The sequence below is a fragment of the Breznakibacter xylanolyticus genome, from assembly GCF_003254275.1.
In the GTDB taxonomy this organism is placed as follows: Bacteria; Bacteroidota; Bacteroidia; order Bacteroidales; family Marinilabiliaceae; genus Breznakibacter; species Breznakibacter xylanolyticus.
On record NZ_QKZK01000017.1, the window covers coordinates 1 to 57,671 of the forward strand.

Genomic DNA, 57,671 nt, shown 5'->3' on the forward strand with positions numbered 1-57,671 from the left:
ACACATTAGAATTGTCTTAACCAAGTTTTACGACAGGTTACCAACCTTTCGTACAGCCATTGCCATGCCCGTTTCCATCGTTTCCACCGTTTCCATCGCTGGAAATGGAAACGGTGGAAACAGTGGAAACGGCATCAATGATTGAATTATGTGAAAATCACATATGTTTTTTATTAATCTTTAATTTTTTACATCATGAAAAGTAAAATTTTCGAAGTGCCAACCGAGTTGTTGGCTGAATTTTCTGAACTGTTGTCCGAGAATGAATTGGTCAACGAGATCCAAGGCAGCACCGAGGATGATGAAATCATCATCGAAGTGAGCTATTCGACCAAGCAGAAAGCAACCATCCATGAATTAGAGGATTGGTTGGAAGATGCGCTGGACGAATTGGACGAAGAAGATGAGGATGAAGACGAAGATTCGGACGATGATGAGGAGTCAGAAGACGAATAAGTGACTTTGACTTCAAGAAAGGAACCCCTTTTGCGTGATGCGAAAGGGGTTTTTTATTGTTTCACCGTAAAAAGACGAACATTTTGAGCAAAACCATGGAAAAAGCACCCTTTTTACAGACACATACCTCAAAAAACGTGGGCAATAGCATAAATAAACACCTTAAAACATCGCCTTACCCTCACAAAAACAGACATCAAGCATAAAACATCAAAAAAACCCAAACGAAATCAAGCACCATCAAGAGAAATATAAAGGGAAATAGTGTTTTAGTAATTTTATCGTCCTGAGGCTGAAAAGCCTACCTATCAAAGAAAGGAGAAAATACTTTTAAAAATGTTTTAGTAGTGTTTTAGTAACCCCAAAAAACAAAGGCCTCACATCTCTGCAAGGCCTTGATTATCAGGGAGCGGAAAACGGGACTCGAACCCGCGACCCTCAGCTTGGGAAGCTGATGCTCTACCAACTGAGCTACTTCCGCGTTTGGTGTTGCAAATTTATTGTTTTTTCCATCCCGTCCAATTCTTAGCGCAAAAAAAATGCGCATCGCCCCACCGTAATTCACGGCCATCCCCCTCCCGATGCATCCTATCTCATTCTTGCACACACATCTCACCCAACCGTTGGCCAATGAAATCCCCTGCCCCGATTTTGACTATTTTTGCACACAAATCATCCCGTCATGCAACCAGCCAAAACAACCAAGACCAATGCCGTGCGACAACTCGAGGCCATGGGCATCAGCCATCAACTGGTTCCCTACCAGGTAGACGAATCGGATTTGAGCGCCACCACCCTGGCACTCAAACTGGGACAGGACATCGAGCAAGTGTTTAAAACCCTGGTGCTGCGCGGCGACAAAACCGGCGTGCTGGTGTGTGTGATCCCCGGCGGCGAAGCCCTCGACCTGAAAAAAGCCGCCAAAGCATCGGGCAACAAAAACGTGGCCATGGTGCCCATGAAGGAAATACTGGAACTCACCGGATACATCCGGGGCGGGTGCTCACCCCTTGGCATGAAAAAAAACTACCCACTTACATCGACGAGACCTGCTCGCTGCAGGCCACCATCTTTGTGAGTGCCGGCGTCAGAGGGCTGCAAATCAGCATGGCTCCCGACGACCTCATCCTCTGTTCCGGGGCACAGGTGGCCGATTTGATTTAAGAAAGAAGTGTCTGAGGGGCTAAGCAACGAATCGACGAAGTCGGTTTGCATCGCTAAGAAAGTGCCTGAGAGAAAATAAGCAGAGCATGCAATGGATGTAAGATCAATGTCGTTTCATGAAGAGAAGAAGACGTGAGACAATGAAACAGATGATGAGATGAGGAAAGATATTTAGATCTGTTCAATCTGTCTGCCGCTTATAATTCTTCTTGTCTTTTATCCGATTCTCACTGACGAAACAACATTGGATGTAAAACATTTCTCAACACACTAAAGCCTCCTTTCATCCTTCGATGCCCATCGACGGCGGCGCATCCAAAAATAAACAGGCACCCCCGACAACATGAGCGTCAACCCCATGAAAGCCTCGCGAGGACGCGCCACGATGGTGTTGACAAACAGCACCCCGCAAAAAAGCACAAACAGTGCCGGCACCACCGGATATCCCCACACCCGATAGGGACGATGAGCCTGCGGCATGCGGTGACGCAGAATGAACACGCCCAACGTGGTGGCTCCATAAAAAATGAACACGGCAAACACAATCATGTCGGTGAGTTGATCGAACGTGCCGCTCACCACCAGCACCGAAGCCCAAAGACCTTGCCACAACAAGGCATTGCCGGGAACCTGCGCCCGGTTGAGACGCCCGATGGCCGGAAAAAAAAGACGGTCGCCCGCCATGGCATAATAGGGACGCGCCCCCGTGAGCACACTGGCATGGGTGCACCCGAGCGTGGTGAGCAAAATGAGCACCGAAATAAACCACACCCCGGCCTCCCCGCCCAGGAAACGCATCACTTCGATGGCGGCAATGCGATTGCCCGAAGCATGCACCTGCTCGAGCTGGGGCACCGTGAGCACCCTCAGGTAAGCCGCGTTCACCAGCAGATATACCACAATCACCGCCAGCACCCCCACCACAATGCCCTTGGGCAACGTCCGGCGGGCATCCTTCACCTCACCCCCGATAAAACCCACCGACACCCATCCCTGGTAGGCCCAAAAAGCCGCCAACATGGCCGTAAAAAATGCCGAAAAGGTCACCGGATGGCTTGCCAGATCGCCAATGCCCCATGTTGCCCCCGACGATGGCGGAGCTGACCGCCAACCAAAAGCCACCATCAAGGCCAAACCGATGACCACCATCACCAATATCACACGACTGAGCATGGCGCCTCCCCTGAGCCCTAAAATGTTAAGCCCCGTCAGCAGCAAAATCAGAACAATGGCCACCGCTTTGATGCTAAAATCGGAAAACGGAAAAAAGAGACCTCCCAGGCTCACCTCCTGCCAGTGGGTCAACATGGGTGGCAATGGCACGATGCTGTGAAGCGACTGGGCAAAAATATAGGCCAACGACGAAATGGTGGCCGTTTGAATCACCGCCAGCAGCGACCACCCGTACATGAATGCGAAAAAACGGTTGTAAATCTTGCGCAAATAGGCATACTCACCGCCCGTATCGGCCAACAGTCCGGCCACCTCGGCATTGCTCAACGCCCCCAGCATGGTCACCACGCCGGCCACCAGCCAGGCCAACAACACCCACGAGGCCGAATGCAACTCGGCGGCCATAGGCGCCACCTTTTTATACACCCCCGAACCAATGATATTGGCAATGACAAACATCACCACAAATCCCAGTCCCAGCGACCGAACCAACGCACGCGAATGTGACATGAATGAATTATTTTATGATAAACAACATGGGCTGAATCGGGGTTATGCGACCCTCAGTGTAACTCAGTGTCATACAACATTATTTCACAGAGTTTTTAATGAACACAGTGACACGGGGCCACAGAGTTTTTCAGATTATGATGCAATATCGTTTAGTTAAGCCCCAATGGGGCGCCAGCAATAGAGCAGGGCAAAGCCCTGTTTAAATGTAAAAAACAAACTCAAGCCCTGAAAGGGCGTAAGCTTACGCCCCTTCAGGGCTCTAAGATTGAGTTTGTATTCATCGCCGGGCGATGCCCAACGCTACTGCTTATCGCCCTTTCAGGGCTTAACTTAACGACATTGGATGATGATGATAGTTTGAGAAACATTAAACCTGTGTTCAATTAAAAAAGCAGATAACTCAAAAAGAGTTATATATGTAGTTACACAAAGAAGACACCGAGTTCACGGAGATACACCACCCCATCACTCAAATTACGATCAATTCGAATCATTCGTGCCATTCGTGGATGAATGATTACTGCCCCTCTTCCAACTGATGTGCCCCGTCGGGCAGGAATCGCACCCGAGGTGGCACCCGGTGCGCTTCAAACAGGTCGTAAGCCCGCTTCAAATCGGCCCACAGTGAACAATAATCGCGGTTTTTGACATAAGCTTTTACCAAACGGGCATAAGTGTCCTCATCGAGAGACGTGCGGGATAGATGGTCATTTCAATGCGTTGCTGACCACCATGGTAAGCCTCCACACAATAAAGATACAGCTCCTTGATGCGGTCGTCAGTCATGGCCAGACACCCCGAGGATTCGCACCCCCCATGAATAAAAATGAGGCTGCCCAACAGCCCTTTCACGCCCCGCACGCTGTCTGAAGCGTTGGGATAATTGATTTGCATCGACAAATGATATTTGCTGAAAGGATTCAGTTGGGTGATGTGATAAAAACCTTCGGGAACCTGCAAATCGCGCACCCGCCGTTTGGGCCCCGTTTCGCCCGACATTTCACAAATGGGGTACGACTTCAACAACACAAAGGTCGTATCCGAGAGATTTCGGCCCCATAACTCCACAACTTTCTCGGCCTTAAACGCCCGCAGGTAAATCCTCAAACTGTCACGATTCAGACCGTGCTCACCCAGAAGCTTCACCATTCCCTTTTCCTTGGCCACATAAGCCTCCCGCACCCGCGTGAAACCCTTTTGCCGATCACGAAACGATGGGATGGTTGCACTCATCATCAAGCCACCAACCATAAAACACAACAACAGATTCTTCATATACAAATATGCAGGGTTTCATTCAACACATTCATTCAACATGCACCCGTCCACACAAGGAACACAGCCCCACCGACACAAGCGCACGCCAACAATAGATCTGCAAAAATACACGAAAAGAATTCACAAAAGTTAAGCCTTCCACCTCTTCATCGTTGAGAACTATTCCCCATTTTTGCAAAGCGAAAACAAGCATTCCCATGATTCATTTCCGAACGACGTATCTCCTGCTGTGCTACTGGTTTTGCACAGTGACGGCGTCATTGGCGCAAAACGCCACGATACGTTCCCTTCAACAACAAATACACACCATCGAACAGCAGTGGGATAAACGGGAAGAGGTTCTCGAATTTCAACTGCATCAAACCGACAACGGCCAAGTGGTCATCAACGGTCAAACCACACTGCCCGAAGCTAAAAAACAAATCATGCAACGGATGCACGAACAGGGCATTGACCTGATTGACTCCCTCCGTCTGTTGCCCGAGGCTGCGTTGGGCGAACACACCCGGGCACTGGTCACCCTGTCGGTGGCCAACCTGCGCGCCAGTCCCAACCATGCCTCCGAATTGGTGTCACAAGCTCTCATGGGAACCCCCCTGCGCCTGCTCGATGTGCACGACAACTGGTACCGCGTGCAAACCCCCGACCGATACATCGGCTGGACCAACGCCGCTGCTCTTCATCTGATGACACCTCAAGCCGGGGAGCAATGGACACAGACTTCGCGCTGCATCTTCAACCAACCGGTGGGTCACATAGTGGAGCACCCCCGAAAAAACAGCCCCACCGTCGCAGACGTGGTGTTGGGCAACCTGATGCAGACAGTCCCCGCCCGACGGGGCTACCTGAAAGTGACGCTCCCCGACGGCCGCTGCGGTTATCTCAAAAAGAAACAATGCCTCCCCTTTGAACAATGGAGTCGCAACGTTCCCCATGGCTCCGACATCATCGCCACAGCCAAACAAATGAACGGCTTTCCCTATTTGTGGGGTGGCACCTCTGCCAAAGGCATCGATTGCTCAGGCTTTGTGGCCATGACCTACCTGGCACACGGCATCGTGCTCAGGCGCGATGCCTCACAACAGGTTCAATGCGGGCAAAGGCTTGCCATCGACAACCCTTTGTTGTTCGAGGCCGGCGACCTGCTGTTTTTTGGCACCTGCGAGCAACACGTCACCCATGTGGGCATTAGCCTGGGTGGGGGACGATTCATCCACGCTTCGGGACGGGTACACGTCAGCAGCCTCATTGCCGGCGACCCTGATCATGTGCCCGACCGACATCTGGTGGCCGCCTGTCGCGTGCTCAATGCCATCGGCATGCCCGGCATCACCCCCATCTCACTTCATCCCTGGTACACCCACCGCCCCAACACCGTAAAACCATGAACCGCATATTTTCCCACCCCCTTCAACTTTGGGGCAGTCTGCTCCTTGTGTTAACAAGCTGCAACGGCACCCCCAATCCGGGTCAACCCACGCCCACACTGCTCGAAAAAATTGAATCGGTCATCGAAGGCGAAGCCCCCGATGCCTACTCTCCGCTTAACGCCCTGATGGTGTTGCCCGAGCAACCCCAACCCGGCGACACCCTCCGCCTGGTCACCACGGGGGGGGGCAACATTCGCAAAGCCAAAATCATTGTCAGCAGCCCCTCTGGGGATTTAACATCCTTATCCTCCCGATCGGGCAACGAACTGCCCTGCTGGCGGGTCGAAACCTATCTGGCACAAACCGAAGGCATCCACGAAGTCAACGTCCTCATTGACGGCAACGAAGTGGCGCACCTCTATTTTAAAGTCGCACCGCGCAAAACCCTGCCCAAGGTGGGAAAAATATGGCACACCCGTCGGGGATGGGATGCAGCCATGGAAACCCTTTATTCAGCCTGGGTCAATGCCCTGTTTTCCGGCTGCGATGAGCAAGCATCGTGGAAAGCCTTGCACGAGGTAACCCAAAACCGCGAGCGCAACTTTTTGCACAACAGCCTTTGTTTAAGAGAAGACGAAACCCAAGGGAGTGCCGTGGTGCAGATGACACCCGACTGTGCCGACAACCCTTTCTTTTTGCGTGCATACTTTGCATGGAAACTCGGACTGCCCTTTGGTTTTCACCTGAGCGACCGGGGTTATTTGGGCAAAGCCCCCAAAACAGGACAATGGATCACCAACGAATCGCCCTCCTCGCACACTCATCCGGTGAAAGCCTTCAACACCCTCATTCGCCGTGCCATGGATGGCGTGCACTCAGGCACGGGACGCACCGCCCTTGACAATCCCGATGCCGACTACTACCCCGTTGCCCTCACGCATCAAGCTCTGCGTCCGGGCACCGTGTTTGCCGACCCTTACGGTCACACCTTTATTGTGGTGAGCTATGTGGCGCAAACCAACCATCGTCCCGGCGTGCTGCTGGCTGTGGATGCCCAACCCGATAAAACGGTGGCCATCAAACGCTTTTGGAGAGGAAACTTTCTCTTTAACACCAACGGCGTAGTGGGCGAACCGGGCTTCAAGGCCTTTCGCCCCATTGCCCTGGTCGATGGCAAACTGCATCCCCTGCCTAACGACTCACTCATCGACACACGGGGATATGCCCCCTACTCGTTGCAACAACGCTCAATGGCGGCCGACTCCTTCTACCTGGCCATGGAACGCATCATCAACCCCCGCCCCCTCGACCCGCAAACGGCGCTGATGGATATGATCAAGGCGCTGCACGAACAGTTGCAGGTGAGGGTCAAGTCGGTGGCAACGGGCGAAGCCTACATGCAAGCCCACCCGGGAACTGTCATTCCCATGCCGGGCACTGCCAACGGTATCTTTTTAGCCGGCGGGCTGTGGGAAGAATACTCCACCCCAAACCGCGACCTGCGCCTGCTCATTGCCATCGATGCCCTGTTGGAACTGCCAAATCGGGTGGCCCTATCGCCTCACGATTTTGACATTCCGGCTCTCACATCGCCTGATGACATGAAGCAAAAACTCCAAAAAATCATCGACAAAGAAACCCAAAACCGCACCATCATCTACACCCGCACCGATGGCCGTGAGCAAACGCTGACACTGGCCGACATCATTGCACGGCGCGCGGCCTTCGAGATGGCCTACAACCCCAACGACGGCATCGAGATACGCTGGGGCGCTCCCACGGGCAGCGACGAACGCACCTCGTGCCGACGTCAGGCATCCCCCCATCAGCAAAAAACCATGCAGACTGTCAGACATTGGTTTGAAAAAAGACTGCATCCACCCACGTAAACCTAAAAGCCCCCTAAATCCCCCAAAGGTGGACTTTGGGGTTGTTTCGTCTTTAATTACTTCTACAACCGTGCTTTGTTCTTCTTCCCTCAGGCACTCTGTCGCTTAATTACTCAGTTACGTTGTCCCTTGCCCTCTTGCACTTTCCTGTCTTTCCACGTTGCCATTGCACTTTTGTACTCTTGCACTCTCTTACTCTCCTGCGTTGCCACTTTCTTGCTTTCTTACTTTGCCCCTTTGCGTTTTCAATAATTTCTTTACATTTGCCGCCGATTTGGTTCTCAACCGGTATCCGCCGCGCGAGATGAAAAGGGAATCAGGTGTAAGTCCTGAACAGTCCCGCTGCTGTAAGCTCGTTCAACGTTGCCAACACACTTTGCCACTGCGGCGCCACGTGCGCTGCGGGAAGGCGTTGGGTCAACGGGAGTAAGTCAGAAGACCTGCCAGATCTTTAATCGTTAACAAGCTTTCGAGGATAGGGCTGGTAACACCGTGACGAATCTCCATGTGCTTTTGATTTTGGTCGTTGACCCGTTGCTGTTGTTCATCTCCCCTTTGTCCCTCCGGCAAATGACATTTATTGATGACAATCGGCATGAGGCATCTGACGTTCCTGTTTTATCTACTCCTTATTTTCACCCACGCACGAGCCGTGGCGCCCGACAACCTGTCACTGCAAGGACGGGTGACCGATACACAGGGCAATGGCGTGCCGCGAGCCGTGGTGAGGGTCGATGGCACTTCGCACGCCGTGGCCGCTGATGACCTGGGTAACTATCAACTGGCACTGCCGCCAGGGCAATACCTTGTGACCATCTCGTCGCTGGGATATATCGACAGCCACCAAAGAGTAAACATCACCACCGCCACCCGCCTCGACCTGGTGTTGGAAACCGCACCAGTGAAATTGCACGGTGTAGAAGTGATGGCCAAAAGCCAAAACCAAACCCTGCGTGAAACAGCTCTGGCCATCAACGCCCTTGACGTGAAGCCGCAGGTCAACAAAGCCACCGATGCGGCCATGCTCCTGGGACGCACCAGCGGACTCATCCTGCGACAAGAGGGTGGCCTGGGCTCCAATGCCGACCTGACCATCAACGGCCTGTCGGGCAACGCGGTGCGCTATTTCATCGATGGCATTCCCATGACCACACTGGGCAGCGGCATCAACGCGGCCAACCTGCCACTCAACCTCATCGACCGCATAGAAGTGTACAAAGGCGTGGTGCCCGTGCACTTGGGGGGCGATGCCCTGGGGGGAGCCGTCAACATCGTCACCAACCCCAAAGAGGTCAACTATCTGGATGCCTCCTATGCCTGCGGGTCGTTTAACACCCACCGGGCCGACCTGTCTGCCCGCTACCACCACCCCAAAACCAAACTGGTAGTCCGCCCCACGCTGGGCTTCAACCATTCGGACAACAACTACACCATGCACAACGTGGAGGTGTGGAACGCCACCACCAAGGCCTTCGAAAGAACCTCGGCCAGACGGTTTCACGATGCCTACACATCGGCCTTCGGGCGAGTGGAAGTGGGCGTAACCCGCACCCGTTGGGTCGATGCGCTGCGGGTGGCCGCTTCGGCAGCACAAAGCCACAACGAGATTCAAACCGGCACGGTGCAAAGTGTGGTGTACGGACAGGCGGCCACCCGCATGGAGTCGTCCGGCGTGTCAGTCATCTACCATAAAAACGACTTCCTCACGCCCCGCCTCTCCACCAACCTCTCCTATGCCTTTACCTCCGACCACGAGACGGTGATTGACACCGTGTACCGCAAGTATCGGTGGGACGGCACCTACACCAACAGTTCGGGCAACGAACGATACGGCCGTGCCCGGTCGATGCGCCGCATCCATCGCCCGCAGCACGTGGCCGACCTCGGCCTGACCTACCCCCTGAACGACCACCACAGCCTCACGTTGCACTATTCGCTCAACGCCATTCGCAACCGGCGCACCGATGACGTGGATCCGGAGTTTGTGCCATCTACCGACCGTTTCGACAAGCACATCACCGGCCTGTCGTACCGCCACATCGGGCGCAACCGCAAGATGGAACAGATGCTGTTTGTGAAAAACTATACCAGCCGTCTTGAGGTGCAACAACAAGACTTGTACTGGATCACAGGTGCCAAAGAGATGGGCGGCCATACCCTAACCACACATTGGGGCGGCGGTCTGGCGCTACGCTACGCCGTGGCCGATGCCCTGGCGCTGAAGGCGTCGTTTGAACGTGCGGTGCGCCTGCCCCTGGCTCGCGAGATGCTGGGCGATGGCATCAACACCTACCCCAACTTGCAACTGACGCCCGAACAGAGTTTCAACGCCAATCTGGGCTTGCAGGGCACCCTCCGGACACTGCCCGGCCATCGCCTTGAGTACGAAACCAACGGATTCGTTCGCAAAGTGGACGACTACATCCGCATGAAGATTACCGAAGCTGAAGGCATGAGCCAATATCAAAACGTGGACAACGTGCTGGTCACGGGCATCGACGGTGAGTTGCGCTATGTTGCCGGACGCACCTTCGACTTGGCGGCCAACGCCTGCTATCTGTACGAGGTGAATAAAACCCGCACCCAGGACAACGGCAAACCCGAAGTCACCTACAAAAACCGCATGCCCAACCGCCCCTGGCTGTATGCCAACGGGATGGCCAACCTGCACTTATACAACCCGCTGAAGACATCTAACACCCGCCTGACCCTCTCGTACGACCTGCGTTATGTGCACTGGTTTTACCTCACCTGGGAGGGGTATGGCGTTCTCAAAAGCAAATCAATCATCCCCACACAGTGGGTCAGCAATGCCGCCCTCACCTTCTCGCTGCACAATGGCCGATACAACCTCTCATTCAATGTCAACAACCTGCTCGACCGCACGGTGTACGACAACTTCATGCTGCAGAAGCCCGGCCGTCACTGCATGGTGAAGCTGAGGGTGTATGTGGGGAGTTGAAAGAAGAGTGGCAGAGTGACAAAGCAAGAGAGTGCAAGAGAGCAAGAGAGAACGAACTCACAATTGATGAAATGGCTCAAAGTCCCCTTTGGGAGATATAGGGCCTATACATAAAAACCAGATGAAATGCATCATATGTAAAGACCCGACACACAGGAGCATGCTTGAAATCATGCATTGTCTTGCGTCTTGATACTTGACTCAATGTCGTTTAATTAAGAGAAAAAGATATCAGACAAAGAGACAGATGATGAGATGAAGACAGATGTTTAGATCCATTCTTTTCGTCTCTTCAGTCTAATCTATCTGTCTTTAGTCTAAACATCTTCTTGTCTCTTTTGAGAATCGCACTAGCTTAACGACATTAATACTTGATACTCATATCTTAATACAATAATAAACAGATGAAAAAACCAATCAACTACGTGTGGGCACTGCTGTTTGCCCTGATGTGTGTGCCCTTTACGGCATGCGAAGACAACAACGATGCTGCTGCAGAGGCTGACCCGCTGGAAACGGCTCACTTCGACATTTGGGTCACCATTGGGAGCACTTCGGGCATGGGTAAAGTCACCACCCAACTGGTGCAGGGCGTCAAGTCGCTCGACGAACAAACGTCCATCGACTTCGAGGGCAAAGGTGCCGATGTGTCGGCCAAGCTCAACCCCGAAACCATTGTAAAGGGGCAATACTATTATCAAATCCCCAAGGAGAAGGATCGCTTTGGCAAATACCGCATCAAGGACAACCAAATTGAGGTGGTGAAGGAATTCGCCTTTGAGCAAAACACCCTCAAGGATCGGCGCTTCACCCATGCCTGGATCAACGACACCACGCTGGTGCTGCTGGGCTCCAATGGTCCGTCGGACAAGATACTGTGGATAAAGGTCAATGCCCATCAGATGACCATCGTGGCCGAGGGTGAACTGGCCTTGCCCGCATTGCCCGCCGGTGGTGCCTTTAACCTGGCAGGCATTGCCGCCTATCGACAGGCCGACCACACTCTGATGTACTCATATGCCAACAGCAAAGACAAAACCCGGTTTTACATGGCCTTTGTGAAGCCCGACAACATGAGCGTCGAAAAGGTGGTTGAAGAATCGCGGGCGCAGTTCATGGCCGGCACTGCTTATGGCGAGCTAATGCAAAGCAAGTCGTTTTTTGATGCCGATGGCAACTACTACCTGGCATGCAACAGCATTCTGCCCAATGCCACCAAAGACACTCAGCAATACGGCACGCTATTGCGCATCAACAAAGGCGAAAAAGCTTTTGACGCCACCTATGTCGGCTTTCAGAAACATGCCGCCTCGCATGGCAAAATTGTTACAGCACAATACCTGACCCGGGGCAAAGCGTTGCTGTATGTGCAAGATCCCATCTACACCGGGGCAGCAGGCTGGGGCAGCGACTTTAACTGCTACTACGCCATCCTTGACCTCACCACCGATGCTCTCACCATTCCTGACCTTCCCTTTAGTGAAGGTACCTTTTCGCAACGCTCGGTGATACTGGGCAAGAAGGCTTACATTGGCGTCAACCCCAAAGAATCGGCTTCGACCGTTCACATCTACGACATCGCCTCGGGCACTCTCACCAAAGGGATAACCATTGCCGAAGGATACGCCTTCGACAGGATTGTGGATTTGCAGGACTAAATTGAGAAAGTGTATTGTAAGAAAATATAGAGGTTTCAATGAACACAGAGTAGGAGTAAATGCTGAGGCTAAGACGCTGAATTAATTTATAACGTCTAACATTTAAATATAAATGCAGATAACTCAATAGAGTTATATAACAGGCAAGGAGACTCTTACACTCCACCATTCTGCACCCCTACACTCTGCAGCACTCCCCTTTTCCCCTCTCTCAAATGTAAAAACCTCCCGCACCAATTGTGCCCGGGAGGTTTTTTTTGTATTGACGTAAGTGACGTATTAGCAACTCCGATGGTGCATCGGACTATGCTCCGATGGTGCATCGGACTATGCTCCGATGGTGCATCGGATTAGGCTCCGATGGTGCATCGGATTAGGCTCCGATGATGCGTCGGATTAGGCTCCGATGGTGCGTCGGATTAGGCTCCGATGGTGTATCGGAAGTTTTATTGCACCGTAAGAATCCTGTCGAACACAGTTGTGCGTGGTTCTCTCAGAAGCTCTTTGCCCACGGAATATTGGCTACCCACCTCAAGGGTGTATTGGCCTGGCTCCAATGGGGGAACCACAATCACCAGCTCTGAAGGTTTGTTGTCCACCACATCCGAAGCATCCACAGCAATGGCATCACCGGTCATTTGATTCACAAAACGAATACCCACCAGTGGATGCTCACCCGCCACCTTGAGCTTGTTGCCCCGGATGCGGAGATTGCGATTGGGAGTCACCCGATCGTTGACCGAGCCTGACTTCACATCAAGAATCTCGGTGATGATGATGCCGGTATCGGCCACCCCCATGATTTTCACATCCACATCACCCAATTCTTTGCGCAATAGGTCACCCTGATTGAATTGGAAAAGCACTGAATGTTTGGCCGGATTAAAAGTTTCCTTGGCACTGTCGAACACCCCCTTGATGTGCGCTGAGGCAGTAAAATAGCCGGTATTGACCGAAAAACCGTCCGACAATTGGTAAGCCATCTCCTTCAAAAAGAGATTCACGTTATGCATCATGGCATCAGACGTGGTTGGGGCTCCGCCACGAGTGACTGCCGCTTGGCAAATGTCTGCCACATTCAGTGTTTTCTCCGATAAAACCCGTGCCATGTAATCGTTGGGACTATCGGTTAGCATATTCAAATAAAGATTTGCTTTAATGCTGTGCTTTGCATTATTCATATTGATAAGGTTTTAAAATTAAACATCGGTTAAGATAATAAATTATTAAAACCATCAATACCTTCACCATCAAAGAATCCATCACAATCAAATGACCATCAAGACCAATACATCAATATCACATGAACAGATGAAAAACAAAAAAACTCTGTGCCCCTCAGTGTCTCCTCAGTGGTTCTCGGTGTCACACAGGATGACGCAGAGATGCACGGAGGTTGCACAGAGATTCACAGAGTTTTATGACAGGGACAGTGTTTAAACCAAGGCAGGGGCTTGCGTTGCCTCGAGCTCGTATTCGGCGACCAGTTGCGCCATCACGTCGGCCACGGATTCTATTTGGGTGGCGCGCCAGGCGTTGGTGCCGGCAAAGGCAAAGCCCTCGTCCATTTTGCCCTGCGAGGCGTTGTACAACACCTGGGCGATGCAAAAGGGGGCTTCTTTAAAGTTACAGGTGCTCAGGCAGTGCCAGGCGCACTTAAAGGGCTTGGTTTCGCCGCGCTGAATTTGCTCCACAAAGGCACTCTTGACCACACGGCCGGGCAACCCCACGGGGCTGTCGATGATGTCGATGCCCGAGGCGTCGGCACAGGTGAGGTAGCTTTGTTTAAAGGCCAGGTCGGCATCGCACTCGTGGGTGGTGACGAACCGGGTGCCCAGCTTCACGGCTTTAGCACCGGCTTGCATGATGTGGTACATGTCGTGCCCGGTGTAGATGCCGCCGCCGGCGATGACGGGTATTTCACGCCCAAACTGCTCCTCGAAGGGACGCAGGGCGCTCACGGTGTCGCGTACCAGCTGATGCAAGGGCACGGGTTCCTGCGAGAGTTCGCTCTTTTTAAACCCCAGGTGACCACCTGCCAGAGGGCCTTCGACCACCACGGCGTCGGGGATGCGCTGGTATTTAGATGCCCACGATTGAAAGATGAGTTTGGCCGCCTTGCCCGACGACACCTTCACCACCAGCTTGGTACGAAAATCGGTCAAACCCGCTTCGGCCAGCATGGCGGGAATCTTCAGGGGCAAGCCCGCCCCCATCACCACCAGGTCGGCATCTTCCTCAATGGTGGTGCGGATGAGCGCCTCGTGATCGGTAAGCGCCATCATCACGTTCACCCCAATGGCGCCGTTGGTGAGGCTTTTGGCTCTGCGTATTTGCTGTTGCAAGGCGCGGATATTGGCTCCTTTAAAATTTTTCATGTAATCGGGTTGACCCATGCCAATGCCGGCGGCCGAAATCATGCCAATGCCGCCTGCGTTGGCCACCGCCGAGGCCAGCCCCGACAACGAAATGGCAATGCCCATGCCCCCTTGTACAATGGGTTGCTTCACGATGAGATCCCCAATCTTCAATGCTTCCATAATTGTGTTGAATGAATTTTGGGGCAAAGCTACCTCTGGGCACCACCGCATAAAAATAATAGGGTCAAACGCCCGTCATTAGGTGCCAATGCACGGTTTAGGGACGAAAACAACAGCTTTAGGGGCGGATGTCAGCCCCGGGGTGGAGGCCTTAAATCAACTCGCGCAGCTTATCGACCATATTTTTGGACACGGGCACGGGAAACGACAGCATCTCGCAAAAAACTTTATACCCCAACGAATTTCCCTCAATGCGGTCGATGAAACGCACGTTGACAATGTATGACCGATGGCATTTGTAGATGGTTTTAAACTCCTTCACCACCATTTCGGCCAGCGTCATGCTGCAGCGCACCATTTGGTTTTTGAGGGTCGATCCATCCATCCAAAACACCTCAATGTAATTGTTGGCCGACCGAATGAGCACCAACGTACTCACCCGAATGGAGAGGCTGTCCTTTTGATAATCGCTTTTAAAGTGAATCATGGGATCGGTGCTCTGCTTGTTATCCCTGAGTTTTTTGTTGAACTCGTCGGCCATCTTCAGGTGGGTGCGCAACATTTTTTGATGGTTAAAGATGATGAGCACCGTGAGCGGGATGGCCGCCATGAGCACCAGCTTGATGACGGTGTAAAAATCGAACCCCATCACCCCCAGCCAGCGGGTATAAAAAAAATAACCCATCAGGATGGTGAAGAGAATCCACAGGTCGTAAAATATCTCCCGTTGAATGTTCCACTTCGACGAGGCAAACAACTTGGGCAGCAAACTGGGGATGTACAATAAGTTCAACACCAGGGTGAAAAACGTGATCACGGCAAACCCTACCATCAAGTAATAGCGCTCGCGCACGCTCAGCAACCCAATGTCGAAAGGCTGAAAAAGCCACATAAACAAAAACACACCAATGGTGATGAAAAAAATCAGCCGGGTGTTGAATTTCAAGTCATCGTTAAAGGGGTAGGACTTTTTGAAAATGTTCAATGGCATGGTCATGGGCGTAAAGAAATTCGGCGAAAGTATGAAAAACAATCCGATGGGCAATACACAAAGGCATGGCCAGGTACGCCCCCTCCCCCAACGACTTCCGTCCCCCGGGCAAGCACCATGCCCTACCACCGGTCAACACCCCATGCGCCCCATCGGTGCATGACGATTGTCCCGTCCTCCGAGGAAAATTCGTCTAAACACCTACCACCCCCTACCAGCCACCGGGTTTTTTATATTTTTGTAACAAACACACATTTTTTAACCACACACATCCATTTTCCAATGATCCATTCACGCCTGCTGCTACTCATCGCCATGGCGCTGTTGCCATTCTCGGGCCTCGTTTCGCAAACCACACCGCGTGTCACTGCCGTTCCGGTGGCGCCGGTGCCCGCCTCGTTCCCCGTCAACTTTGCCCTTCACACCGTGGGCAAGCGTCAGTACGTGGCCTTTTACGACTCGGCTCACCAAATGACCATTGGCATGCGACGCCTCAACAGCCGAAAGTGGCAACTGCAAACCCTCCCCTCACGAGTGGGCTGGGACAGCCACAACTACCTCTCGCTCGCGGTCGATGATCAAGGCCTTCTGCACCTGTCGGGCAACATGCACTCCAGCCCGCTCATCTATTTCCGCAGCAGCCGCCCCCACGACATCACCTCCCTGCAGCCCCTGCATGCCATGACCGGCCACGACGAGGAGGTGACCACCTACCCCGAATTCATGCACAGCCCCGCCGGCGACCTGCTCTTTCACTACCGATATGGCCGCAGCGGCTCGGGTTACGAGGTCTACAACCGCTGGAACCCCGACAGCCTGCGGTGGGAGCGCCTGCTCGACCAGCCCCTCACCGACGGTCAGGGCCGCATGAACGCCTACATGCAAGGCCCCGTACTGGGGCCCGATGGCTTTTATCACCTCATTTGGGTATGGCGCAATACGCCCGACTGCAGCACCAACCACACCCTGTCGCACGCCCGCAGCCGCGACCTCATCCACTGGGAGAGCATCCGTGGCCAAGCGGTGTCCCTGCCCATCACCCTGAGCCAACAGCAACTTCATGTCGATACCACCCGGGCCGGGGGCGGCCTCATCAACATTGGCATCAAAATCGGCTTCGACAGCCAAAAACGACTCGTCATTGGCTATCACAAATATGACCCGCAGGGCAACACGCAATTGTTTTTGGCCCGGTACGAAAACAACCAATGGATGTTGCGACAAATCACCCAATGGAACTACCGATGGGACTTTAAGGGCATGGGCACCATTGTCAACGAGCTGCTCATCGACGCCCCCCAACCTGCCGCCCGCCCCGGTCAACTCACCATGGGCTACCACCACTTTCGGTGGGGCGATGCCCAAATAACGGTCGACGAAGCCACCCTGGCACCCATCGACTCGGGCGCCATCACCACCCCCTACCCGCCCCATCTCGATGTGGTGCGCTCACCCTTTAAGGGCATGCTGGTGCACAAAGTCTTCGACTCGGGACGACCCCCCAAGGGTCATCGCTACCTGCTGCGCTGGGAAGCCCTGCCCCCCAACCGCGACCGCAAACCACAGGGCACGCTACCCCAACCGGGCTTGCTCGAGGTGGTGAAATACTAATGCCAAACACGATGACGCCGGGTGACTCTGTATGGATTTAAACGCAGAGACGCTAAGTCGCAGAGAAAACAAAACGGAGAACGAGTGTTTAGTGTTCAATTTTTCGCGCTTTTGATATTCCATAAAAGACTCAGCGCCTTTGCGTTTAAACAAATAAAACCAATCAAATATGACAAAAATCCTTCCCCTGCTGCTGTTGTCGCTCACCCTGCTGACAGCCAACGCCCAAAAATGCCCCAAGCCCCAGCCCATGAAGACGGTGGTGAATGATGCCCTCGCCTTTGCCACCCAACAAAGCCTGGCCATGGCTCACTCGCTGGCCGACCGCCCCAACCGTCTGCCCCAAACCACCGACCGCTTTGGGCGGCTCATCACCTGCAACTCGGGCTGGTGGGTCAGCGGCTTCTTCCCCGGCGTGCTGTGGTATCTCTACGAAAACACCCCCACCGACGAACTCCGCCAACAGGCGCACCTCATCTCGATGCGCGTGGCCGATCAGCAATACACCACCGACAACCACGACGTGGGTTTCATGATTTTCTGCCCCTTTGGCAACGCCCTGCGCCTGACGGGCGACACCACCTATGCCACCATCATCCGCAACGCCTCCAACTCGCTCATCACCCGCTTTCGTCCGGCCACGGGCTGCATCCTTTCGTGGGACCGGGCCGAATGGAACAAGCAGTGGCAGTACCCCGTGATCATCGACAACATGATGAACCTGGAGATGCTCATGTGGGCCGCCGGGGAATTTAAAAACGATCAGTATGCCCATGTGGCCATCACCCATGCCAACACCACCCTGCAACACCACTATCGCCCCGACTACAGCTGCTACCACGTGGTGAGCTACGACACCCTCACCGGCCGTCCCGAGCTTAAACACACTGCCCAGGGCTATAGCCACGCCTCGGCCTGGGCACGCGGTCAGGGATGGGGGCTGTACGGATACACCATGATGTACCGCTTCACCCGCGACACCACCTACCTCAACCATGCGCGCCACATTGCCGCCTTCATCCTCAACCACCCGCGCCTGCCGTCCGACAAAATCCCCTACTGGGACTTCGACGCCCCCAACATCCCCGACACCTACCGCGACGCCTCTGCCGGTGCCCTCATCTGCTCGGCCCTCATCGAACTGAGCGGCTATGTCGATGCAAAAACCGCCAAACAATACCTCTCGGTGGCCGAAACGCAACTGCGCGCCCTGGCGGCTCCGCCGTATCGCAACGCACCGGGCAACAACGGCAACTTCATCCTCAAACACAGCGTGGGCCACATGCCCAACAATACCGAGGTGGACGTGCCACTCACCTATGCCGACTACTATTTTGTGGAGGCCCTCGTGCGGTATAAAAAGCTCAAGGGGTGGTGAGAGAAAGGGAAAAAGTGCAAAAGAGAGAAAGTGCAAGAGCAAGAAATTAAACGCAAAGACTCAGAGACGCAGAGAATTAATTCGTAACGTTTAATTGCTTAGCGTCTTTGCGTTTAAATGAATCCCCAAACAATGAGTATATTGAATCGATTACGTCTCGCATTTTCAAAACAATCTCAGTCTCCATACCTACTATCATAACTCATTTGAGTTATCTGCATTGTTACTTAAACGCATGACGTAACAAAATAACACAGCGCCTTCGCGCCTTTGCGTTTATTTTTACTCTGTGTTCATTGAAAACTCAACATTCATAAGAACGAACTAATATCCACTAAATACAATACTATGAAACCACACCACACGCTGCTTGGCATGGCTCTGGCCACCACCCTGGCGATGCCGGCGCAAACGCCCGACTGGGAGAACCCGGCGGTTTTTGGCATCAACAAAGAGGCGCCCCGTGCCACCTTTATGATGTACGACAACCGCCACGATGCCATGACCGACCGCTACGAAGCATCGGCCTTTCATCTGCCGCTCAACGGCGACTGGCAGTTCCACTGGAGCCCGACGCCCGATGCCCGTCCCGCCGATTTCTATACTGAAGCGTTCGATGCCTCGGCCTGGAACTCCATCCCCGTGCCCTCCAACTGGGAACTGCAAGGCTACGGCACCCCCATCTACACCAACATCACCTACCCCTACCCCAAAAATCCGCCCCTCATCCCCCACACCGACAACCCCGTGGGATCGTACCGCCGCACCTTTACCGTTCCCGCCAGCTGGGACGGACGCCGCGTGTTCCTGCACTTTGAGGCCGGCACCTCGGCCATGTATGTGTGGGTAAACGGACAAAAGGTGGGCTACAGTCAGGTGACCAAAAGCCCCGTGGAGTTCGACCTTACCCCCTACGTACGCAAGGGCAGCAACCTGCTGGCCGTGGAGGTGTACCGATGGAGCGACGGATCGTACCTCGAAGATCAGGACTTCTGGCGCCTCTCGGGCATCGACCGCGATGTGTACCTCTATAGCACCCCGCAAGTGCGTCTCTCCGATTTCTTTGCCCGGGCAGGGCTGGATGCCGCCTACGTGAACGGCACCCTGGCGGTAGATGTGACCGTGAAAAACAATCTGACCAAAGCCGCCAAAGCATCCATCGGTCTGGAACTGGTAGACGCCGATGGCAAAACCATCCTCTCACAAGATGCCGCGCTAACGGTTAACGCAGCTGCGCAGGCCACTCACACCTTCCGCACCCCGGTAACGGCACCCAAACAGTGGAGTGCCGAACATCCCAACCTCTACACCCTGGTGGTGCGCATGGGCGATGAAATGACCTCGTGCAAAATCGGATTCCGCACCGTGGAACTCAAAAACAGCCAACTGCTGGTCAACGGCAAACCCGTGACCGTGAAAGGCGTCAACCTGCACGAGCACCACGACCAAACCGGCCATTACGTGACCCGAGAAACCATGCTCAAGGACATAGCGGTGATGAAACAACACAATGTCAACGCCGTTCGCACCAGCCACTATCCCCACAGCACCCTTTGGATAAAATTATGCGACGAACACGGCCTCTACCTGGTGGACGAAGCCAACATCGAAACCCACGCCATGGGCGCCGAGTTACAGGGGGGCTTCAACAAAGCCATCCACCCCGCCTACCTGCCCCAGTGGCACGCCGCTCACATGGATCGCATCGTACGACTGGTGGAACGCGATAAAAACCACCCGTCAGTCATCCTCTGGAGCATGGGCAACGAATGCGGCAACGGTCAGGTATTTTACGATGCTTACCAATGGATGAAACAACGCGACAACACCCGTCTGGTGCAGTTTGAGCAATCGGGGCAAAACAGCAACACCGATGTGGTGTGCCCCATGTATCCCGGCATCAACTACATGAAAGAGTATGCTGCACGCACCAATCCAGGACGCCCCTTCATCATGTGCGAATATTCGCACGCCATGGGCAACAGCTCGGGTAACTTTCAGGAGTATTGGACCATCATTCGCAACAGCCCCCACATGCAGGGCGGTTTCATTTGGGACTGGGTCGATCAGGGTCTGCTCACCCGCGACGAAACCGGCCGCCCCTACTGGGCCTATGGCGGCGACCTGGGTGGACACAACTATACCCACGATGAGAACTTTTGCCTCAACGGACTGGTGTTCCCCGACCGCACCCCCCATCCCGGCCTAATGGAGGTGAAAAAGGTGTATCAGGACATCCTCTTCAAGGCCAAAGATCTCTCGAAAGGTATCCTCACCATCACCAACGAACATTGCTTCACGTCACTTGACAATTACCGCTTCACCTGGGAGCTGCTCAAAGACGGCCAACAAACCGCCACGGGCGAGTTCACTGCGGCCGTGGCTCCACTGACCTCCGAAGATGTGACCCTAAAACTCCCCCCCACCGACCTTGAGGGTGAGTGGCTGCTCAACGTCTATGCCCACACCACCCGCGCCACCACCATGGTGCCCGCCGAACATGAGGTGGCTCGCGAGCAGTTCCAACTCGGCAGCAACGACTACTTTAGCCGCCAGACATTCACCCAAACCGACAAAATCAGCATCACCCCCGGCGATCGCCACATCGAGATGAAATCGGCCAACGTGACTGTGCGCATCGACAAACGCAGTGGCCTGCTCTCCTCCTTTGTGGCAAACGGCACAGAGTTGCTGGCCGGCAGCGCCGAACCTAACTTTTGGCGCGCACCCACCGACAACGACTTTGGATACCATTACCCCGTTAAGTTCAACATTTGGCGCACCGCCGGAAAAAACAGCCGACTCGATAAAATTGATGTGATCACCAACACCGAATCAGGTCACCCCGAAGTTCTGGCCTTTGTACAACTCCCCGATGTGATGTCAACCCTTCGCATCCGTTACGCCCTCAATGCTCAAGGCGCACTGTTGGTCGATGCCGCCTTCGAGGCCGGTCAGGCCACTCTGCCCGAGATGCCCCGCTGGGGCTTCACCCTGCCGGTGAAAGGCTCACTGAACCAACTGAGCTACTACGGCCGTGGCCCCTGGGAGAACTACATCGACCGCAACACCTCGGCATTCGTGGGCATCCATCAATCGACCGTTGAGCAACAGTACGTCCCCTACATTCGCCCCCAGGAAAACGGCAACAAAACCGACATCCGCTGGGCCACCCTCACCAACGAGCAAGGCAAAGGGTTAAAAGTTATCGGTTTACAGCCACTAAACTTCAAGGCACTGCGCAACACCGATGCCGACTTTGACCCGGGACTAACAAAGAAACAACAACACACTACCGACATTCATCCTCGTGCGAACATTTACATGAGCATCGACCTGTTTCAAATGGGCGTGGGCGGCGATAACAGCTGGGGGGCATACCCACATGCCCAATACCGCTTTAAGGCCAAAAACTACCAATATGGTTTCATCCTCGAACCCATGCTGTAATTTTGCCAACAGCGATATAAAATGAAACGCCCCGGTTTGCATTGCTTGCAAGCCGGGGTGTTTTGTATCAATGTCACCACATTAAGGAATGGCCAAACAAACCTTTGCATGATGAATAGAAGCACTCCCTTCATCGGCATAACCATCACCCGCAAGAGCCGGCAATGTAAACACCACCCGCAACCCACCGGCCGAGGGGTGTTCAATATAAATTTCCCCGCCATGTTTTTCGATGAACTCTCGACAGAGCACCAGTCCCAATCCGGAACCTTTTTCGCCAAACGTACCAATGGTGCTCATTTTTTCATCAACACGAAACAGGTTTTTCACCTTATCATGTTCCACCCCCACCCCGCGGTCAGTCACACTACATCTAACCCAATCGCCCTCAGTCTTGGCATCGACCCAAACTTTGCCTCCAAAAAACGAGAACTTCACACTATTTGACAACAGATTACGAAATACAGAGCGGGCAATGTAAGAATCAGCCATGATGTCGATTTTTTTATTAATCCGGTTCACAATGGTGACCCCTTTTTGTCGAGCCAATAATTCTACATCTGCCAAGCTTTGCTCAGCCACCGAACGGAGATTTTGTCGCTCAGGTTCAAAACGCAATTCCTCGAGCTGAATGCGCCCCCACTCCAATAAATTATCCAACAAATGAGCTGTTTTAGATGTCGCATCATGTAAATTGTCGATAATGAGCTTCATTTTTTCGTCATCAAAAGTTCTGTATCCCTTTCGCAGAACATCCGACAACCCCATAATCACATTAAAGGGATTTTTCAAATCGTGCGCCACCACCGAAAAGAATCGATTTTTGGAAGAATTGAGCAGCGTCAGGTCATAATTTTCCTGAAGCACCTGCGCCTCTTCGTCCATCTTCTCTTTCCTCAAAAAAATGGTTTGAATACCCGCCCCGACCTGATAAGCGAGCCGTCGTAAAAACGACTGCATATCGGACGAATCGAACTTGTACATTTCGTTAGAAATAAAAATCATCCAGCCCCATATTTGTCCCCGCACCGACAAAGGCATCCATGCCCAGGAACTCTGATGGAATGCACAATTCCCGGTGCGCATCTGCAAGGGATTCTCAGGCTTATCGCCCGATAAGGGACAACACCCCCCGTGATCGGCTCCCGACATCCCCCCATTGGGTAACTCTCCCCGCTGCACAATGGTACGGGGCATTCCTTCGGCCGAGGATGCCGAATAAATACTCATGTAGGGAATATCCAATATCTTTTGAGTAATGTCCCCCACCACATCAAAGAACTCATCTTCGGAAACAGCACTCAAAATGCCTGCCGTCAACTTATTAAACGCCTGCAACTGAAGATTTTTCACAGCTAAACGGCCGTGCATCTCGTCGAGTTTACGGTTCTTCATGATAATTTCATTGTTCTGAAGCACCAAAGCCTCTTCTTTATCTCGGGCATCTTTCAAGGCATTTGACGTATCTAATGCATAGCGCATCATGCGACGTCGCCCTACCACAATAAACACCAGCCCTAACACCAACAACGCGGCATGCACCGGGATTTTCCCATAAAAGAACGAAGCCCAATAGGCCTGATACCTTTCCAATGGCACTGACACGCTCAATCCTCCCCTGATACCGGCCTGAGAAAAAGCCTCGCCGCCATGACACTTCATACACTCAGGCGTGTCGTGCAAAGCCTTCATATACCGAACACATTGACGCCCGTCCTCAGTATCCAGGTTACTGTACTCATCGACTCCTTGCTCGAACATAGTCAACACCTTACGCTCCCACTCATCGGGAGCATTCTCTGGACGCAACAATCTCAAACTGGTAATGTGACCCTTTAATCCAAAACGTTCGTTCCCTAGTTCGTTGACCTGACGCGTCATAAAAGCAGGGTTAACCAATGTGAGATTCACACCATCGGTGGTCACCAAATCACGGTTTGGCAAATGCGACAGATAAGGATTTACCTGAGAACTATCGGTCATCACCACATACACCCCACCTTGGTTCGACACCCACTGCCGATACACCATGTCCTTGACGAATGCACTCTGAGCCTCAGCCAGAGCAAAACGCTGCATGCTCTCATCCTGTAGATGCCAATTCCACCACAACGACCCCATGACAATGGCAACCCATGCCACCATTAACAGATACGAATAACGATAAATTGCCGACAACTCCTTTGTCGGCTCCAAACCGATTCTATTCGGCACGGGACGAAAGGCTGATAAAAAGTGATGCTTAATGGGCTTTTTACGATGACTGCTCATACGTATGCTTTGTTTATATGATTATTACAATCTGATTCCTTCGCCACATGCCTTCATGATTTATTCGTTTTCACTCCCTCCTTTTGCACGAATGCAATGCCCCAATTCATGTTTCGGAAACCACCGGGATGTACTTTTTAACAACATCCAACAATTGCTCTTCGGTAAATGGCTTCAACAAATAGCCATCAAACCCGTTGCACACAATCTCCTCCTGAATATTGTTATAATAATACGCCGTTTGAGCAATCACCGGTAAGCCAGGACGAATGGCTCCAATCAAACGGGTGGCGTAAAAACCATCCATTTGGGGCATCCGCAAATCCATAAACACCAACTTAATATCTGCATTTCCCTGCACACACTCCACAGCTTCAATCCCATCCTTGGCCAAAATGGCCACCACCCCAATTGCCGACAAATACTCGCGAATCACTAAGAAATTTGAAAACTCGTCATCTACAATCAGTACTACGTCAGACATAATCATTCCATTATTAAAAGTTCAATAATTCATTCCAAGTATTTTAATACATCCAATTTCACATCCTCAATTCAGCCCCAAACAACCGTCCATCCCACATTCAATTCTTCTTCACACTAAAATCGACTTTCGACCTCGACACATCAAACTGTTCGGATGACATCACAGGCATTTCAATCCGGAACACAGATCCTCGTCCGGGAATCGATTTTAACGTAATGCTGCCATCCACCAACTTCATGTATTCTTTGACAATAGCCAACCCCAGACCGATCCCCCCATAATTACGGGTCATCCCGTCCTCCTGTTGGCGGAAAGGTTCAAAAATCAAATCCTGAAATGAAGCTTCAATACCAATTCCGGTATCAGCCACAATACAACACAAACGTCCCGCAGAGGTAGTGCACTTAACACCAATGCTCCCAAAGAGAGTAAACTTATAAGAATTAAGAACCAACTGCTTAAGAGCACTCGTAAAAACAGTCGGATAACCAATCACTTGCTTGTCTCCTACAATTTTATAACGAACATTCAACTGTTTTTCGGGATTCATGGTTTTCCCAATCCTCAAGGTCTCAACCACAGCCTTTTCAAGATCAAATTCACTATTGACAATCTTCATCAAATGAGAATTCAGCTGCGCCAATTCAATCACATTGTTCATAATCATCAACAAACGATTGCTGTTTTCATTGATGTAATGCGTATAAAGCGACAAATCGGATGGCGAAATATCTTTCTTCTTCAATAAATTAGAAAAACCAATAATCCCATTTAACGGCGTACGTATTTCATGAGACAAATTACTAAAGAAAGCTGTCTTAAGCCGATCACTCTCTTCAGCACGCTGTTTGGCAGAAACCAAATCATCTTCCATAATTTTTCGCCGCGTGATATCGTCAATTGAAATCAACAAGTGGGTTCCCGATTTCAATATCAACCGTGATATGGAAACCAACAAATAAAGTCGGCGCACAGCACCTTGATTCATTTGCGACACCCATATCTCTTCACGGATAAATGATTTACCGGACACATAAGTTTCACGCGCCATCTTCCTCAACCGGCAGGTTTTACAAACCGGCCCCAACCCACATCCACGGGGATTATTAATGGTTCCAACGCAATTCATCAAATTACCGGGACGCAGCCCACTATAATCACTATTTAAATGAGCCGCCAATTCAAAGCCGGCTCGGTTCAATCTTACCAACTCCCCGTCCCGATTGAGCAACATCAGCACCGAGTGTGTGTGCTCAAACATTTGTCGCAACTGCTCGTCGCGTTCGTGCAACTCATCTTGTTGCCTCATCATTTCAGTAATATCTTCAAACAATATCGCGATAAAGCCTTTTTTGGGACAAAAAACCATGATCCGAAACTTTTTCCCCTCAATAAAACGCTCATCCACACATCGCTTAAATTGTCCATCATTGGCCACCTCTAACAGGGCATCATGCATTTCCACATCGAGATGTGGAATGACGTCATTGATCTCCCGCCCCACAATCTGATCAGATGTGAATCCCAAAATTGTCTCAAAAGCAGGATTCACATCCACAAAAACAAACACATTCATCTCCCTCTGTGAGCTAAATTTGCTCTCAAGCAAAGCAAATCCTGAACTTAAGTTTTCAAAAAGCAATCGGTATTTGAACTCCAACTCCTTACGATATCTGATGTCACGGGCAAACAAAAACAAATGCGCCTGATGATTCACCGAAATGGTACGCATCGACACCATGGCTTCGGCAATGCTCCCATCTTTCAACCGAAACTGAATCTCCACATTATCAATCGAACCTTCTAAAATCAACTTCTGTAATAAAATATCCCGCTGTTGCGGTTCAGCCCAAAAATTTAGATCAAGAGATGTTTTTCCGATGACTTCATGCATCTCATACCCCGAAAATTTCAGAAAATTATCGTTAACCTCCACAAAAAAACCATCGGACAAACGCGTGATACAAATCACATCCGGACTGATTTCAAATGCCATTTTATACTTATCAGTCAAACAGACCGGTTGATAGTCATCAGAATCATGCTCGCATGACACATGAAGTATTAACACCCACATCGACTCAAGTTCAATCGGATAAGCCTCAATTGCACCACGCATCAATTCGCCTGATGGAGACAGATAAGTGACCCAATGATGTAAATGATCAGAATGGTTATAGGCACCGGTCACAAACAACCCCTCAAACCAGTCCGCCTTTTCGGGCGTCAATAGTTGGCCTATAACCAATACGTCCTCCCCCCTCCGATACGACAGCACATGCGTTCCAAATGCAACATTATGACACAATACCTTCCCCCCAGCCCCCAATAGACACATCGGCTCATGAAACCGCTGAAACCAATCAGCTTGAACAAAATCTTCAACCGAAAAACTTGAACACCCCAAGGCATCCACATCTATCTCATCCATCAATGCAACCCACTTCGAAAAATCGCTCAAATCCTCATCCCTTTCGGAAAAAGTAAGCGATTCGTCTTTTGTAATGGAGGTATCAGGACGATCGTAAATCGAACTATAAAAACGTCGTTTCTTCATAGATAAAAAGGTTAGCAACAGACACCCGAGAATTCAACCCCATTCACAAAAATCCCCGGTACAGATAGAAACATTTCATACAATCCAATCATTCCTTCCATCTCTCACAAAAAAATGCCACACAAATCAATCGATTCGGGTTATCGAACACACTCAAATCTCAATCAAGCTATTACGAATTGCATACATCACCAAAGCGGCTGTATTGGCAGAAGACGTTTTGTGCAAAACCCCCTCTTTCATCATCAGAACATCGTCAAATTCCAACGATAAATCCCGTGCAATTTGCTCTGTACTATACCCTTCGCACACCAATTTTAAGATTTCAACCTCCCGCTCTGACAGCGTTTCGCGTTTCGACTCACCAGGTGTTTTTCCAATTGAAGAGATGACTTTTCGCAACAGTTCGTTTGAAAACCAACTTCCTCCGGCCGATACCTCTTCAATGGCCTGAAGTAATTCATGAATCCCGGAACTCTTAAGTACAAACCCCTTCACACCCGATTCAATCATCGAATAATAATAGCGTTCATCACCAAATGATGATAAAGTCAACACCTTCAGATCAGGGATCAACTCAATACCCATACGAGTCGCCTCCACTCCATCCATTTCCGGCATGGAAATATCCATCAGAACGACATCAGGCTGATGTGACGATAACAAATTCAAAAACTCCTTTCCATTAGAGGCTTCCGCAATCACTTTAACCAATCCCTCCATGTGAAGCATTTTTTTTAAGCTCTCACGAAACATCTTATGATCATCGACAATGATAACTGAATACATAGCCATTATTTTTAATTAAGATTCAACACCATACACACCTCTGTACCACAACCTGGCTGACTGTGGATATCCAACTTTCCGGATAATGTTCGCAATCGATTATTCATATTAAACAACCCCATTCCCTTGCGTTTAGCCAAAACATCTTCAACATCGAACCCTTTTCCATTATCCCTACAGCAAACAGATAAAACATTTTCCGATTGCTCTATTGATATAACGATTTCTGAAGCTTCGGCATACTTCATCGCATTGTTAATACATTCGGTCAATACTCGGTACAAAATAATTTCCACCTCTTCGGAAAAACGCCCTTTAATACCTGTTACTTGATAATCAAACAACACTCGATTCACTTCCGAAAGTTTATTGGTAAAAGTCTCCAATGCCGGTATCAATCCAAAATTCTTCAACACGTGTGGACTCATATTAAATGAAATCTCCCGAACGGTTCGATGGGCTTCATCCACCAAATGCTCGGTGTCTGACAAAATAACATGCGGATCCGTCTTCAGATCAGGCATCTGAATCCATTGAACATACATTTTTATGGATGAAAGAATCGGCCCCAACCCATCGTGCAGCTCTTGCGCAAACCGAATACGCTCTCGTTCTTCGGTCTCAATCACCGATGTCAACACCTTACGTTCAAGCTCCTTGCGATACGTTACATCTTGCATCGAGACAAGATAGAACAACTGCTCTGTAAAACTATTTCTGATCAACGAGATATTGGTATGCGTATAAATAACGCGCCCATCTTTTGATTGAATGCGCAGATCCACGTCAATCAACTCTTTTTCTCCATTACGCAATTGCTCAAACATGACACTCGTGTAGTCAACATCTTCGGGAACAACAATATCGCGCCAGCATAAGCCGGAAAGCCATTCTCCTGACATCCCACTCATTTTCTCCATCCGATGATTGACACGACTCCAATTCAAAGCATCATTAAGTATTCCCATCGCAATGTTTCCTTGTTCAAATTGAGTTTTCAACAAATACTCAGTCTGTTCAAACCTGGCTTCAAGCAACTTATCACTCGTCACATCCTTCACAATCATCAACACTTCATTATCGCCAAATGGAACAATCCTTATCTCCAGCCAATAAGGCTCCAACTGTTCACCAGAAGCCAACTCAATCACACGCAAGTTGCGCAACATCAACACTTCCCGTATCGCATCCATCAAACACTCCTCATTCTCCAATCCAAACAAATTAGAAATGTGCTTTCCTACAGCATCATGATGCGAATCAAACGACGAGAAAAAAAGCGATTGTTGAGGAGTTGCCAACACAACGCCCCTTTGACTGACACGAAATAGACGATCGGGCATGGCATCCAATAAGGAACGACAAAAATTCTCACTCTCCACTAATCGCATATTTCGCTCCACTCGTTCAGTTATATCCATCAAAACCCCATCAATTAAATAACCTCCGGGAGAATTGACTGAGGCGATTTTGCCCGATTCCCAAATCCATCGTACATCTCCACCCAGCGTAATGATTCGGTAGTTTATTTGATATGGATTATTTGACAATATCGCTTCTTGAAACTTCTTCCAAACCATCATCCGATCCTCTGGATGCACCAAATCCTGAAGCCCCATCTCCTGACTTAAAAACAATTCACTGGAATAACCGGTTAACAGATAGCAACCTTTACTCATAAAGGTCAACGACCGATCTGCATTATTCAAACAAGTAAATACAGTGCCGGGCAGATTATCCATCAATGACATCAACTGCCTGTTGGATTGCGAGAGGGCACTTTCGACATACTGCTTCATTTTGGCAGTACGCACATTTTCAATAATGTAACCGTTTAGAGCCAAAAAAGGCGTTAAATCATCCAGAATCTCATCTTCGCGTTCGGCCTCAATATTTAAAAGACAAATTACAGCAACTACTCCATTCTGCTTGATTGATACCGGAATAAATAAATATGACTTCACATCCTTTTTACCAAAAAATTTCCCCGCTGGATCATTATCTGAAATCTGAAATGAAGACAAAGGGCGCGACAGCGTAGCAACCCTTCTACAAAGATCAACATAATTGGTCACCCGATCTCCTGCGGTTTTCGGGACAGAAAAATGCGTTTTATCAATTTTAACACAATCGCCAAAATGGTTTAACAACCTAAAAAACAATTCACCGGAATCAGATGTTTCGACCTCCCACATCATGCCTCCCCGAGCATTTGCAACAAGGGTCATTTGCTCTATCAAGTGCCGACAAATATCTCCAAAATGAGATGTCCGTCCTAACAACTCCACCATATAAGCAAGCACACTAAGGACTTCAGATTTGTGAGCAGCATTCATCTGACAATTCTTCCACTCAGAAATATCTTCAATCATGTCCACCTGCCCAATGGCAATCCCCATGCTTGATTGTAGCTTTAATTGCTGAACCTTAAACCACTTTTCGGGCATATCTCCGGGTTCTTTGAGTTTGATCTCTGTCATTGAAGCGCCATTTTTCGCCACCACCATCTCATCCGTTTTAAGAACCTCCCAAGCAGGATCTGCCAATTTCAGCTCGTCAAATGACTTACCACTCAATCGCTCGGGTGCTGCCACACATAATTCATAAGCAAAACGCTCATTACAATACAAATAACGTCCATCAACACCCTTAATACTAACCCCATATGGCATAACTTCCATGACAGATTTCATCAACTGAATCTCGTTATGCAATTGACCGGACAAATACTTATTTTCTCGATACAGCATCCGGATATAAACCATCATGCCTATCAATAATAAAAGCGCAATAAGAACAGTTACGCCCATTAAATATTGCGACAACGACAAATCCCCCGTAGAAGCATCTATTACTTGCCCCATGGTTCCATACATATTGAAGTCGATATTTGCCAAACAGGTCATAACATAGTTTTCCAATGATCCATCAATCAAGTAAGTCACTATATTTAGAGACTTTGCCCTACATCGAAAAAATCCATAGCCGGCTGATTAAATTAAATCAAAATCAGCCGGCATTGGGTTGTAGATTAAAAATTAAAATTGTTCGTACCCCTTATTTGAATCTAAATCATCCAGAACAATGGCCAAACCTTTTTTCTCTGTTTTTCCATTTCCTCCGGTCGATCCACCGCCATTCCCTTTGTGATGCTGCAACGGAGCAGTACGCCGCTTCTCTTGCAATTTACTTTCCTTCTTGCCTGTATTAAAGAAGGAAATCACTTCTTTAAGCATATCAGCTTGTCCGGATAATTCTTCTGAACTAGAACTCATTTCTTCAGCTGCAGCAGAGTTTTGTTGTGTCACTTGAGAGAACTGATCAACCGCTTTAGCAATTTGCTCAGCCCCGGCACTCTGTTCTCTGCTGGCCATGGCTATTTCCTGCACCAGTCGTGCTGTTTTCTCAATATCGGGAATAATCTTATTCAACTGAGTACCGGCCTCTTCTGTCAAACGAAGACTAGAGGCAGATAACGAGTTGATTTCCACCGCCGCTTTTTGACTCACCTCTGCCAGTTTGCGCACCTCTGCAGCAACTACCGCAAATCCTTTTCCATGTTCCCCGGCTCTTGCGGCCTCTATCGCAGCGTTAATGGCCAGAATATCGGTCTTTTCAGCAATATCATTAATCACACGAATCTTTTCGGATATTAACCTTATGGCATCCAAACTTTGAGAAGAAGATGAACTCACCTCAATAATCCCCTTAGCCGAAGCAGTCGCAATTTTCTCGGTTTCAATAGCATTCTCACTATTTTGCTGAATAGTTCCCGCCATCTCTTCAACAGACGAAGATACTTCCTCGGCACTTGCTGCTTGCTCATTGGCTCCTTGAGCGATTTGCGTAGCTGTCAGACTCATTTCGTTACTTCCCGTAGCCACATTCTCCGATGCATCCGTAATCTGTGCCACTATTTCATTTAGCTTTGCAACCATTTCGGAAAGTGATTGCATCAATAAATCGTTATCAGATCGTTTTTCAAGGCGAACAGTTAAATCTCCATTTGCAACCAATCTTGCTTTTTCTGCAATTAATTTCATCGCTTTTACAGAATCATCAACAGCATTGAAAATCTGAGCAAATACCAATCGAGCCTCTTTGGTATCTTCATCACCGATTTCAGTTTCAAGCACCAAATTCAATTCGCCTTTTGCAAACAAACTTAAGTTTTCGGTTAATCGTTCTGCATGCAACGCTTGGTAATCCCCTATTTTTTGAGCTTTAGAAAATGCAGTTTTTATGGCAGTCTGATCCGTAATCACCTCAAAAGCCCCCACAACGGCGCCTTTATCATCCTTAATGGGCACACCGGAATAAGCAATATCCAAACGAGTATTGCCAGGACGCGCAACTGTTTCAGAATTAACCCGTGATAGTGATCGCATTGCTCTATTACAAGCACATTTCTCGGTCTGGCAATCTTCAGTCTTAAAAAATTCATAACACTTCATGCCAAATAATTTTGTTGGTGTCGAACCACCTAATTCAGCACCAGCCTTATTGATATACTGGATTGTATAGTCTGCATCTAAAATCAGAGCAGGAGTTGGCATTGCGTCAACATAACCGGCAAGTGAATGAATGGTCGAATTCATCCCCTTCACCAATTGGTACCATGAGCCGGTAAACTGAGACTCATCGGCTTTCACATTTAAACGACCTTTAGCAACCTCTTCTGTTAGCATTTTCACTTCACAATTAAGCCCTCCTAAAATGTCGATGCAACGATTTATATTATTTTTCACCAAATTGAAATCCCCATTGTAATTGGCTGTAATTTTTTCAAGTTGATCCCCATTGGCGATTTTTTGCATATAATCAGCTGCCATGTTCATGGGCTGTACTAAGGCATCTAAAGTTCTGTTGAATCCTTCGGGAATTGAGCGTAACTCAAAATTAATTTTTGACACATCCGCACGCGTATTCAAATCCCCGGCAATGGCACCATCGACCAATAAATTAGTCTCAGTCATAAAATCTTTAATAATCTTACGAATATTGCCCGAAATAAACAATCCGATACCTATGGCAAGGATAAACCCAAAAACAACAAGCACCATCATTATATTAGCTGCTTGATTGGCCTTACTAATGTTATCTTGCGATAGCAACTCTCCCTGCTTTACCTTGAACTCCAACAAAGCATCCATACCTACCTGTGCCTCGCGATATGGAATAATCAATTCACTGAATATATATTCATTAGCCTCATCATCCTTATTAGCCAATGCCAACATTTTCAACTTTTCAACACCATCACGAAACTGATTGAAAGGCACAACAAACGCATCGTATTTCATTCTTCCCTCCTCGTTGACGATACCTTTTTCATAAGCCCCGGCATACAAATCGACACTACCCAGAATTTCATCTATCAATTTTGCACCTTTTACAATCTCTTCTTTTTCTGTTGCCTGTATCATATCTCGATAGGCAGCACGAATTCGTTGAAAATTGTCAACAGTATTTGCCAAGTTCCCCAACTGAACCGTCACTTGTTCATAAAGTGCTTGATCTTGCTTTTCAATCCAAGCTAAACGAATGGATCCAAAAATCCCAATAAAAGAAGCAATCATCGACACGACAATAAACCCGGCAATTAACTTTGTTCTTATTGTTAAATTCTTCATTTGTCTATAGTTTTATAATTCATATTTTCATTTCAAAACGATTCAGTCCCCCATCGGACATCGTGAAATACCATCTTCAATTACCTATTCCATTAAAGCAGAAGATTCTGAGAGCTGTTGCACCAAAGCCAAATCCCCCACAGAAAATACCTTTTCGACATTAAGCATCATAATAAATACCTCATCCCTACGAATGGCTCCTGAAATAAACTTGGTATTATAACTAATTCCCATTTCAGGCACCGGCTTTATCTCATCCGGCTCGACTTCAATCACATCCTTAACAGCATCAGCAGTAGCCGCAATCAAAACACGTTGCTCTTCATTATGAATATCAAACACGATGGTAATACTGCGTTGATTATCGTCTTGCAACTCAAGGTTAAACTTCTTTCGGGTATCCACTACAGGCAGAATGTCCCCCCTAAAATTGATAATTCCCAAGATATGCTCGGGTGTTTTGGGAACTTTGGTTATTTGCTGATGTTGCAAGACTTCCAAGACCTGGTCAACATTCACGGCAAAATACTCCTTCCCCAAAACAAAGGTGAGATAAGTTGATTTTTCCATTGTCTTATTAAGTTTTAGTCAGGTTATTAATCCATATTTTATAAATAACATGCGCTGAATGTCAATTAAGCACACATAGTTCATCTTTTAATTTATCTGTATCCAGTAATAGCACAATAGAACCATCCCCATAAATGCTGGCACCTGACAGATATTGCTGATCCGAAAAACTACGCCCCAACGGTTTTACCACAGCTTGAAATTCACCAACAATTTGATCTGCAACAATGGCATATCTCTTGTCCTGCTTATTAATGATGATCAATTTCTCTTTTTCGGGCGCATCGACCACGCCAGACAAGTGCATGCGCAACGAAACATAAGGAATCAGTTCCTTATTGAATTCAAGCAAATTACTTTGGCGATCCAAAATTGAAGAATGGTATTCCATCCCACAGATTTCGACATCTTCCATGGGTATGGCATACTTGGTTCCGTGTGATGTAACCAATAGTGTTTCTATAATTGAGATGGTTTGCTGTAATTTTATATGGAAACAGGTTCCTTTTCCGATTTCCGAGTCAATGGTAATCTCACCGCGTATTTCACGAATGCGACGCATTACAATATCCATCCCGACCCCCCGACCAGAAACTTCACTCACATTACTGGCAGTAGAAAAACCAGGCAAGAAAATCAAATCAAGAATTTCCTTGGTTGACAAATTAACAGACTCATCCACAAAACCTTTTTCTCTTGCCTTCTTAAGAATCTGAGCAGGATCAATCCCATTACCATCATCAGAAATATCTATATAAACATAATTACCTGATTTGCAAGCAGAAAACTTCACAACTCCTTGTTCATCTTTCCCCTTTTGCTTTCGTTCATCCGTTAACTCTATACCATGATCAATACAATTTCGCACCAAATGCAAAATTGGCTCGGCAATCACATCGATGATATTCTTATCCAATTCAGTTTCTTCACCATAAGTCTCAAACTCCACTTTTTTACCTAGATTTTTGGACAAATCGCGTATCAATCGGCGAAAACGCCCCAACATCTCTTGTAAAGAAACCAACCGAATACTCAAAGCGATATCACTAAACAACTTAGATAGTTTATCAATTTTTTCGGCAGATTCCTGAATTCTCAAGGTCTCATTAATTCCAAGTGACAAGATTAATTCCGATTTGGCAGTCACCAACTCACTGACTAAATACATCAGATTATCCAGTTTTTCGGCCTCCACTTGGATGCGACGAGCACCAACCACATTGTTTTGATCTCCACCCTCGGTGCGAATACGCTTTGTGGCGGGCATGGATGAAGTTTCAGCAATAAAAGTTTCGTCACCAACCAAACGTTCTGATAACTCCCGATCGCGTTTATCAAGATCCTCTTCATTAAAGATGTTGAAATCGGCGATTTTTTGCACTTTACAGTAATCCATTACAAAAATCAGCGCATCCTCAATATCGTCATATCCCTTATCGGTAATCAGAAAAATATTCCAATAGACAGATGAATGCTCAGCATTGGGTGGATGTATTTTATACTGCCCTAGTAAAAACAAATCATGAAACGTAATAGAGAGATTAATACATCGCTTGATTATCGATTCATCCGGATTAAACAAGATGTGCCAGGTTGAAATATTAGAAATAGACTCAATTTTACGCCTCACATAATGCGTTGCCTGCTCAATACCTTTGTTTTTCAAAAAGTACTGGATATTTTGAAAAACAACCTGTTGATTTTCGATATTGGTCTTGACCTTAAAATCATAATCAGACAATAAATTACGTATGTGATCCGCAACAGAAAAGGTTAAATCCAATAATGATTGAGAAAGTTCCATGGTTCCCTCACGAATCCGATCGTAGAGACTTTCGAGTTCGTGGGTGACTTCTGTAATTTTATCATAGCCAAACATCCCGCTAGATCCTTTGAGTGTATGCATCACTCTGAAAACCTGATCGATTTTAGAAGCATCTGCCGGATCTTTCTCCAAGGCAATCAGATCATTGTCAAGCTGAACTAAAAGATCTTCAGCTTCTTCTATAAATTTCTGTCTAAATTGAAGCACATCCATAGCCATCAAATTGAATTGGGTTAAAGGCTTTATGCACCCAAAAGCGTTTCTGGTATCAAACCAATGAAAGAAACACAGCAGGTAACAGACCAAATTTATGGTAATGAAATACAAAGCGACAGCGCCATAAAGGGGGAATCAGTCCCGACTTAATAGAAATCAACACCCCCAATTCGAGGGAACCACAAGGGGGGGCATCAAACAATTTAGCATCGCAACAACAAAATGACAGCTAGTACAAAAGGGTTGTTGGACAACCAACCCTTTTGTACTAGTCTGACCAGCAACACAAAACAACACACAGCTCATTTTCACATGATTAACACCAACCCAAAATAATTGTACCAATCACACCATTTAAGATTATTTAACACTCAAAACTATGGACAAAACCATCCGTTGTCGTATATTTGTTACATGAAAAAATGGAGAGTTTTTTCATAGGTTTAGTTAAGGTTAGGTTAAAAGGAAAAAGAGCAGACTTGTCTGCTCTTTTTTTAAATACATGCCCTTCACATTTCATCACTCGTTTTTTTTGCAAGTTCAAAAACTTGCTTCAAATATATTCTCATAAGTTTAGGGTTAGGCTTGGTTAAAGAGAAAGCTGCGATCGACAGGTCGTAGCTTTCTCTTTTTTTAACTCCGTTATTAAACGTTAATTAGGTCATTCCGGAAATCTTAATTCCTACTTTTGCAAGGTTTAAGAATATCCAAATGACACAGAGCCACTCTCTTCTGATTAAATCACTTGAAAACCACCCCATCTCATCACTCTTATGGAAAAATTTTCTTCCTGCATTCATTGGCGTAGTTGTAAACTCACTTTACAATGTCGTTGACCGAATATTCATCGGACAGGGTGTTGACGCCTTAGCCCTATCGGGTCTTAGTGCGGTGTTTCCTGTCATGATTATTCAAATGGCATTTGGGATGCTCATTGGCATGGGAGCCGGCGTACGCATCAGCATCAATTTGGGACAAAGAGATTACCATCGGGCAGAAAAGGTGCTCGGTAACGCCTTCGTCATGCTTTTATTGGTATCCCTAATTATCACCAGCCTGGGATTTGCCATCAAAGACCCCATGTTGCGCTTATTTGGCGTGAGTGATGCCACCTCAAAATACGCCAACGACTACCTGAATATTGTTTTATTCGGCTCAGTATTTAACGTGGTGGGATTCTCACTCAACAACCTTATCCGCTCCGAAGGCAATGCCCGAACAGCCATGGTTTCGATGATGATTAGCGCAGGTGCCAACATCCTTCTGGATCCCTTATTCATCTTTGTATTTAAGATGGGAGTACAAGGAGCTGCATTGGCCACTGTCATCTCACAGATGCTTCTGTGCGGCTGGGTACTGATTCATTTTCGCAGCACGCGATCAATCATTCGGCTTCGCCTGTCCAATTTCCGGCTTGATTCAAATATCGTTTGGTACATTATCAGCATCGGATTTGCCCCCTTTTCGATGCAACTAGCCTCAAGCATCGTGCAAGGGGCATACAATATGCAACTGACCAAATTTGGAGGAGACATTGCCGTGGGTGCCATGGGCATCATTAATAGCGTGAGCGTTTTTTTGGTCATGACCGTTATCGCCATCAACATGGCCGCACAACCCATTATCGGTTTCAACTACGGTGCCCGACATTACCGTCGGGTCAAAGAGACGCTTATCACAGGCATCAAAGCAGCCACACTCCTGTGCATTACCGGCTTGCTGATGATAGAAATATTTCCTGATCCCATCATCAAGGTCTTTAACCACGACAATTCTGAATTACTGGAGACCGGTCGAAATGGCATGCGTATCCTATTGGCAGCCATGCCATTGATTGGATTTCAAATCATCGCCGGTAATTTTTTCCAATCAACCGGCAAGGCCGGAGTTGCTGCACTGTTATCTCTATTGCGACAAGTCATCATATTACTACCGGCACTAATGATTCTTCCGCATTTCTTTAACATTCAAGGCGTTTGGCTAGCAGGGCCGGTTGCAGACACTCTTTCTGCAATCGTGGTGCTCTTTTTTTTATGGCGCGAAATCAAACGCCTCAATGTACACATCCGTTATGAAACGCGTCACCTTGAAAAACAATAAAGCACTGATAGTTAAAATCAAACCATCAGTGCTTATCAACTCATTTCATATTACGAAGAAACTTATTTCCGAGGAATATTATCAACATTAAAACATGAATTAGCTTTACCATCCCGGTTATCCTTAATGGTAAATATGATGTCGTTAAAATCCTTATCATTATAACTCAAGTCCGAATTCAGCACCACATCTTCAAGCGTCATTACCAGATCATTACAAGAACTTTCGATAAACAAGGTATGTTGTTGGTAATAATTTGTATTGAATTCATTATTTGTATAAAGTGTATACAGTCCATTTGCTACGCGACCGTTTTGCCACCCCTGAGCAATCAAAAAGAATCCTATAACAGTATTAGCAGGAAATTTCTCGGTTCCCAACCGCACCATATCACCAGTATTTAATCCACCTCCTTCATTAATCTTGGAAACGTTGGGATATACATAATGGCACTGAAGTTGATCAACGGTAGTCGGGGGATTATCGGCAGGATAAGCATAATAGCCAAATGTATTTTTCCAGCCTGCGCCTTCATCCACAAAGGTAATATACACATCCGTTTCTTGATTGATCAAAAGATTCGTTGTCACCTGATCGTCAAACAAATCCGCATGCGCCTTTTGATTATCGACATATTCGGGGAACATGTCGATGATACTGGAGTAAAGTGTTTCACAGGGTTTAGTAGGAATGATATCATCAGGCACCCCCTGATCAACACTAATGGCCAATATCTTTAAACCACCCGTTCCGGTAGCTACAAAAATCACGTCATCCTTTGATTCGACATAGTTAGCCGATTGAGCTTCGCCAAACTTCACGGCCCCCAACATCACAACTTCATCATCTAACGACTCAATCATCCCTCCAATATAAATACCGGCCTCACCATTGGCCATCAAAACCAGATCGCCATTTACAGAAACAGAATTAGTCACATAATTATTGCGATCTTTACCTTCAGGAACCAAAGGAGCTGCAATGTGCTGTTTTAAAGCTCCATCAGCATTCAACATCTTCATGCCATCATAATTGAGAGCAGCAAACACATATTTGTCGGTTGCATCAATACCGGATTTAGCTTCCGACTGCAAATCACCTGCCACAGGATAACTGCCAACCAACACATTATTGGCCAATTGATAATGCCCCACCGCCCCAGGCTGTCCGGTCAGTACAAACAAATCATTACATGTTAGAGCAATATCACGCACATCGGGCAACTTGTTTTCGTAGACTAAATTTAAATCATGGTTAAAATAACTCATCCCGCCATCAGAACCACTGGCCACAAAAACGCCACTGGAGCATACACCCACACCGGTACCCACATAAGATGAAACATCCACCATTTTATCGACACCGGTAATGGCATATTGATCATCCAGGGAAAGTACCTCTAAGAATGCCGGGGACTCGAACTCATAGCCCTTTTCATCAGGATTAGTAGCCCCTACAATGTAGATTTTTTTATTGTAATAATCCACAGCACTCACATCGGCATTGGGAAAAACGGCATGCCAAACAATTTGAGGATTGGTCACATCAGACACATCAAACACCTCGAGACCGCCCAAATACTTATCACCTTTTGTATTATAAGTGACGTAGGCATATTTGTCAACAATTTTCACATGTGTTGCTTGAAGTGTATGTCCCTCAAACTGAGGGGGAGCTACTTCGGCCACCAGCTTGAAAGCGTAGTTTTTGCGCAAGTCAACTTGTGCAATTTCAGAAGCACTCTTAAGCGTAGACGCTTCAATGGGCTCAACCCACATCAACTCATCTTGCATCGTAACACGGCGATTGAGTTCAGCACTATTACTCGTCACAATCAGATTACCAATCGTTTGCAAGTCTTCAGATTCTTCTTTTTCGTTCTTTTCGCATCCTGCTACGACTGCCAACAGGGACATAAATAGCAAACTGCGACACCATTTCGTTTTCATGATTGGGGTGTTTTTGATTTCTAAGTTATTAAATAAGGATACCAACTATTAAACAGCAAATTAAGAAGTTTTGAACACGTTAGCCCCCCTCTTTTTGACAAAAACAAAACAGCAACAGACGAAACTCTCATTTTATTACACTAACGCACATTCAAACACAACAAAACCTCCACAACCAAAGCCTATCAGCTGCAACAAACGCAACGATATACCCCAACCAGTTTTCAAGCCCAGAAAATTTGGGGGTTCAACAAAAAAGCCGTTGATTTGCACATCCCATCATTCAAACAACAACGCAGGGATCGCCCCATTGAATCGCCCGCCATGAAAGATTTAACGCAAGGACATGAAGGACGTCTGATTATCAAATTTGCCTTGCCTCTGGTTGTCGGGAACATGTTGCAACAAACCTACAACATTGTTGACAGCATCATTGTGGGACGTGTTTTGGGAAAAGAAGCCATTGCGGCCGTAGGGGCATCATTCCCGGTCATTTACACACTCATTGCCTTTACCATCGGCATCGGTAGCGGAGCCTCTGTAGTGGTATCGCAATATTTTGGCGCGCGGGAATACGAAAAGGTTAAAAGGGCAACCAGTACCATCTTTATCTTTCTGTTTTTTGCATCCATCATCGTCACACTGGTCAGCATTCTATTTAGTCGTCAGATATTTGAGATGCTCAACATTGAATCGCATGTATCGCCACTTGCCATTAAATACTTCAATATTTACATGAGTGGGATGGTGGCCTTTTTTGGATTTAATGGGATTTCATCGGTACTACGCGGAATGGGCGACAGCATGACCCCTCTGTGGTTTATGCTGATAGCAACCGTTTCGAACATCTTGCTGGATTTACTATTTGTCCTCGTCTTCAACTGGGGAATAGAAGGCGTCGCCTGGGCAACAGTCATCGCGCATGTGATCCCGTTTATATTGGGAGCCATCTACCTGACGCGTCGACATCAATTCATATCATTTCATCCGCGCAAAATGTGTTTCGATCGCTCTCTATTCAAGCAGAGTATGCGAATAGGGTTACCAACCGGTTTTCAACAAACCTTTGTGGCCTTTGGTATGACGGCACTGCTAAGGATTGTGACCAACTTTGACACTTCTGTTTTGGCAGCATACACCATTGCCGGACGTATTGACTCACTGGCGGGAATGCCAGCGCTGAACCTGTCGAGTGCCTTATCGTCGTTTGTGGGACAAAATTTGGGTGCCGGACGCATCGATCGCATCAAGAAAGGTTTTTGGGCCAGCCTCTACATGTCGTGGGGAATCAGTTTACTGGTGATGACGGTGGTGTTTATATGGGGTGAGCATCTGATTGCAGCGTTCAATCGCGACCCGATGGTCATCAAATATGGCACAGACTACCTGCACATTATTTCCAGCTTCTACATCATTTACTCGTCGATGTTCATCACTCACGGGGTATTGAGAGGGGCGGGCGACACCATCGTCCCGATGTTTGTCAGCCTCATTTCCCTTTGGATTGTGCGCATTCCGCTGGCCCTTTATTTGTCGCCCATCATGGGCGTGGACGGCATTTGGTGGTCAATCCCTATCGGATGGACCATTGGCTATGTACTCACTCAACTCTATTATCTTTCGGGGAGATGGAAACGCAAAGCCATCACCCGCAAGCAACAGCCCAACGTCATACAGGAGTAAAAAGAAATGCCGGAGGATGACTCACTCCGGCAACAAACTGACAAACAAGATCTTTTAAAATCCCCAGACCTCTTTCATCTTTAAAAAGATGTCGGTATTATGGTAAAATCCCATAAAACGCTCAGCTCCCGGACCAAAAGCAAACACAGGAACCATAACCCCGGAGTGATCTTCAGATGCAAAAACAGCCCTCACCCCCCCGGTTTCAAAATCCCCATTAATCAGACTCATAGCGCCCGTTTCGTGGTCTGCAGTAACGACGACCAGCGTGTTTTGATCCCTCAATGCAAATTCAAGAGCCTTACCGACAGCACGATCAAAATCGAGCATCTCATCGACCACATAAATCGCATCATTTTGATGGCCTCCCCAATCAATTTGAGAGCCTTCGACCATCAGAAAAAAGCCGGATGCATTTGAGCTCAACAATTCCGCCGATTTAGCCGTTGCCAAGGGCAAATAATCACCCCGCTCGGGATAGCGGGCAATATGCTCATCGGCCACCAATGCCGCCAAAGGGGTAGTTTTAGCCTCAATGGCGTCATTCAACGCATTCACAACCCGAAAACCCTTACTCGTAAGCTCATTCGAAAGATGACGACCATCAGCGCGCGATTCAAAATGCAAACGCCCTCCCCCCATGAAAACATCAATGCCAATACCGGTAAAAAAAGTGGCAATATCCTCGTAACTCCCCCGTGAAGGCACATGGGCAATGAACGAGGCGGGCGTAGCATGAGTAATTGCCGATGTTGAGACCAAACCGGTATGAAGACCTTTGCTGTCGGCAATTTCCAGAATTGTTGGAATCGTGTTGCCATTGACATCCACCCCTATAGCGCCATTGTTAGTTTTTTGGCCGGTAGCCAAAGCCGTTCCCCCGGCCGCAGAATCGGTCACATATTTATTAGCACTGTGGGTCATGATAAATCCAACATAAGGCATTTGTGTGATATTCAAGGCTCCCCTGTTAGCTGTGATTCCGGCATAAAGTTGACTCACCCCCATTCCGTCGCCAATGAGTAAAATGATATTCCGAGGTCGACTTCCCAAACCCGGCGCAAAACCGGAAAGATCAACGACTGGATGCATACTTCCACCCCGATATTCAGAAACTGGATGACTAAATTTATAATTTTCCTGTCCACACCCCAAAAAAGGGATCAACATCATTAAAAAAGCAAACAAACATGATTTCATTACAATAGGTTTATGATAATACAACAAATGTGCGACTTTCGTAAAACAATTCATAACAATGAGAGTTTAAAAAAGTCTTAATTTAGCCACGGCTAAAATTACACGAAGCGAAGCAATCACACATGAATAGAAGGTTAACAAATCAAACCACTGCGTTTTCAATCCTATTGATAACATTGATCAGCCAATTTACCACGGAAGCGAAGGGGCAACGATTTTCGATATACGAAAACCAGCAATTCCAGCCCTACGAAAAGGCCATTTACCAACCGGGGGCAAGATTTCACACATCCATCCGCAACTATCGGGTAGATGAACTGAAGCAAGTTGTCAACCTCGACTCCGTGCTATATGATGGCATGCGCATAAGGCATGATAAGCAAAGTTTTATTCGACGCCTGTTCAAAGGCCACGCACTGCAATGGGAAACCAATGCATACACCATTCACGTCAACCCGTTATTCAACATAGAGCCGGGAAAAGAATCCATAGAAGGGAAAAGTACATTTGTGAATACGCGAGGCTTATACATTGATGGGACCATCGGAAAAAACATTGCATTTTATACCGATTTTGTTGAAAACCAAGCTTCCTTCCCAAAATACATTGATGACTACATTCGCTTACGAAATGTTATTCCCGGTCAAGGACGTGCCAAACGACAAAACTACGACCCAAAGAGTCAAGTGCTCGACTTTTCACAAGCCACCGGATATGTCTCGATGGATGCCGGTCAACACTTCAACTTTCAACTGGGTCACGGGAAAAATTTTATTGGCGATGGATATCGATCCATGCTCCTTTCGGATGTGGCTTACAGCTATCCATATTTGAAGCTGACAACCAACTTTGGTAACGTGAAATACCAAATGATGTGGAGCTCAATGACCCATTTGGAACGAGAAGGTAGTGGCGACACCCGTTACCCGGTTAAATATGCCGTAATTCATTATCTCGATTGGAACGTGGGAAAACGACTGAGTCTCGGACTTTTTGAAGCCGTCACATGGGCCGACATGGATACATTGGGACAAAAAAGAGGATTCGACTGGCATTATGCCAATCCCTTCATCTTTTTTCGCCCGGTAGAATACAGCGTGGGGTCGCCCGACAATGTTTCATTGGGTTTGAACACCAAATGGATTGTAGCCAAATGGCTCACCCTATATGGGCAACTTGTTTTGGACGAATTTAAAGCCGATGAAATGTTTTCGGGGAACAAATGGTGGGCTAACAAACAAGGTTTTCAAATAGGATTGAAAACGTTCGACCTGTTTGGAATTCGTAATCTTCGCTGGCAAGCCGAATTCAACCAAGCCCGCCCCTACTTATACTCCTATTATCAGCCCATTCAGAATTATGGGCATTACAACCAGGAACTGGCACACCCAATGGGAGCTAACTTTAGGGAATTCAACACGGTGATGAACTACCGCTATCATCGATGGAACCTTAGAGTACAGGCCGTCAGCGCCATGTACGGCAACGACACACAGGACATTAATTATGGACACAACATATTCCTTCCCAACAAGGATCGACCGTATGATTATGGACATGAAATCGGTCAAGGAATAAAAACCCGATTGACAGTGGGAGATATCTCGCTGTCATTTATGGTCAATCCTCGAAACAATTTCAATGTATCAGCAGGTTATCGGGTTCGTCGTGAAAGCACCGACACACAAGAACTCGACACAAAATTCCTTTGGTTTGGCATACGTACATCTCTTAAAAACCTCTACTACGACTTTTAAATAAGCCTCTGAAGAATTCAATAGAACCAAGCAAAAGGTATCAACAGTCAACAGAACCGACGACAATGTATTGGCAATATTCCCAAAAATTTCATTCCTTTGCCAAGTAAAAAGTAATTAGGAACAACAAGCTAAAAGCACAAAGAACAAGATGGGTAAAGTTTTAGTTATTGGAGCCGGCGGTGTAGGAACCGTTGTGGTTCACAAGATGGCCGGATTACCGGAAGTGTTCACCGACATCATGTTGGCCAGCCGCACCAAAAGCAAGTGCGATGCCATTGCAGCTAAAATAGGCGGAAACAGAATTCAAACCGCACAAGTGGATGCTGATAATGTGCCCGAACTGGTGGCATTGATCAACAGCTTTCGCCCCGACCTGGTGGTCAACGTGGCCTTGCCCTATCAGGATTTGACCATCATGGACGCCTGTCTGGAGACCGGAGTGGCCTATCTGGACACTGCCAATTACGAACCCAAAGACGAAGCTAAATTTGAATACAAATGGCAATGGGCTTATGCCGACCGCTTTAAACAAGCCGGCATTACCGCCATTTTGGGCTGCGGCTTTGACCCTGGTGTCACCAGCGTTTACACGGCCTATGCTGCCAAACACCACTTTGATGAGATTCAATATCTTGACATTGTCGATTGCAACGCTGGCGATCACGGCAAAGCATTTGCCACCAACTTCAATCCCGAGATCAATATCCGAGAAGTAACCCAACGCGGTAAATACTGGGAAAACGGGAAATGGATCGAAACCGAGCCACACGAAATTCATAAACCCCTGAACTATCCGGAAATCGGCCCGAAAGAATCGTATCTGATTTATCACGAAGAACTGGAATCACTGGTCAAGAACTTCCCCACGCTGAAACGTGCCCGTTTTTGGATGACTTTTGGGCAAGAATATCTCACACACCTTCGAGTGATCCAAAACATCGGAATGGCCGGCATTGACCCCATCATTTATAATGGCGTTGAAATTGTCCCCATTCAGTTCCTGAAAGCCGTGTTACCCAACCCCGGCGATCTGGGCGAAAACTACAAAGGATGGACATCTATCGGATGTCGCATCAAAGGACTGAAAGACGGAAAAGAAAAAAGCTATTACGTCTATAACAACTGTAGCCACGAAGTTGCCTTTAAGGAAACCGGCACACAGGCTGTCAGCTACACCACGGGGGTACCTTGTATGATTGGCGCCATGATGTATCTCAAAGGTATCTGGAAAAACCCCGGCGTACACAACGTTGAAGAGTTTAATCCCGATCCGTTTATGGAAGAACTCAACAAACACGGATTACCTTGGGTAGAACAACACAACGTAGATCTCGAACTGTAACCAACGCGTTAGCATCTAATATAAAGGCATGAAGAGATTCTCTTTATGCCTTTTTTCAACCAACCCGACACCGACTAATAAAATGGCTTATGAAAAGAAACATTCTCCTCCGCATCCCACTTCTTTTTACGTTGGCACTCGTGTTGTTAAGTGCCTGCCGACAACACAAAATGAAAGTAGGCATCCTTTATGCGGGAAACAATTTTCAGGCCGACTGCGACGAGATAACGCGTATCTTGAAAGAGCAACACGTGCAAGTGATTTCAGCCAACGCCCAGCTCGACATGAGCAAACAAATAGAACAAGCCCGGCAAATGATCGACAAGAAACAAGCAGACGTAATGCTCATCATCCCCGTCAACACCAATGCTTCAGCCGAAATCGTGCGCTTATGCAAAGATGCCGACATTAAAACAGTGGCCTATGAGCGCTTTATTTCCAATTGCGACCTGGACTACTACATAGCCTTTGACAACATTTACGTAGGGGAATTGCTGGCACAAAGTGCACTTTTGCATCATTCGTCCGGACGGTTTGCCATCATTAACGGCGACAAGTCCGATCGCAACGCCCAATGGGTGTACCAAGGTTTTATGAAAACACTTGAACCTCACATCCAATCGGGGGATATTGAAGTCGTTTACAACACCTTTATTGATGAATGGAGCCAGGATTTTGCTCAATTCGAATTTGACCAGTATCTCGGCTCCGGGATGTCGGCACCTGACGTATTCCTGTCGGCTCACAACAGAATGAGCAACGGCATTATTCAAATGCTTGAAAAATATGGCATCACCGAAACCCCCATCATCACGGGGCAGGTTGCCGATACTCCAGAAGGACGAAACGCTTGGAACCCCAGACAACAAATCGCTCTGTTTAAGTCGTACGCCATTGAAAGCAAAGCAGCAGCCGAACTGGTTCTAAAAATCCTCAAACACGAGAAAATCAACATTGACCGTCACGTCCACAACGGGTTTAAAGAAATCCCGGCCATCGTCATCAAAGACATGAGTTTGGAAACACATTGAATTTTTAAACGATAACACACAACACTGCATCAATGCCCATCGAACTATCGCAAATTCCTTCCCCCTGCTACGTCCTGGACGAACAATTGCTTCGCAACAATTTAGCACTCATTAAATCAGTAAAAGAACGAGCCGGAGTAGATATTATCCTGGCATTTAAAGCCTTTTCGATGTGGAGTGCATTTCCAATTGTTCGGGAATACATCCCATACTCAACGGCCAGTTCAATTCACGAAGCCCGTCTGGCATACGAAGAGATGGGCACACTTGCTCACACCTATTCTCCGGCCTACACCGAAAAGGAATTTCCACTTATTCTAAAATACAGCAGCCATATCACGTTTAATTCGTTCACACAATTCGAACGGTTCCTGCCTATGGTGAAGGCATTTGAACGACCTGTATCACTGGGCATTCGCATCAATCCCGAATACAGTGAAGTGGACACGGATTTATATAACCCCTGTGCTCCCGGATCACGCATGGGGGTGATTGCCGATCAGATGCCGGAAACCCTTCCCAAAGAAATCGAGGGCATTCATTTTCATTCTTTATGCGAGTCCACCTCATTCAACCTCGAAAAAACCCTCGAGGCCATCGAAAAAAAATTTGCCCCTTACCTACGTCAAGTCAAGTGGATCAACATGGGAGGCGGCCATCTGATGACACGAAAAGGTTATGACACCGATCATTTGGTGCAGATATTAAAACAGTTCAAAGAAAAATGGGATTTAGAAATCATCATGGAGCCCGGAAGTGCCTTTGCATGGGAAACCGGAATTTTGGTATCACAAGTGGTAGACATTGTTGAAAACCATGGCATCCGCACAGCCATCCTTGATGTATCGTTTACGGCACACATGCCTGATTGCCTCGAAATGCCTTACAAGCCTCGCATCCGGGGAGCACATCACGAACCTGTTTCGGGAAAACCAACTTACCGAATGGGGGGAAACAGCTGCCTGTCGGGTGATTTCATCGGATTTTGGTCGTTTGACGAAGAACTGAAAATAGGTGATCAGATTGTATTTGAAGACATGATTCATTACACAATGGTGAAAACCACCATGTTTAACGGCGTGCCCCACCCACACATCGCCATCTGGAACGACCATCTCGGATTAAAAATAGTCAGAACTTTTGGCTATGAAGATTATAAAAACCGAATGTCATGAACGATATCCCGTCATTTAAAATGCCGACCCTCAACGACAAGTTGGGGGTTCCCAATCAGATCACACTCGAAATGCTCGGCCCTGAACATGTGGCCTTCGTAAAAATTATCAAGTCGCGCATCATTAGCAAAGATGCCCAAAAAATTGTCGATTGGTCCACCATCATTCGCCAAAAAGAACCAAACATGCAAATCAGCCTGATTTGCACCAGTAACATCTGCTCAAAATCGGTCAAACTGCTAGCCGATCATCAGATAGAAATACTTATTGACGAAGAAGGAGCATAAACGCAAAATATCCTGCAGTCCGGATATTATTGCCATCCAACACATGAAATTAGTTCCCAAACAAAAATCAGAAGAGCAAAATAGGTATCCCTTCTTGAGTCTTGAAACTTAGGAAGGGATACTAATTAATTGAGTGAACTTTTCGAAGCTCTAAAACAGTAATTTCGGGCAACATGCCAATTCGTGTGGGCATGCCCAATACGCCCAGACCACGGTTGACAAACAAGTATTGGTCATGATGGCGATAAAGGCCGTCCCAATGACGGAATTTCCACTTAGCGGGGCTCCAGGTTAGCCCCTTGTAATCAATCCCCATTTGCATGCCATGCGTATGACCGGCAAGAGTCAATGCATAATCGGTGCAATTAATCACCTCCGACTCCCAATGAGTGGGGTCGTGACTCAAAAGAATTTTAAAATCAATAGATTCAATTCCCCTTGAGGCTTTTTGCAAATCTCCGGTGTTACCGTGACGCGAAGGATTGCCCCAGTATTCCACCCCTGCTAACGCAATGGTTTCATCGTTACGATGCAACAACACGTGCTGGTTCCGCAACAAGGTGAAGCCAAGTCGTTCATTGGCCTTGACAATTTCATCGAAATTATGCTGTCGTGATGCTTCATTTCTCCAACGAGAATAGTGCCCATAATCATGATTCCCTAAAATGGCATATTTCCCAATGGTGGCACGCAACTGTCTTAAAATTGGTTCAAAGCCTAAGGTCTCCTGATAGAAATTATTCACCAAATCGCCTGTAAACACAATCAGGTGGGGGTTTTCGCGATTAATCATTTCAACAGCTTTTTGAAGTGCTGCTTCGTTGCCCTTAAAACTACCTAAATGTAAATCAGAAATATGTACAATGCGCAGCCCGTTAAAAGCCTTTGGCAGATGTTTGAACGAAAGTTCCTGATAGCGTGTGGTGAAATTGAATCGCCCTTTAAATGAGCCAAAAAGAATTGATGCCACAGGGGCAGAAGCAAAAATAATACCCATTTGGCTAAGAAATTTTTTCCGCGACATACGTGGGTATGGTACTTTGCCAGAACTGTTGGATATAACAACCTCTTTGACCTCCGACAGAGCCTCCCCCCCTGATCGGATTGCCCCAATGGATAAACCAACCAATGAAAACAAACGCGGAATATATAACAGGGTAAAAGAGATGGTCATCCACCCAAAAGAACGGTAAATATCTGGTGAAGATGCCACCGGAATGGCAAAAAAATAGTAACTAAACAATCCGATGTAGGTCACCGGTACCAAATAGTTCCACCCCATCTTCAGCCATGCAACAAACTGATAGCGATGATCTTTATCTGCAGGAAGCAACATCAGACGACTGATATCAATCAACAAAATAGCTACGACCGCCACCAATAAACCTTGCCAAGAAAAATTCATCTTCGAAAACGGGAATTAGTCATTGAAATAAAAAAACACCACCAAAGCACAACACTTGTTACGGGATTGGAGCATGATGGTTTTGTAATAAAGAAAGACACAACGAATTTTAACATTCCTTCAGATTTCCAATCATGGCACCTTTATCGCGAGATTGCGGCCCCACCACCGGATGCAGGGGCAACGTGACATAAAAGGTGCTACCCTCGTTCAATGCACTTTCAACCCATATTTTTCCACCTTGCTTTTCAACAAACTCTTTACAAAGCATCAAACCCAAGCCGGTTCCCTGTTCTCCCTGGGTTCCAGGATGTGATGCCTGCTGACCGATTTTAAAAAGTTTATCCTTCACCTCCGGAGTCATTCCCGTCCCTTGATCGGCAATGGCCAGCACAACCTTATCACCATAGCGACTGTCGAAAAACGTCTTGATTTCAACCGCACTCCCCGGATGGCTAAACTTAACTGCATTGGTTAATAAATTCCGTATAACAATGGATAACATAGCCTGATCGGCCAGTACATCAATCTGACGATCACACAAGTTAACGAGGGCGATATTTTTTTGAATAATACCACTACTCAGCAACTGGATGGTGTCATCAACCATGTGTAACAACGAAAGCATTACCGGATTAAAAGTAAGCTTATTACATTGCGAACGCGACCAGGTTAATAAATTCTCCAATAAAAGATAAGTCCGCGAAGAATTTTCGTAAAGAAGCTGTATTAATTCTGTCGTGGTAGATTCATCATACTCGCGATAGTTCTTATGCAACAATTCAGTCAGGCTGAACAGGTTTGCCAAAGGACTCCGAAGATCATGAGCGATAATTGAAAAAAACTTATCCTTGGTCGCATTCAACTCACTCATTTTTTCATAGGATCGAATCAATTCCCGATCCTTTTTAATCTTCTCAGTGATGTCCTCAAAAGTGGCTATCATCCCAAAGAATTCGCCGTCACGCATGATTGGCGCTGCATTGACTGACAGACAAAGCTGATGGCCATTGTCCAACACAATCATGTGCTCACACCCATGAATGGGTTTACGCAACTGCCTCACCTGCATAAATGGTAAAGCAGCGGCAGACATGGGTTTGCCATCTTTGGTTCGAAACTGCCACTTGGGCAACTGATAAGCATAAGGCGAAGCACTATTTCGCGAAAGCCCCAACATCCGTTCGGCCTTATAATTGGCAAAGGTGATTTTCCCCCGTGCATTGGTCGTAATGATCCCCACGGGGCTGGTTTGGTTGATGGTTCGATTATAATCAAGCGCTTCAATTAAAGCGACCTCATTTTTCTTTTTTGCAGTGATATCCTGCACCACAGCCACCAAATATACCGGCGTTCGCTCAGTGGCAGGAATCATCGACAAAGAAAGGTTAACCCATACAATGCTACCATCCTTTTTCATCAAACGTTTTTCAACGTATCCCGGAACCTGATTGTCAATCAGACATGACAGTAACGATTGATGGCATAATACCTCAGACTCACAAATAGCCAGATCACACAACAAAAAACCATTCAACTCATCCACCTCATAATCGAGTAACTGACTGAAAGCACTATTTGACAACAAAATGCGTCCATGCTCATCGGCAAAAGCAATCCCAGCGATGGCGTTATCAAAAATACCTCTAAACCGTTCTTCACTGTCCCTGACCTGTTTCTCGTGACGAATCCGGTCTGTCAAATCAGTCAGCGTGGCCACCCGAAAATTTTCATCGTTGATGACCATATTTTTCACAGTTAACTCCGACACAAAATGCGAACCATCCTTCCGTAAAACCAACACTTCATAGGTACCATTATAGCCCGACTGCATATTATGAAGCACCATCGGCTTGCTGTCGGGATGAATAAAATCAAGCACCGCCTTGCCTTTAAACTCCTCGTCGGTCAAGCCAATCATTCGCTGCAACGCAGGATTGATGTCAACCACATAGCCATTTCGATGAATGAGCACTCCCTGGTTGGTCACCTCGGTGAGTATTTTGTAGCGCATTTCACTTGCCAACAACGCTTCTTCAGCATTCAGTTGCGCTTTCCACGCGTTCATACGCTCCTCTATGTCACGAGTAATGATAATCGTTCGTAAAGGGCTTTGTGCTGTGGCCGGAGCAATCTGCATACTAGATTCCACCCAAACGTAATGGCCGTTTTTGTGTCGAAATCGATAATTGGTGGGTAAAACACTGCCCTTTTTTATCAACATCTGATAATTACGCACCATGCGCTCCTGATCATCCGGATGAATAAAATCATAGGGACGATCACCGGCCAATTCGTCATGATGGTACCCCAAAATGCGGGTAATGGCCGGCGAAGTATATAAAAAAGCACCTTCATGATCGAGTAGTGCTAAAAAATCATTGGAATTATCGGCCAACAATTGAAATTGCGACAATTCAGGATCCGGATGAACAACAATCGGAACCAATGGAAAAAGCAGCCCTACGTAATAAGTCTCACCATGAAGAACTACCGGAGATAAAAACAACTCATACTGCTGATTAACAAAGGATTTCACAAACGAACGCACCACCACTTTTAGAGCACGCTTTACCGCAAATGACTCCCGAATGCTCTGCACTTCCCGTAACGGCACATCAAAAACCAGTTCCAAGGGTGTTTTGCCGATCTCAATCCCCCCATTATGAAACATCTTCAAAAAAGCACTGTTGTAACACTCCACCTGCCCGCTGGAACCAATAAGCAGAGCCGGAGTATCCATGTATTGATACATCTGTTCAAAAACCTGCTTGGAACTTAACTGCGGAGAGGGTATTGAATGCATCATGAAATTGGGTCAATTGTCGGTGATTATTTGTTTTTAAATTCTTTAAATGGCCTTTTTCTTGATCAAAAAACAGCATTTATAAGGCTTGGTTTTTCGTTATACCCGATAACGCCATGAATGTGACAATTATTTTTGCGAATGGTACATTTCTATTGATGAAATTGAAATTTTAAGGTGTGGCCGACCTTTCTATTCCCATTTTGGGCTCATCGCCGACACATAAAAAAAGCCGGAGCGTTACTGAGGGTAACTTCCGGCTTACTTATTTTTTGACAAAGAAAAAAATCAACTATTCCCCCTCGCTAAAAAACAAAACCCTAAAACAGACAACGGCAAATGAGCCATTACTTTATCAACACCCACGCCAGTCCAAAACATGAGAAACGTCGATATCCCGAATATAAAAAAACCGGCAATCATAGTCATGGCATGTTTTTTTACAAAACCACCAACAAATAAAACCATCGCCATGACCACCATTGCCAACACTAAATAATAATAAATGCCATTAAAGGAAAAGGAAATAAAGGTGTCAAAATACTTTTGATAAACCAGCACCAAAACAAAAATGCGCAACAACCAGGTCGCAGCCGGAATAAAACTTTTAATTGGGTTCATTGCTATGAATGTTTATACTTAAATGAATCGCAAAAATAACAAAAACATTGGGCTTGTCTTGCCAACTGCAAGATTTCAAAAATCGTTAGATAACACTCACAACGACCTGACCAGAAGTCACACTCACCACCTTTATGGAGGCACCTTTATCGATAAATTCAGCAACAGACATAGCATCATAAACCTCATGATCGATAAGTACTTTGCCGGAAGGTCTTAAAACAGTCTCTGCCACGCCAACCTGTCCCACAAGGCTTTTAAGCCCCGCATCCACAGCAATGTAACCTGCATCAACATCCTGCGTGGTTTGCAACGCCATCCGAGCCAGCGGACCGGAAGTAATTAGCCTTCGGGTAAGCCAAATCCCACCAAAGAATGCAGCGATAACACTCAGTATCACAATCAGGAATGCCTGAAGCACATCATTATAACTCACGCCACTAAAATCCCACTTAACGTTATTAATCAGACTCAGCGTTAACCCGGCCACCACCAGAAAAATTCCTGCCACCCCCGTAATGCCAAAACCGGGGATCACAAAAATCTCAACCCAAATAAGCAACACCCCAATAGCAAACAAAAGAATCTCCCAATTTTCAGCCAACCCGTCGATGTAAAGAGGTGAAAAATATAATATTGCTGCCAACACCGATGCAGCCAGCGGAAAGCCAATCCCCGGCGTTTGCAACTCAAAATAAAGCCCCCCTATGATAATTAATATCAAAATGCCCTGTAAAATGGGACTGGTCAGCAACCCCTTCAATCCATCAAAAAACGAGGGTCGAAAGGTCACGACATCAGGATTGACGATTCCCAAGCGATCAATGACTTCAGAAAGGCTATTGGCCTCTCCCTCACAAAAGCCATGCTCAATAGCCTCAAGTGCCGTGAAGGTGAGCACTTTTCCGGAATCAACCACATTAGGAATAGCAATACTGGCATCGACCATTGCCTCTGCAATGTGTGGATCTCGCTTCCAAACCAAAGTGGTATCATGCCCCTGAATGAGCGTATCACGTTCATGCGCCTGCGCCGTGGCACGAATGGTACTGCGCATGTATGACTGGTACTTATCGGGCATCTGCTGACCGCTTTGATCGACCACCGTGGCGGCACCAATATTGCCCCCAGGGCGCATGTAAATATTTTTACAGGCAATGGAAATTAACGCGCCTGCCGAAGCTGCATTGTTATCAATAAAGGCATGAACAGGAATGGGGCTGTTGAGAATTCGGGTACGCATAGAGTCGGCAAACACCACCTGCCCTCCATAAGTATTGATGTGCAGAATCACACACTCAGCGTTCAAGGCTTCGGCCTCTTTAAAAGCTCGCTGCATGTGCACCCAACTGGTGCTGCCAATATCGCGATGAACAGGCAACACATACACCACCGACTTAGCAGCAGCCGATTGAGCACTCATTGTAAAAGGCATCAACAATAACAAGGCCACCGCAACAAGAAGCGACCACTTGAATGTATACATCGGAGTCATGCGCAACAGGATTTTACGTAAAATTATGAATTCTTTTGACGATGTCAAATGTTCCCACAAATGAAGACAAATGCACATTGCCAGCGACATAAACAACAACGACACTGCGAAAGTCCTCCAAAAACGAAAAATATCAATTGCCCTGAGCGATAAAAATTTGCTATTTTTGCACTTCGCAAAAAAATGACAGATAAAATATGATGGAAATACAATTATTGACGGCCATATCGCCGGTTGACGGACGCTACAGAAAACATGCCGATGCGCTGGCGCTCTATTTTTCGGAATATGCACTGATTCGATACCGTGTACTGGTAGAAATCGAGTATTTTATTGCCTTGTGTGAATTACCGCTGCCCCAACTGGCGACATTTGAACCATCCAAGTTCGAGGCATTGCGCAAGATATACCGCGAGTTTCAGCTCGAAGATGCCGAGCGCATCAAAGAAATCGAATCGGTGACCAACCACGATGTCAAAGCCGTTGAGTATTTCATCAAAGAAAAATTTGACACTCTGGGACTTCATGCTCACAAAGAATTCATCCACTTTGGACTCACCTCGCAGGACATCAACAACACGGCTGTACCGTGCTCGTTACGCGATGCAGTCAACGAAGTGTACTACCCCTTGCTGGAAGAAGTCATTGCCCAACTCGACGATTTTGCCAATGAATGGAAGGACATTGCCATGCTGGCCAAAACGCATGGCCAACCAGCCTCCCCCACTCGATTGGGAAAAGAAATTAAAGTGTTTGCAGAGCGCCTCAACAAACAACTGACACTCCTCAAAGGGATCCCCTGCTCGGCAAAATTTGGCGGAGCCACCGGAAACTTCAATGCCCACCACGTGGCATATCCCCAGTTCTCATGGGTCGATTTCGGGAATAAGTTTGTAAACGAAACCCTCAAACTCGACCGCGAACAATTCACCACACAAATCTCGAACTACGACAATCTGGCGGCCATCTTCGACAACCTGAAGCGCATCAACACCATCCTCATTGACCTCTCGCGCGACATGTGGACCTATGTGATGATGGAATATTTTAAGCAAAAAATCAAAAAAGGCGAAATCGGCTCCAGCGCCATGCCCCACAAGGTCAACCCTATCGACTTTGAAAACGCTGAAGGAAATTTGGGTCTGGCCAATGCTATTTTTGAGCATCTTGCCTCAAAACTTCCCGTTTCCCGCTTACAGCGCGACTTGACAGACTCCACCGTTTTACGCAATATTGGTGTTCCCATTGGGCACACAGTCATCGCGCTCAAATCGTTGCAAAAAGGATTGGGCAAATTATTGCTCAACGAAAATGCCATTCACAACGACTTAGAGAAAAACTGGAGCGTGGTGGCCGAAGGAATTCAAACCATCTTACGCCGCGAAGGATACCCTAATCCCTACGAGGCACTCAAGGAACTCACTCGCACCAATACCGAAGTCAACGCCCAGTCCATTTCCCGCTTTATCGACACACTCAACGTGAGCGAAGCTGTAAAAGAGGAATTGCGTGCCATCACGCCGCAATCATACACCGGCGTCCTTTCGTTTTAATCGTTTCACCATCTTTATCAAAAGAGACACATTGACCTGAAAAAATTCGTGGCGTGTGTCTCTTTTTTATTTTGATTGCGAAGCATTATTCAAATAGAGGATCTAAAATCGCACACTCAGGAGGATATAAAAACATTCGTTCTCTTGAGTTTCGACAGTCACATCATAATCTTTTTCATAAACGCATAAAACAGACCACATTAAAAAGCATCGACACACAGGCGCATGATTAAAAGCATTCGTCGTCTTGCGTCTTGACACTTACATCTTAATACTTTTATAAACACATGAAAGATATTATTTTAATCATTCGTCGCTTTGCCTGGCAATACAAAAGCAAGCTGGCATTGAACTTCCTGTTCAACCTGCTATCGGCCTTTTTTGCCGTGTTTTCGATGGCCATGATGATTCCCATCCTCGAAATTCTGTTCAACCTACAGGAAGACGTTAACGAAATGGTTCCGTGGGCGATGAACCTGAGCG

38 protein-coding genes, 1 tRNA gene and 1 riboswitch (1 of these 40 running past the window's edge) are annotated in these 57,671 nt (G+C 47.4%); of the genes, 18 read left to right on the forward strand and 21 right to left on the reverse strand.

From position 1 onward, the window contains the following. Window positions 1-195 precede the first annotated feature (195 nt). A complete protein-coding gene (locus tag LX69_RS10850) occupies window positions 196-456 on the forward strand; it encodes a hypothetical protein (RefSeq protein WP_111446068.1) in 261 nt (86 codons plus the stop codon). Between the two features lie 408 nt (window positions 457-864). Here LX69_RS10850 and LX69_RS10855 read toward each other — a convergent pair. Next, window positions 865-937, reverse strand: a tRNA-Gly gene (locus tag LX69_RS10855). 201 nt (window positions 938-1,138) lie between these two features. On the opposite strand from LX69_RS10855, the gene LX69_RS10860 reads away from it, so the two are divergent. After that, window positions 1,139-1,534 carry an aminoacyl-tRNA deacylase gene (locus LX69_RS10860; RefSeq protein ID WP_221621340.1) on the forward strand — a complete coding sequence of 132 codons (396 nt, stop codon included), beginning with the start codon at window positions 1,139-1,141 and terminating at the stop codon, window positions 1,532-1,534. A gap of 356 nt (window positions 1,535-1,890) precedes the next feature. Here the strand turns inward: LX69_RS10860 and LX69_RS10865 are convergent, their stop codons facing one another. The 3 genes from LX69_RS10865 to LX69_RS10870 form a co-directional block, all read right to left on the reverse strand. Further along, complete coding sequence (locus tag LX69_RS10865) at window positions 1,891-3,303, reverse strand: APC family permease (protein ID WP_111446070.1); 1,413 nt, start codon at window positions 3,301-3,303, stop codon at window positions 1,891-1,893. A gap of 520 nt (window positions 3,304-3,823) precedes the next feature. Further along, window positions 3,824-3,970, reverse strand: coding sequence for a hypothetical protein (locus LX69_RS17785; RefSeq protein ID WP_170124337.1), 147 nt, complete (start codon window positions 3,968-3,970; stop codon window positions 3,824-3,826). Further along, window positions 3,964-4,581: a L,D-transpeptidase family protein gene (locus tag LX69_RS10870; RefSeq protein WP_111446072.1), complete on the reverse strand. Its 618-nt coding sequence runs from the start codon at window positions 4,579-4,581 to the stop codon at window positions 3,964-3,966. The genes LX69_RS17785 and LX69_RS10870 overlap by 7 nt, the downstream gene beginning before the upstream one ends. Before the next feature lie 200 nt (window positions 4,582-4,781). Here LX69_RS10870 and LX69_RS10875 point away from each other — a divergent pair, with 200 nt between their 5' ends. The 4 genes from LX69_RS10875 (at window position 4,782) to LX69_RS10890 (ending at window position 12,463) form a co-directional block, all read left to right on the forward strand. Next, the gene (locus LX69_RS10875) at window positions 4,782-5,972 is read left to right on the forward strand and encodes a C40 family peptidase (protein ID WP_111446073.1); all 1,191 of its coding nucleotides are present in this window, start codon (window positions 4,782-4,784) and stop codon (window positions 5,970-5,972) included. Continuing rightward, window positions 5,969-7,843, forward strand: coding sequence for a hypothetical protein (locus LX69_RS10880; RefSeq protein ID WP_111446074.1), 1,875 nt, complete (start codon window positions 5,969-5,971; stop codon window positions 7,841-7,843). Before LX69_RS10875 ends, LX69_RS10880 begins: the two co-directional genes overlap by 4 nt. 258 nt (window positions 7,844-8,101) lie before the next feature. Beyond that, window positions 8,102-8,305: riboswitch (cobalamin riboswitch) on the forward strand. 133 nt (window positions 8,306-8,438) lie between these two features. After that, window positions 8,439-10,805, forward strand: coding sequence for a carboxypeptidase regulatory-like domain-containing protein (locus LX69_RS10885; RefSeq protein ID WP_221621341.1), 2,367 nt, complete (start codon window positions 8,439-8,441; stop codon window positions 10,803-10,805). A 404-nt stretch (window positions 10,806-11,209) separates the two neighbouring features. Continuing rightward, the gene (locus LX69_RS10890; protein WP_111446076.1) at window positions 11,210-12,463 is read left to right on the forward strand and encodes a hypothetical protein; all 1,254 of its coding nucleotides are present in this window, start codon (window positions 11,210-11,212) and stop codon (window positions 12,461-12,463) included. A gap of 446 nt (window positions 12,464-12,909) precedes the next feature. Here the strand turns inward: LX69_RS10890 and LX69_RS10895 are convergent, their stop codons facing one another. The 3 genes from LX69_RS10895 to LX69_RS10905 form a co-directional block, all read right to left on the reverse strand. Beyond that, window positions 12,910-13,644, reverse strand: a complete 735-nt coding sequence (locus LX69_RS10895; protein ID WP_111446078.1) for a DNA-binding domain-containing protein — start codon at window positions 13,642-13,644, stop codon at window positions 12,910-12,912. A gap of 255 nt (window positions 13,645-13,899) precedes the next feature. After that, complete coding sequence (locus tag LX69_RS10900) at window positions 13,900-15,003, reverse strand: NAD(P)H-dependent flavin oxidoreductase (protein ID WP_111446079.1); 1,104 nt, start codon at window positions 15,001-15,003, stop codon at window positions 13,900-13,902. A gap of 151 nt (window positions 15,004-15,154) precedes the next feature. Further along, on the reverse strand, window positions 15,155-15,994 hold the full coding sequence (locus tag LX69_RS10905; RefSeq protein WP_170124338.1) for a LytTR family DNA-binding domain-containing protein: 840 nt from the start codon (window positions 15,992-15,994) through the stop codon (window positions 15,155-15,157). Between the two features lie 282 nt (window positions 15,995-16,276). Between LX69_RS10905 and LX69_RS10910 the strand changes: the two genes are divergently transcribed. The 3 genes from LX69_RS10910 (at window position 16,277) to LX69_RS10920 (ending at window position 22,433) form a co-directional block, all read left to right on the forward strand. Beyond that, window positions 16,277-17,605, forward strand: a complete 1,329-nt coding sequence (locus LX69_RS10910; RefSeq protein WP_170124339.1) for a BNR repeat-containing protein — start codon at window positions 16,277-16,279, stop codon at window positions 17,603-17,605. Between the two features lie 169 nt (window positions 17,606-17,774). Next, window positions 17,775-18,983, forward strand: coding sequence for a glycoside hydrolase family 88 protein (locus LX69_RS10915; protein ID WP_111446084.1), 1,209 nt, complete (start codon window positions 17,775-17,777; stop codon window positions 18,981-18,983). 348 nt (window positions 18,984-19,331) lie between these two features. Beyond that, complete coding sequence (locus LX69_RS10920; protein ID WP_111446086.1) at window positions 19,332-22,433, forward strand: glycoside hydrolase family 2 TIM barrel-domain containing protein; 3,102 nt, start codon at window positions 19,332-19,334, stop codon at window positions 22,431-22,433. 81 nt (window positions 22,434-22,514) lie between these two features. Here LX69_RS10920 and LX69_RS10925 read toward each other — a convergent pair whose 3' ends face one another. The 8 genes from LX69_RS10925 to LX69_RS10960 form a co-directional block, all read right to left on the reverse strand. After that, complete coding sequence (locus tag LX69_RS10925; RefSeq protein ID WP_111446088.1) at window positions 22,515-24,704, reverse strand: ATP-binding protein; 2,190 nt, start codon at window positions 24,702-24,704, stop codon at window positions 22,515-22,517. Window positions 24,705-24,810: 106 nt separating this feature from the next. Continuing rightward, on the reverse strand, window positions 24,811-25,188 hold the full coding sequence (locus LX69_RS10930) for a response regulator (RefSeq protein WP_170124340.1): 378 nt from the start codon (window positions 25,186-25,188) through the stop codon (window positions 24,811-24,813). A gap of 100 nt (window positions 25,189-25,288) precedes the next feature. Further along, a complete protein-coding gene (locus LX69_RS10935) occupies window positions 25,289-27,748 on the reverse strand; it encodes a PAS domain-containing sensor histidine kinase (protein WP_111446090.1) in 2,460 nt (819 codons plus the stop codon). A gap of 153 nt (window positions 27,749-27,901) precedes the next feature. Continuing rightward, window positions 27,902-28,537, reverse strand: a complete 636-nt coding sequence (locus LX69_RS10940) for a response regulator transcription factor (RefSeq protein WP_221621342.1) — start codon at window positions 28,535-28,537, stop codon at window positions 27,902-27,904. 11 nt (window positions 28,538-28,548) lie between these two features. Beyond that, window positions 28,549-31,401 (reverse strand): PAS domain S-box protein, encoded by a 2,853-nt coding sequence (locus tag LX69_RS10945; protein WP_170124341.1) that lies wholly within the window; start codon window positions 31,399-31,401, stop codon window positions 28,549-28,551. Window positions 31,402-31,575: 174 nt separating this feature from the next. Further along, window positions 31,576-34,170 carry a methyl-accepting chemotaxis protein gene (locus LX69_RS10950; protein ID WP_111446094.1) on the reverse strand — a complete coding sequence of 865 codons (2,595 nt, stop codon included), beginning with the start codon at window positions 34,168-34,170 and terminating at the stop codon, window positions 31,576-31,578. An 84-nt stretch (window positions 34,171-34,254) separates the two neighbouring features. Next, complete coding sequence (locus LX69_RS10955; RefSeq protein WP_111446096.1) at window positions 34,255-34,740, reverse strand: chemotaxis protein CheW; 486 nt, start codon at window positions 34,738-34,740, stop codon at window positions 34,255-34,257. Window positions 34,741-34,801: 61 nt separating this feature from the next. After that, window positions 34,802-36,784, reverse strand: coding sequence for a chemotaxis protein CheA (locus tag LX69_RS10960; RefSeq protein WP_111446098.1), 1,983 nt, complete (start codon window positions 36,782-36,784; stop codon window positions 34,802-34,804). Window positions 36,785-37,492: 708 nt separating this feature from the next. On the opposite strand from LX69_RS10960, the gene LX69_RS10965 reads away from it, so the two are divergent. Beyond that, on the forward strand, window positions 37,493-38,881 hold the full coding sequence (locus tag LX69_RS10965) for an MATE family efflux transporter (RefSeq protein WP_111446099.1): 1,389 nt from the start codon (window positions 37,493-37,495) through the stop codon (window positions 38,879-38,881). Window positions 38,882-38,943: 62 nt separating this feature from the next. Here the strand turns inward: LX69_RS10965 and LX69_RS10970 are convergent, their stop codons facing one another. Further along, on the reverse strand, window positions 38,944-40,830 hold the full coding sequence (locus LX69_RS10970) for a DUF4114 domain-containing protein (RefSeq protein WP_111446100.1): 1,887 nt from the start codon (window positions 40,828-40,830) through the stop codon (window positions 38,944-38,946). Window positions 40,831-41,154: 324 nt separating this feature from the next. Between LX69_RS10970 and LX69_RS10975 the strand changes: the two genes are divergently transcribed. Continuing rightward, the gene (locus LX69_RS10975) at window positions 41,155-42,513 is read left to right on the forward strand and encodes an MATE family efflux transporter (protein ID WP_111446129.1); all 1,359 of its coding nucleotides are present in this window, start codon (window positions 41,155-41,157) and stop codon (window positions 42,511-42,513) included. Window positions 42,514-42,567: 54 nt separating this feature from the next. Here the strand turns inward: LX69_RS10975 and LX69_RS10980 are convergent, their stop codons facing one another. Further along, entirely contained in the window at window positions 42,568-43,605 is a 1,038-nt protein-coding gene (locus LX69_RS10980; protein WP_245934999.1) for an alkaline phosphatase, read from the reverse strand. A 275-nt stretch (window positions 43,606-43,880) separates the two neighbouring features. Here LX69_RS10980 and LX69_RS10985 point away from each other — a divergent pair, with 275 nt between their 5' ends. The 5 genes from LX69_RS10985 (at window position 43,881) to LX69_RS11005 (ending at window position 49,308) form a co-directional block, all read left to right on the forward strand. After that, window positions 43,881-45,470, forward strand: coding sequence for a hypothetical protein (locus tag LX69_RS10985; protein WP_245935000.1), 1,590 nt, complete (start codon window positions 43,881-43,883; stop codon window positions 45,468-45,470). A 151-nt stretch (window positions 45,471-45,621) separates the two neighbouring features. Further along, window positions 45,622-46,815: a saccharopine dehydrogenase family protein gene (locus LX69_RS10990; protein WP_111446102.1), complete on the forward strand. Its 1,194-nt coding sequence runs from the start codon at window positions 45,622-45,624 to the stop codon at window positions 46,813-46,815. A gap of 89 nt (window positions 46,816-46,904) precedes the next feature. Continuing rightward, entirely contained in the window at window positions 46,905-47,846 is a 942-nt protein-coding gene (locus tag LX69_RS10995; protein WP_111446103.1) for a substrate-binding domain-containing protein, read from the forward strand. Between the two features lie 32 nt (window positions 47,847-47,878). Then, complete coding sequence (gene nspC / locus LX69_RS11000; protein WP_111446104.1) at window positions 47,879-49,021, forward strand: carboxynorspermidine decarboxylase; 1,143 nt, start codon at window positions 47,879-47,881, stop codon at window positions 49,019-49,021. Then, complete coding sequence (locus tag LX69_RS11005) at window positions 49,018-49,308, forward strand: hypothetical protein (RefSeq protein WP_111446105.1); 291 nt, start codon at window positions 49,018-49,020, stop codon at window positions 49,306-49,308. Before nspC ends, LX69_RS11005 begins: the two co-directional genes overlap by 4 nt. A 121-nt stretch (window positions 49,309-49,429) precedes the next feature. Here the strand turns inward: LX69_RS11005 and LX69_RS11010 are convergent, their stop codons facing one another. From LX69_RS11010 to LX69_RS11025, 4 genes are all read right to left on the reverse strand, one after another. Next, window positions 49,430-50,713, reverse strand: coding sequence for a metallophosphoesterase (locus tag LX69_RS11010; protein ID WP_111446106.1), 1,284 nt, complete (start codon window positions 50,711-50,713; stop codon window positions 49,430-49,432). Between the two features lie 109 nt (window positions 50,714-50,822). Further along, window positions 50,823-53,522 (reverse strand): PAS domain-containing sensor histidine kinase, encoded by a 2,700-nt coding sequence (locus LX69_RS11015; protein WP_111446107.1) that lies wholly within the window; start codon window positions 53,520-53,522, stop codon window positions 50,823-50,825. A gap of 285 nt (window positions 53,523-53,807) precedes the next feature. Then, entirely contained in the window at window positions 53,808-54,140 is a 333-nt protein-coding gene (locus tag LX69_RS11020) for a hypothetical protein (protein ID WP_111446108.1), read from the reverse strand. Between the two features lie 85 nt (window positions 54,141-54,225). After that, window positions 54,226-55,635, reverse strand: coding sequence for an NfeD family protein (locus tag LX69_RS11025; protein ID WP_245935001.1), 1,410 nt, complete (start codon window positions 55,633-55,635; stop codon window positions 54,226-54,228). A 197-nt stretch (window positions 55,636-55,832) separates the two neighbouring features. Here LX69_RS11025 and purB point away from each other — a divergent pair, with 197 nt between their 5' ends. Both purB and LX69_RS11035 read left to right on the forward strand, forming a co-directional pair. After that, complete coding sequence (gene purB / locus LX69_RS11030) at window positions 55,833-57,188, forward strand: adenylosuccinate lyase (RefSeq protein WP_111446109.1); 1,356 nt, start codon at window positions 55,833-55,835, stop codon at window positions 57,186-57,188. Window positions 57,189-57,475: 287 nt separating this feature from the next. Continuing rightward, window positions 57,476-57,671: the 5' portion of an ABC transporter ATP-binding protein gene (locus LX69_RS11035; protein WP_111446110.1), read on the forward strand. The gene runs 1,625 nt beyond the window's last position; only the first 196 of its 1,821 coding nucleotides appear in the window; it begins with the start codon at window positions 57,476-57,478; its stop codon lies off the right edge, out of view.

Bases quoted from the DNA above. Each gene is read 5' to 3' on its own strand.
- LX69_RS10850 (WP_111446068.1), top strand. From the start codon at position 196: ATGAAAAGTAAAATTTTCGAAGTGCCAACCGAGTTGTTGGCTGAATTT.
- LX69_RS10860 (WP_221621340.1), top strand. From the start codon at position 1,139: ATGCAACCAGCCAAAACAACCAAGACCAATGCCGTGCGACAACTCGAG.
- LX69_RS10865 (WP_111446070.1), bottom strand. From the start codon at position 3,303: ATGTCACATTCGCGTGCGTTGGTTCGGTCGCTGGGACTGGGATTTGTG.
- LX69_RS10870 (WP_111446072.1), bottom strand. From the start codon at position 4,581: ATGAAGAATCTGTTGTTGTGTTTTATGGTTGGTGGCTTGATGATGAGT.
- LX69_RS10875 (WP_111446073.1), top strand. From the start codon at position 4,782: ATGATTCATTTCCGAACGACGTATCTCCTGCTGTGCTACTGGTTTTGC.
- LX69_RS10880 (WP_111446074.1), top strand. From the start codon at position 5,969: ATGAACCGCATATTTTCCCACCCCCTTCAACTTTGGGGCAGTCTGCTC.
- LX69_RS10885 (WP_221621341.1), top strand. From the start codon at position 8,439: ATGAGGCATCTGACGTTCCTGTTTTATCTACTCCTTATTTTCACCCAC.
- LX69_RS10890 (WP_111446076.1), top strand. From the start codon at position 11,210: ATGAAAAAACCAATCAACTACGTGTGGGCACTGCTGTTTGCCCTGATG.
- LX69_RS10895 (WP_111446078.1), bottom strand. From the start codon at position 13,644: ATGAATAATGCAAAGCACAGCATTAAAGCAAATCTTTATTTGAATATG.
- LX69_RS10900 (WP_111446079.1), bottom strand. From the start codon at position 15,003: ATGGAAGCATTGAAGATTGGGGATCTCATCGTGAAGCAACCCATTGTA.
- LX69_RS10905 (WP_170124338.1), bottom strand. From the start codon at position 15,994: ATGCCATTGAACATTTTCAAAAAGTCCTACCCCTTTAACGATGACTTG.
- LX69_RS10910 (WP_170124339.1), top strand. From the start codon at position 16,277: ATGATCCATTCACGCCTGCTGCTACTCATCGCCATGGCGCTGTTGCCA.
- LX69_RS10915 (WP_111446084.1), top strand. From the start codon at position 17,775: ATGACAAAAATCCTTCCCCTGCTGCTGTTGTCGCTCACCCTGCTGACA.
- LX69_RS10920 (WP_111446086.1), top strand. From the start codon at position 19,332: ATGAAACCACACCACACGCTGCTTGGCATGGCTCTGGCCACCACCCTG.
- LX69_RS10925 (WP_111446088.1), bottom strand. From the start codon at position 24,704: ATGAGCAGTCATCGTAAAAAGCCCATTAAGCATCACTTTTTATCAGCC.
- LX69_RS10930 (WP_170124340.1), bottom strand. From the start codon at position 25,188: ATGTCTGACGTAGTACTGATTGTAGATGACGAGTTTTCAAATTTCTTA.
- LX69_RS10935 (WP_111446090.1), bottom strand. From the start codon at position 27,748: ATGAAGAAACGACGTTTTTATAGTTCGATTTACGATCGTCCTGATACC.
- LX69_RS10940 (WP_221621342.1), bottom strand. From the start codon at position 28,537: ATGTATTCAGTTATCATTGTCGATGATCATAAGATGTTTCGTGAGAGC.
- LX69_RS10945 (WP_170124341.1), bottom strand. From the start codon at position 31,401: ATGGGGCAAGTAATAGATGCTTCTACGGGGGATTTGTCGTTGTCGCAA.
- LX69_RS10950 (WP_111446094.1), bottom strand. From the start codon at position 34,170: ATGAAGAATTTAACAATAAGAACAAAGTTAATTGCCGGGTTTATTGTC.
- LX69_RS10955 (WP_111446096.1), bottom strand. From the start codon at position 34,740: ATGGAAAAATCAACTTATCTCACCTTTGTTTTGGGGAAGGAGTATTTT.
- LX69_RS10960 (WP_111446098.1), bottom strand. From the start codon at position 36,784: ATGGCTATGGATGTGCTTCAATTTAGACAGAAATTTATAGAAGAAGCT.
- LX69_RS10965 (WP_111446099.1), top strand. From the start codon at position 37,493: ATGACACAGAGCCACTCTCTTCTGATTAAATCACTTGAAAACCACCCC.
- LX69_RS10970 (WP_111446100.1), bottom strand. From the start codon at position 40,830: ATGAAAACGAAATGGTGTCGCAGTTTGCTATTTATGTCCCTGTTGGCA.
- LX69_RS10975 (WP_111446129.1), top strand. From the start codon at position 41,155: ATGAAAGATTTAACGCAAGGACATGAAGGACGTCTGATTATCAAATTT.
- LX69_RS10980 (WP_245934999.1), bottom strand. From the start codon at position 43,605: ATGCATCCAGTCGTTGATCTTTCCGGTTTTGCGCCGGGTTTGGGAAGT.
- LX69_RS10990 (WP_111446102.1), top strand. From the start codon at position 45,622: ATGGGTAAAGTTTTAGTTATTGGAGCCGGCGGTGTAGGAACCGTTGTG.
- LX69_RS10995 (WP_111446103.1), top strand. From the start codon at position 46,905: ATGAAAAGAAACATTCTCCTCCGCATCCCACTTCTTTTTACGTTGGCA.
- nspC (WP_111446104.1), top strand. From the start codon at position 47,879: ATGCCCATCGAACTATCGCAAATTCCTTCCCCCTGCTACGTCCTGGAC.
- LX69_RS11005 (WP_111446105.1), top strand. From the start codon at position 49,018: ATGAACGATATCCCGTCATTTAAAATGCCGACCCTCAACGACAAGTTG.
- LX69_RS11010 (WP_111446106.1), bottom strand. From the start codon at position 50,713: ATGAATTTTTCTTGGCAAGGTTTATTGGTGGCGGTCGTAGCTATTTTG.
- LX69_RS11015 (WP_111446107.1), bottom strand. From the start codon at position 53,522: ATGATGCATTCAATACCCTCTCCGCAGTTAAGTTCCAAGCAGGTTTTT.
- LX69_RS11020 (WP_111446108.1), bottom strand. From the start codon at position 54,140: ATGAACCCAATTAAAAGTTTTATTCCGGCTGCGACCTGGTTGTTGCGC.
- LX69_RS11025 (WP_245935001.1), bottom strand. From the start codon at position 55,635: ATGACTCCGATGTATACATTCAAGTGGTCGCTTCTTGTTGCGGTGGCC.
- purB (WP_111446109.1), top strand. From the start codon at position 55,833: ATGATGGAAATACAATTATTGACGGCCATATCGCCGGTTGACGGACGC.